Source organism: Agromyces sp. ISL-38 (assembly GCF_018613935.1).
In the GTDB taxonomy this organism is placed as follows: domain Bacteria; phylum Actinomycetota; class Actinomycetes; order Actinomycetales; family Microbacteriaceae; genus Agromyces.
Genome location: NZ_JAGGPF010000003.1, coordinates 1 through 57,671 on the forward strand (window position 1 = coordinate 1; position 57,671 = coordinate 57,671).

Sequence of the window (57,671 nt, forward strand, 5' to 3'; positions counted from 1 at the left end):
CGCCGGGACGTGCGCCGGCGCCGGCGCCTGCACCGGCACCGCCCGGACGCTGGAACCCGGCGCCGCCGCCGGGGCGGCCGCCTGCACCTGCCGGACGCGGAGCGCCGGGTCTCGGCGAACCGGGACGCGGAGCCTGCGGACGCGGGATGTTGCCGGGGCTCGGGCGCTGGCCCATGCCCTGCGAGCTTGAGAACGGGTTGTTGCCCGGTCGGGGCTGCGCCGGGCGCGAGCCCATGCCCTGCGAGCTCGAGAACGGGTTGTTGCCGGGCCGGGCGGATGCGGGACGCGGCGCGGGACGCGGGATCACGCCCGCGGGCTTCGGGGAGGCCGGCTTCACGGCATCGGAGGCTTCAGGGGCCTCGGGTGCTGCGGGCGCTTCGGGCACCTCGGAGGCCTTCTCTGCTGCCGCCTGCGCGGCCTTCTGCTCGGCCTGCGCCTGGCGCTCCGCCACCGTCATGGGGACGTCGACGACCGGGGCCTCGATGACCTCTTCGGGCGCGGGCTTGGGTGCCGGCTTCGGACCGGGCTTGACCGCAGGGGCGGGCGCCGGTGCCGGTGCCGCCTTCGCGGGGGTGCCGGCGGTGCCGGCTGCTTCGAGCGCGGCCTTCAGGCGGCGCGCGACGGGGGGTTCGATGGAGGACGACGGTCCCTTGACGTATTCGCCCATCTCCTTGAGCTTCTCAAGGGCGATCTTGCTATCGACACCGAGTTCGCTTGCGATCTCGTGTACGCGTGGTTTGGCAGCCACTTCTCTCCTGTTCCGGGTCCCACCCCGGACAGGGGCAGACCATCAATGACGGACGGGTCTCATTTCGAGCCGCTCATGAGTTGTCCATTAGCCGTTCAGCCTGTTCTCTAGCATTGCTGGTGTCCACTTCGCCGGTCATGCGGAGCGCACGCCCGAAGGCGCGTCGCCGCACGGCGAGGTGGTAGCACTCGAGTGTCGGATGCAGCCACGCACCCCTGCCCGGAAGCACAGCCGAAGTATCTGCTACGACGTGGGAATCCTGGACGACGATCCTCAACAGGGAGGACCGCGGGGAACGCGAACGGCATCCGATGCACGTTCTGACGGGTTCCATCCTACACCTCTGTGCTGTGCGCCCGCCGACGGCGGCGGGCCACCTCAGTTCGACTCGAGGGTCGAGTCCGGCTGGATGTCGATCTTCGCGCCCGTGAGCTTGGCGGCGAGACGGGCGTTCTGGCCCTCCTTGCCGATCGCGAGCGAGAGCTGGTAGTCGGGAACGAGCGCACGGACGGCTCTCATCGACTCATCGATGACGAACGCGCGCGTGACCTTGGCCGGCGACAGCGCACTCGCGACGAACGTCGCCAGGTCGTCGGAGTAGTCGACGATGTCGATCTTCTCGTTGCCGAGCTCGGCGGTGACCGCTCGCACGCGCTGGCCGAGCTCGCCGATGGCAGCGCCCTTGGCGTTGACTCCGGGCTGGTTCGCACGCACGGCGATCTTCGTGCGGTGGCCCGCCTCGCGCGCGAGCGAGACGATCTCGACGACGCCGGAGGCGATCTCGGGAACCTCGAGTGCGAACAGCTTGCGCACGAGGGCGGGATGGGTGCGCGAGACGGTGATCGACGGGCCCTTATGGCCCTTCGACACACTCGTCACATAGACGCGGATGCGCTGCCCGTGCGGGTACTCCTCGCCGGGCACCTGCTCCTCGGGCGGGAGGATCGCCTCGACGGTGCCGAGGTCGATGTGCACCATGCGGGGATTCGGACCCTGTTGGATGATGCCGGCGACGATGTCGCCCTCGCGGCCCCGGAACTCGCCGAGCACTGCGTCGTCGGCGAGATCGCGCAGGCGCTGGTTGATGACCTGCTTCGCGGCGAACGCGGCGATGCGACCGAAGTCGCTGGGGCTGTCCTCAGCCTCGCCGATGACGTTGCCCTCTTCGTCGTGCTCGGGAACGTACACCGAGACGTGACCCGTCTTGCGGTCGATGTGTGCACGGGCGCCGTTGGGATTCGCGTGGCCGTGCTGGCCGGGATTCGTGTGCTTCAGGTAGGCCATCAGGATCGCCTGTTCGATGATCTCAACCAGTTCGTCGAACGGGATTTCCTTCTCGCGCTCCATCATGCGAAGCACGCTGAGGTCGATATCCATTGCCGGCCTCCTCTATTCAGCTCTTTCGCCGCTTCCCCTCGGAGCGGACACGTCTCTACGGTACCGGATGTCGCAGTGCCCGTCATCCACGCCGGACGGCAGCGACCGGCTGCAGCCCTGAATCGACGGATGCCGCGGCGCCCGAGTTCGGGTCGCCGCGGCATCCTCACCGCTTGACTTCGGCTCAGCCGCGCCAGACCTGCACGACCGAGGGGCGCGGAGCGGCCACCAGGCCGGACTCGGGGCGATGCGACGGCACGTAGTCGGGGAAGTACGAGTTCGGCGCGGCGACCGTGCCGTCCTCGCCCGGGTGCTGTACGGCGACGAAGACCAGGCCCTCCTTGTCGTGGATGACCGGCCCGCACGTCTCGGCGTCGCGCGGCACCGAGAGGAACTGCTGCACGCGACCGCGGTCGGGCCCCTCGAGCGGCACCTTGAAGAGGCCGTCGTTGAAGCCGATCTTGCTCGGAGCGCCGTCGGTCGAGATCCAGAGGTTGCCCTCGGAGTCGAACGCGACGTTGTCGGGGCAGGAGATCGGCGACACGAGCTCCTTCGGGAAGCCCGCGAAGTACGTGTTCTGGTCGACGGCGGGGTTGCCGCACAGCAGGAGGATGCTCCAGCCGAATGTCGTGCCCGACTGGCCCGCCGTCTCGGTGAGCTCGATGACGTGCCCGTTGCGGTTGCCGGTAACGGGGTTGGCCTCGTCGACCGTCGCAAGGGTGCGCGCCGAGTTGTTCGTGAGGGCGACGTAGACCTTGCGGGTCTTGGGGCTCGGCTGCACGTCTTCGGGGCGGTCCATCTTCGTCGCACCGACGGTGTCGGCCGCGAGGCGGGTGTAGACCAGCACCTCCTCGGTCGTCATGCCGGGGATGACGCTCTCGCCGTTCTGCGTGAGCGGGATCCACTCGCCGGTGCCGTCGAACAACCCGTCGGTCGGGAGCGCGCCGGTTCCGGTGATCTCCGCGGCGGGCGAATTCCCCGTGAACTTCGCGACGTAGAGGTCGCCCTCGCTGAGCAGTCCGAGGTTGTTGCGGCGCGCGACCGGCGTCGTGCCTGAGTCGAACGTGCCCTTCGAGACGAACTTGTAGAGGTAGTCGTTCGTCTGGTCATCGCCCATGTACGCGACCGCGCGGCCGTCTTCGGCGATGATGACGTTGGCGCCCTCGTGCTTGAGCCGGCCCATAGCGGTGTGTTTGCGAGGGGTCGAGGTCGGATCTTCCGGGTCGATCTCGACGATCCAGCCGAACCGGTTGGGCTCGTTCACGTGCGCGGGGTCCAGGGCATTGAAGCGCGGGTCGATGCGCTCGAACGTGTACGTCGACTTCGTCGACGCCGTCGCACGGTAGCGCTTCTGGCCCGCTGTATCGGCCGCCCACGCGAAGTAGCCGTCGAAGTTCTCCTCACCCGAGAGCACGGTGCCCCACGGGGTGGTGCCGCCGGCGCAGTTGCCGAGCGTGCCCTTGACCCAGCGGCCCTCGGGGTCGCCGGCCGTCTTCAGGAGGTCGCTGCCGGCAGCAGGGCCCGTGACCTCGAACACCGTGTCTGCAGTGATGCGGCGGTTGCGGCGACCGTCGACGAGGTAGCGCCACGGCTGGCCGACCTTGCTGCGGCGGAGCTCGACGACCGAGAAGCCGTGGGCGGCCTTGTAGATGGCAGCGCGGCGATCGAGCTCGGCGTCGTCGCTGCTCGGCGGGAACATGAGGCCCGGGTTCACGTACTCGTGGTTGTTCACGAGCACGCCGGTGCGACCGCTCTTGTCGGCGATGATGTCGAGGTAGTCGCAGTTGTAGCCGAACTGGCCGGCCTGCGCCTCGGCCGTCTGGTTCTCGAAGTCGAGGGCGGGCACGCTCGAGAAGAGCGGGTCGCCCCAGCGGATGATCGGCGCCCACTTGTAGCCCGTGGGCACGTTCAAGTCGTCGACGAGCTTCGGCACCGGGGCGATCGCGTCGAACGCCAGGGCACCCTGGCCTCCGGTTGCTCCCCCGGGCGCCGCACTCGCCGAGCCGCCCGGCGTCGCGGCGGCGAGCGCGATGCCGAAGGCGCCGGCCGCACCGAGGCCGAGCACGGCCCGCCGCGTCAGCGCGGCCGAGGCGATGTCGCGGAAGTGCGGATTCGCGGAGGTGTTGCACTCGGGGCCGAGGCAGGCGTTCCCGCACTTGAAGTGACAGGTGACGGGCGAGCGCTTGCCTCGCACGTGGTCGGCCATCGGAAACAACTGGATGTCGGTGATCGTCACGGATCGGTCCTCACGCTCGTGGTCGGGGTTCCACTTGCACAGTGCTCGGGGAATCCGTCGCGACTCATGATGAGGCGTGAACGAGGGGTGAACGCACCGCGAACGGTGCATACGCCCGGCCGCCACCGGCCGCTCTCCCGCCTCGAAACCGCACTGGTGACCTCCTCGTCAACTCCAACGAGTCATCCGCGCGGATTCGACGCGCGGGCGCCTCACACAGGGCGGGCCGCATCGAGTTCGCGGATGCGTGCGGCCAACACGGCGCGCACCCGTGCGATGAAGTCGTCGGTGTCCTCGAACACGTCGTCTGAGACGACCCGGACGACGCGCCAGCCGGCCGCTTCGAGTGCCTCGCGACGCCGGATGTCATCTCGGAATCGTCTCGCGTTCGTGCGATGCTCATCGCCCTCGTACTCGAACGCGAGACGCAGCGCCGGATAGGCGAGGTCGGGATGCAGCATGCGACCACCGGGAACGCGCACACCGATGCCGATCTCGGGTTCGGGCAACCTCGACGCCACGAGGAGCAGCCGCAGGCGGGACTCGGGCCGCGAGTCGACTCCCGTGCGCAGCCGTTGCAGGGCCCAGGCGATGCCGCGCGCACCGCGTCGACTGCCATGCTCGCGTGCCGCAGCGCGGAGTTCATCGAGGGTGCACAGCGGCGGCATTCGCCCGCTCCCGCGACGAAGCCGGACACCCGAGATCAGGTAGTCCCCCGCTGCGACCAGGTCCTCGCGGCTGAGCGTTGCCGCGAGTTCGCACCACGTGCGGGCCGGCGAGCTCACCGGCAATTCCTCGATGAACACGATCGCGGGCCGCGCCGCCGACGTCGAATGACCGATGACCCCTGCCGTGCGCGGGCCGTCGCCGCCGGCGAACGACGTCACATGCAACGCTCGTGCGGCGTCCGCGGCACCTGCGTCGCCGCCTCCCTCGCCTTCGGCCGCGGCATCCGCGTCACCTTCGGCCCCGGCGTGTGCTGTTGTATCCGCGGGAGCGTCCGGCTTCGGCAGCGGGATCCCATGGAGCATCCCAGCGGTTTCATGGCTGAAGTACGCCGATGGACCGAGCCTGGGCAGGTAGGCGCGACAACGTTCACGGATGTCGCGGGGCCGAGCGCCGTCGAGACGCACGCCGTAGAACGGGCGGGCGAGGTCGGCTCGCCGCAACCGGCTCGCCGGCACATCGAAGTTGCGCGCATCCGCTGGCGTGAAGGCGGTGTTGCGGAGGTGCTGCGGGAGTGCGTGGACCATGCGCGCATTCTGCCCGTATCCCGCGGGACGGAGGGAGCATCCTCCACAAGCCATCGAAACCGCACAGATGACGCGCAGGGCGCTCGGACCTGGTCATCTCTGCGGTTTCGACGCACTCGAGCGCGCGAAGTGGACGCGCGGACCGCGTGAGCACGCGCAAGCGAGCCGCTCGCCGTCGTCAGGCGAGGGCGGCGACGACCTCGCCGATCGGCACGTTCTCACGGTCGCCGGTGGCGCGATCCCACACCTCGACGAGACCATCGGCGACGCCGCGGCCGACGATCACGATCTTCGGCACGCCGATGAGCTCGGCATCGGCGAACTTCACGCCCGGCGAGAGTTTCGGGCGGTCGTCGAAGAGCACGTCGAAGCGGGCCGCCTCGAGCGAGGCGACGACGCCTTCGGCCGCCTCGAACACGGCGGGGTCCTTGCCCGTCGCGAGCACGTGCACGTCGAACGGCGCCACCGACGCGGGCCACACGAGGCCCTTCTCGTCGTTGTTGCCCTCGGCGATGATCGCGAGGATGCGAGTGACGCCGATGCCGTACGAGCCCATCGTGACGGTGACGAGCTTGCCGTTCTCGTCGAGCACCTTGAGCCCGAGTGCCTCGGCGTACTTGCGGCCGAGCTGGAACACGTGGCCGATCTCCATGCCGCGCGCGAGCTCGACGGCGCCGGAGCCGTCGGGTGCGGGGTCTCCCTCGCGCACGTCCGCAGCCTCGATCGTGCCGTCGGGCGTGAAGTCGCGCCCGGCGACGAGGCCGAACACGTGCTTCTCATCGAGGTTGGCGCCGGTGATCCACTCGGTGCCGTCGACCACCCGAGGGTCGACGAGGTAGCGGATGCCGGTAGCCGACTCCTCGCCGAGCACGGCACCTTCGGACGACCACGGGCCGATGTAGCCCTTCACCAGCCCCGGGTGCTTCGCGAAGTCGGCGTCGGTGGCGGGTTCTGCCACGCCGGGCGCGAACGCCACCTCGACGCGCTTCATCTCGACGTCGCGGTCGCCGGGCAGCCCGATCACGACGAGATCGCGGGTGCCGTCGAGCTGCGTCACCGCGAGCACGACGTTCTTCAGCGTGTCGGCGGCGGTCCAGTCGCGGCCGTCGGGGCGCGGGTACTCGGCGTTGGCCAGATCGACGAGCGTCGCGATCGTGGGCGTGTTCGGGGAGTCGAGCACGAGTGGGGCGGGCAGGCCGTCGAACGGGATCGCCTCGGGCACCACGGTCTCGAACGCCTCGACGTTGGCCGCGTATCCCCCGGCCGAACGCACGAAGGTGTCTTCGCCGACGGGAGTCGGATGCAGGAACTCCTCGCTCTTCGAGCCGCCCATCGCCCCGGCATCCGCTTTCACGATCACGTACTCGAGGCCGAGACGCGTGAAGATGCGCTCGTAGGCGTCGCGCTGCGACTGATAGCTCGCGTCGAGCCCCTCGTCGGAGACGTCGAAGGAGTACGCGTCCTTCATGGTGAACTCGCGGCCGCGCAGGAGGCCGGCGCGGGGGCGCGCCTCGTCGCGGTACTTGTCTTGAATCTGGTAGATCGACAGCGGCAGGTCTTTGTAGGAGTTGTAGAGGTCTTTCACGAGCAGGGTGAAGACCTCTTCGTGCGTGGGCGCGAGCAGATAGTCGGCGCCCCTGCGGTCCTGCAGGCGGAAGAGGTTCGGGCCGTACTCCGTCCAGCGGTTCGAGACTTCGTAGGGCTCGCGCGGGAGCAGCGCCGGGAAATGCACCTCGTGGGCACCCGCGTTCGTCATCTCCTCACGGATGATCGCCTCGATCTTCGCCTTCACCCGCAGGCCCAGCGGCAGCCACGCGAAGACGCCTGGCGCCTGGCGCCGGATGTAGCCGGCGCGCACGAGCAGCCGGTGACTCGTGACCTCGGCGTCGGCCGGGTCTTCGCGGAGCGTGCGGAGGAAGTAGTTCGTGAGGCGTGTGGGCACCCGACGATTCTAATGACGACGGATGCCGGTACTCACGTCCGCCCGCGCCGGCGCCCAGCGTGACAGCTGGAGGGGCGGGATTCAGTCGGCGAGGATGAGGTAGAGGGCTCGCCGGGCCTCGTCGAGCTTCTCGGCCGCAGCGGCGCGTTGCGCGTCGGTGGCGGAGTGGCGGAACTGCCCGACCACGCCCATCAGCCTGCCGACACTCTGGAACAGCGCAGTGGCCGACTCGCTCGGACGCGGCACGGCTGTCCAGGCGCGCTGCAGCTCCTCGTCGTTCTCCGCCACGTAGGCTCGGCCGGCGTCAGTGAGCTCGAACTCGGTGCCGCGACCCTCGCCGCGCGACACGATGAGCTCTTCGTCGACGAGCTGCTGCAGTGTCGGGTACACGGATCCGGGACTCGCCCGCCAGGCGCCGTCGGTCTTGGCATTGATCGCCTTCATGATCCCGTAGCCGTTGAGCGGGCCGCTCTCGGCGAGCAGCGACAGGATCGCTGACCTGACGTCGCCCTTGGCTCGCCGGCGACCGCCGGGTCCGCCCCAGGGGCCGCCCCATTCGCCGAACCCGGGGCCGAAGCCGCCTGGTCCGCGGAAGCCGCGGGGGTCGTGGTGGAAACGCGCCGCGTGGCTCTCTAGCCCCGGGATGGCGTGGTGTGGATGTGGAAGGTGTTCGCGTCTCATCGCGCCCGTCCTCTGTGTCGGCCTTGCGAGCCGTCGCAGACTATCTACGATACGTTAACGATATATCGCTGAACAGTCTTTGTCTACACGGCCGCGGCCTCGCGTCAGGCGAGCAAGCGAACCGGCGGCCGCGCGTACTCGTCGCGCTTCGAGGTGCTGACGCCCATGCGCACCATGCCGGTGACGAGACCGACGGATGCCGCGACACCGTCGATCACCGGCACGCCCACGCGTTCCGACAGCGCCGCGCAGAGGTCGGTCATGCCGGCGCAGCCGAGCACGATCGAGTCCGCGGCATCCGCTCGCACCGCGCGCTCGCACACCGCTGCGATCGTCTCGAAGGCGTCGGCGGTGGACTCCTCGAGGTCGAGCACCGGGATGCCGGTCGCGTAGCTCGAGACGCAGGCGTCCGAGAACCCGTAGCGACGCACGAGGTCGTGCGCTCGCCCGAGGGTGCGAGAAAGCGTCGTGACGATGCTGAAGGTGCGGCCCGCCATCGTCGCGACGTGCATCGCCGCTTCAGCGATGCCGACCACCGGCCCGGTCGCGAGTTCGCGTGCTGCGTCGAGGCCCGGATCGCCGAAGCACGCGATGACGAATCCGTCGACGCCAGCCGCCTCACCCCTCTCGACCTCCCGCAGCACCGCCGCCGCGGCGGCGACCTCGTCGGTGTGGCTCTCGATCGCGGCGGGCCCGAACTCGGGGCAGACCGCCGCGAGCTCCACGCCCGGCCCCGCGACCTCCCGGGCGGACCGGCCGATCTTGTCGGTCATCGCCCGGGAGGTGTTGGGGTTGATAAGGGTGATGCGCATCGCTACTTCACCGCGGTGACGGATGCCACGTCGATGGTGCCGCCTGCCACGTCGACCGTGCCGTCCGAGACGCCTTCGCCGAGGTCGGCGAGATTCGGCACCTGTGGGTTACGCCGCTCGAGGATCACGAAGATCACGTAGCCGAGGCCGCAGCCGATGAACCACGTGAAGTTGCCGATCCACGAGATGTCGAACCCGCCCAGGTCGGCGATGAGCTTCGGCAGCACGCCGAGCGCGATGGTCGGGACGCCCGCGAGGAGCAGCGCGGAGACCGCGTTCGTGTTGTACCCCTTCGTGTACCAGTACTTGCCCTTCTCCGACATCGTGAACATGTCGTCGACGAGCACACGCTGGCGCGCCGCGACGTAGTAGCCGGCGATCAGGATGCCGAACAGCGGGCCGATCATCGCACCGAGCACGCCGAGGGTGTAGTGGATGGCGTCGGCGTTGTTGTACCAGTTCCAGGGCAGGAGGATCACCGAGCCGACCGCCGCGATCATGCCGCCCATGCGCCAGCTGATCTTGTGCGGCGCCACGTTCGAGAAGTCGAACGCGGGCGAGATGAAGTTCGCGACGATGTTGATGCCGACGGTCGCGATGACGAACGTCAGTCCGCCGAGGAGGATCGCGAACGGCGAGTCGATGCGCTCCACCGTGTGGATCGGATCGGTGATGAGCTCACCGAAGACGGGCACGGTCGCCGACGCGGTGATGACGGTGAGCAGCGAGAAGAACAGGAAGTTGATCGGCAGGCCGAGGAAGTTGCCGCGCTTGACCGCCGCGAACGACTTGCCGTAGCGCGCGAAGTCGCCGAAGTTCAGCATCGGGCCCGAGAAGTACGACACGACGATCGCGATGGCGGTGAGCATCACGGGAATGGAAGCCCAGAACTCGAGCGGCTCGCCCGCCGAGAGGTCGAGGCTGATGTTCTCCCAGCCCGCCTCCGAGACGAGGTAGATCGCGAGGATGATCATCACGACGTAGACCGCCGGCCCGGCCCAGTCGATGAAGCGACGGATCGTCTCCATGCCGTTCCAGAAGAGCGCGGCCTGCGCGATCCACAGGATCGCGTAGGAGATCCAGCCGAGGGTCGACAGCCCGAGGAAGCTCGACTCGAGCAGCGCCGCGCTGCCCGGGATGAACTTCAGGAAGACGATGTTCAGCGACTCGGCTGCGAGGTAGGTCTGCACGCCGTACCACGCGATCGCGATGAGGCCGCGGATGATGGCGGGGATGTTCGCACCCTTGACGCCGAAGATCGCACGGTTGATGACCGGGTAAGGCACGCCCGTCTTCTGGCTCGGCTTCGCGACGAGGTTGGCGAACGCCTGCACGATGAGGATGCCGATGAGCAGCGCGAGCAGCACCTGCCAGCTTGCGATGCCGAGCGCGAAGAGGCTGCCCGCCGTGATGTACCCGCCGACCGAGTGCACGTCGGACATCCAGAACGCGAAGATGTTGTAGGAGGTCCACTTCTGTTTCCGGAGCGGAGCGAGGTCCTCGTTGGCGAGACGGTGGTCGTACTCGGGCTTCATGAGGCCCGACCCGACGGGCATGCCCGCGGCCTCGACGACGTCGTACGGCCCGGTCGGCGGAGCCGGCGCGGTTGACACGGGTGCGCCCGGCGCGCCCTCGAGTTGTTCGGTCATGAGCGGATGCCTTTCGAGTGCCGGATGGGGGATGTGAATGAAGTTATAGATTCACCTCTGGTGCGAGGTTTCCGCGATGTAACAGCCTTGTGAAGAAGAAATTCAGTGTTCACTTCACATTCATTTCGGCGGCCGAGACGGATGGCGCTTTAGGATCGATTCATGACGTCACTGGCCGCGCAGAGCGACCCGATGGACTCCGATGAGGTGCCACGCCTCGGCGGGCGCCTCCGCGCGCTGCGCACGGCACGCGGAATCTCGGCTCGCACCCTCGCGAAGTCACTCGGCATCTCGGCGAGCGCCGTCTCCCAGATCGAGCGCGGGGTGATGCAGCCGTCGGTCTCCCGCCTCATCGCCATCACCGACGCACTCGGCGTGCCGCTCGCCGACGTGTTCGACGACGCGGGCGCCACCGACGACGAGCGCCGCGCGTCATCCGAAGACGGGGGCGACGGTTTCACGCTCGTCCGCGCCCACCAGTCGACGCCCGTCTCGCTGGAGAGCGGCGTCACCTTCCGCCGGCTCTCGCCGCGCAGCACGAGCGAGCTCGACCTCTTCGAATCGGTCTACTCTCCCGGCAGTACGGCGACCGGCGACAATGCGCTCTTCCGGCATGAGGGCTACGAGATCGGCAGCGTCGTGTCGGGCGAGCTCACGATCGAGTTCGACGACGAGACGGTCGTGCTCGCACCCGGCGACTCGATCAGCTACCCGTGCTCGAAGCCCCACCGAATTCGCAACGCCTCCAGCCGGCCGGCCGTGGCGACCTGGCTCATCGTCCATCCCTGACGTTCGGCCAGAGGGTGCCCCCGGGAGTCAGACGCCCTCGTCGTCTTCCTCGTCCTCCGCGGCGAAGTTCTCGACCTCCTCCTCGGCGGCCGTCGCGGCATCCTCAGTGCCCTCGTGCAGCGTGCCCATACCGTCGGGGTACCCCGCTTGGTCGGGATACTCGAACTCCGTGCCGTCTCCGCTCATCACGATCCCTTCCGGCGGATGCCGCCGCGTCGCGACATCCGACGCTTCCACGCTACTCGCGGCATGTCGACGGCACCATGGCGGGAGTCGTCTCGACGACTGCGACGCCGGGCGACTAGGGCGTCAGCACCTGCGGCGAGCCCACCGGGGCATCCGTGCCCATCTCATCGGCGATGCGGTTCGCCTCTTCGATGAGCGTCGCGACGATCTCGGACTCGGGCACGGTCTTGATGACCTCGCCCTTGACGAAGATCTGGCCCTTGCCGTTGCCGGATGCCACGCCGAGGTCGGCCTCGCGAGCCTCGCCGGGCCCGTTGACCACGCAGCCCATGACGGCGACGCGGAGCGGCACGGTCATGCCCTCGAGCCCGTCGGTGACGTCGTTGGCGAGCTTGTACACGTCGACCTGCGCACGCCCGCACGACGGGCACGAGACGATCTCGAGCTTCCGCTCGCGGAGGTTCAGCGACTGCAGGATCTGCAGCCCCACCTTCACCTCTTCGACCGGCGGCGCCGAGAGCGAGACGCGGATGGTGTCGCCGATGCCCTCGCCGAGGAGGATGCCGAACGCGGTCGCCGACTTGATCGTGCCCTGGAACGCGGGGCCGGCCTCGGTCACGCCGAGGTGCAGCGGCCAGTCGCCACGCTCGGCGAGCATGCGGTATGCCTTCACCATGATGATCGGATCGTTGTGCTTGACCGAGATCTTGAAGTCGTGGAAGTCGTGCTCCTCGAAGAGGCTCGCCTCCCAGACCGCCGACTCGACGAGCGCCTCGGGTGTGGCCTTGCCATACTTCTGCAGCAGGCGCGGGTCGAGCGAGCCGGCGTTCACGCCAATGCGGATCGAGACGTCGGCTTCTTTCGCGCGTCGCGCGATCTCGGCGACCTGGTCGTCGAACTTGCGGATGTTGCCCGGGTTCACGCGCACCGCGGCGCATCCGGCGTCGATCGCCGCATAGACGTAGTTCGGCTGGAAGTGGATGTCGGCGATGACCGGGATCTGGCTCTTCTTCGCGATGATCGGCAACGCCTCGGCGTCGTCACGACTCGGCACGGCAACGCGCACGATGTCGCAACCGGAGGCCGTGAGCTCGGCGATCTGCTGGAGCGTCGCGTTGATGTTCGTGGTCGGCGTGGTCGTCATCGACTGCACGCTCACTTGTGCGTCACCGCCGACGAGGACCTTGCCCACCTTGATCTGGCGCGACTTGCGTCGGGGGGCCAGTACCTCAGGGACTTTGGGCATTCCGAGATTCACAGCAGGCACGTGTCGAGTCTACTTCCGGGTTCCCGAACGCTGCCTCCATGAACGGATGCTCCCCCGCTGGCTGTCAGCGCTGAGGCCGATCCGCGACCTCCGTGTCGTCGGCACCCGCCTCGTCGGAATCGGCACCGTCGTCGGCGTGCTCGAGACGGATCCTGCGTCCGAGTTCGACGTCCTGCTGTTCCTTCTTGGCCGCCTTGTCGCTCTTGCGCGTGTCACGAGGCGGAAGCTGGATGGACTCCTCCGCCTCGATCCCAGCCTGGAGCTGGCGCCCACGCTCGAGCTCGGCGTCGAACTCCGCGCCGAATAGGAGGGCGACATTGGCGAGCCAGAGCCAGAGGAGGAAGATGATGACGCCGGCGAGCGAGCCGTAGGTGCGGTCGTAGCTGGAGAAGTTGGCCACGTACAGCGCGAACGCGGCGGAGGCGAGTACGACCAGGAAGATCGCGATCGCCGCACCGATGCTGATCCAGCGGAACTTCGGCTGCTTCGCGTTCGGCGTCGCGTAGTAGAGGACCGCGATGCCGAAGATCACGGCGAACGCGAGAACCGGCCACTTCACGATCTCCCAGACGACCTGTACCGACTCGCCGATACCCAGGGCGCTTCCTATGGCGTCGGCGATCGGCCCCGAGACGACGAGGATCGTCGCGATGACGACGATGAGGACAATGGCGAGGATCGTAACGAGGAGTTGGAGCGGAATCAGCTTCCAGAGCGGGCGTCCCTCGTCGATCTCGTAGATGCGGTTCATCGCCTTGCTGAACGCTCGCACGTAGCCCGACGCCGACCAGATCCCGAGCACGAGTCCAGTGACGAAAGCCCATCCTGCGGCTGGCGACGCACTGAAGTCCTCGAGCGGCTCGCGGATGACGTCGAGCGCCTCACCGGGCGCGAACCGCTCGACGATGCCGAAGAGCTCATCCATCGCCTTCTCGCCCTGACCCAAGAGAGCCAGGAGCGACGCGATCGCGAGGAGGCCCGGGAAGAGCGCAAGCACACCGAAGTACGTCAGCGACGCCGCGCGATCGGGGCACTCGTCGTCCGCGAACTCGCGGAAACTCTTGCGCAGCACGTACACCCATGAGCGTTTCGTGATCTCGCGGGGCGACTCGGGCTTGCGCTCGTCGTCTGGTGCCGGAGCGTCGGCCAGTCGCCGGCTGGCTCCGTCTGCGTCTGCCTCGGCCATGTCCTCACCCCCCCGTCCGACGTTTCCACGAGGGGATGCCGAACCGAACGAGCCGGCCATCGACCTCCGCTGGGCCGACATCCGACCCGGAAGACCAGTCTCCGGCCTGTTTCGAATTGACGGCAGCCCCTCGCATCTCGGCGAGCCTCGCGTTATAGTCCGCCGCGCGTGAGCCCGAAGCCCGCGGTGTCGAACACCGGCGAGTCCCTGCGTCAGCTCACCGACGACGCGGTCCGAATCAGTCGATGATCAGCGGCGGTTCCGTCGCCGCGACGACCTCCTCGACCGTGACGCCGGGCGCGAGTTCGATGAGGCGCAGTCCGTCGGGCGTGACGTCGATCACCGCGAGGTCGGTGATGATGCGGTCGACGACGCCCTTGCCGGTGAGCGGCAGCGAGCACTCGTTCACGATCTTCGGTGATCCGTCTTTCGCGACGTGCTCCATGAGCACGATGCGACGCCGCGCGCCGTGCACGAGATCCATTGCGCCGCCCGGGCCCTTCACCATCTTGCCGGGGATCATCCAGTTGGCCAGGTCGCCCGCTGCCGAGACCTGCATCGCCCCGAGGATGGCCGCGTCGATCTTGCCCCCGCGGATCATGCCGAAGCTCGTGGCCGAGTCGAAGAACGCGGCGCCGGGGAGCACCGTCACGGTCTCCTTGCCGGCGTTGATGAGGTCGGGATCGACCTCGGCCTCGGCCGGGTACGGCCCGACGCCGAGGATGCCGTTCTCGGACTGCAGCAGGATCGTGATGCCCTCGGGCACGTAGTTCGGCACGAGCGTCGGCAGCCCGATGCCGAGGTTGACGTAGGAGCCGTCGGGCAGCTCGCGGGCCGCTCGCGCGGCCATCTCGAATCGCGTGAGTGCCATCTCAGTCCTCCCTGACCGTGCGGCGCTCGATGCGCTTCTCGATGTCGGTGCCGACCACGATGATGCGGTCGACGTAGATGCCGGGCAGGTGCACGGCGTCGGGGTCGAGCTCGCCCACCTCGACGATCTCCTCGACCTGCGCGATGCAGACCCGCCCCGCCATCGCCGCGAGCGGCGAGAAGTTGCGGGCCGACTTGTCGAAGACGAGGTTGCCGTAGCGATCGCCCTTCAGCGCGTGCACGAGCGCGAAGTCGGTGGTGATGGCCTCCTCGAGCACGAATTCGCGAGCGGCACCCGCGAACTCGAACGACTGCACGGGCTTGGCAGCGCTCGCCACGGCGATGGAACCGTCGCCGTTGTACCGCTGCGGCAAGCCGCCCTCAGCGACCTGCGTGCCGACGCCGGTCTGCGTGAAGAACGCCGCGATGCCACTGCCGCCGGCGCGGAGCTTCTCGGCGAGCGTGCCTTGCGGTGTGAGCTCCAGTTCGAGCTCGCCCGAGAGGTACTGCCGCTCGAACTCCTTGTTCTCACCCACGTACGACGAGGTCATCTTCGCGATGCGCCGCTCGGCGAGCAGCACGCCGAGGCCCCAGTCATCGACGCCGCAGTTGTTCGAGACGATCGAGAGGCCGTCGACGCCCGCATCGAGCAGGGCCTGGATGAGCACCATCGGGATGCCGCAGAGGCCGAAGCCGCCGACGGCGAGGCTCGCGCCCGAGGGGATGTCGGAGACCGCTTCTCGAGCGGACCCGACGACTTTGTCGAGTGTCACGATGCACCTTTCTGTGATTCCAGGGCCGCGAGGCGGGAGCGGAACACGGGGATCACGCTACTCGCGTCAAAGCTCATCTCGCGCTCCATCCGCCGTCCATCGTGTAGCTGGCACCGGTCACCATGCGCGCGTCGTCGCCGGCGAGCCAGAGGGCGAGGCTCGCGACCTCGTGCGGCTCAACGAGCCGTGGGATCGCCGATTCGGTCAGCATGATCCTCGGCAGCACCTCCTCCTCGGGGATGCCGTGTGCGCGCGCCTGATCGGCGATCTGGCGCTCGACGAGCGGTGTGCGCACATACCCCGGGTTGATGCAGTTCGACGTGATGCCGCGCTCGCCGCCCTCGAGCGCCGCGACCTTCGAAAGTCCCTCGAGACCGTGCTTGGCGGCGACGTACGCCGACTTGTACGGCGACGCGCGCAGGCCGTGCACGCTCGACACGTTGATGATCCGGCCGAACCCACGTTCGCTCATTCCGGGCAGGACCGCCCGGATGAGCAGGAACGGCGACTCGAGCATGATGCGCAGCATGAGCGCGAACTGCGCCGGCTCGAACTCGACGATGGGCCGTACATGCTGCACGCCGGCGTTGTTGACGAGGATGTCGGTGTCGAGCGCCAGGTCGGCGAGTGCAGCCGTGTCGCCGAGGTCGACTCGCCACGCGGTGCCGCCGATGCGCTGCGCTGCAGCCTCGGCGGCGGCGCCGTCGATGTCGGCGATCGTCACCTCGGCGCCGGCCGCCGCCAGCGCCTCCGCGCACGCGAGTCCGATGCCGCTCGCACCGCCAGTGACGACGGCCCGTCGTCCGGTGAGCTTGGTCATGTTCCTCCTCGTCGAGTCATGCCCCGCCCCCTCGCGCGCAAACCAACCGGAGGGTGCCGGCAGTCCGAGTATGACTGCGCGAATTCGCATCGCAAATGGGGAGAAATGCAGCACGCATCTGCGATTTCGCACAACCCGCTCACCGCCCTCGAACCCCCAACCGGAACATAGACTGGAGGAATCCACTCATCCTCGACGAAGGAGTCACCCGGAATGAGCACCCCCGACGTCGTCATCATCGGCGGAGCGCGCACCCCGTTCGCCCGCATCAGCGGCAACCTCGCGGCGCGCACGGCGGTCGAACTCGGCACCGTTGCGATCCGCGGCGCGCTCGAGAAGGCCGGGGTGTCCCCCGACGACGTCGACGCCGTGCTCATGGGCCAGGTGCTGCAGGCAGGTGCCGGTCAGAACCCCGCAAAGCAGTCCGCCGTCGCCGCCGGCATCCCGTGGCGTGTGCCCGCGACGACGATCAACAAGGTGTGCCTGTCGGGCCTCGTCGCGATCACGGATGCCGCACGCCTCATCCGGCTCGGCGAGGCATCCGTGGTCGTGGCCGGCGGCCAGGAGTCGATGACGAATGCACCGCTGGTGCTCCCAGGCTCCCGCAAGGGCTGGAGCTATGGCAGCGTCGAGCTGCTCGACACCGCCGCCAACGACGGTCTCACCGACGCATTCGACCAGGAGTCGATGGGCGCGTCCACCGAGCGCTTCAACGAACGGTATGGAATGACCCGCTCCGAACAGGACGAGGTCGCGGCCGCCTCCCACGTGCGCGCCGGGCAGGCGCAGGCGTCGGGGATCTTCGCCGACGAGATCGTGCCCGTCGAGATCCCGCAGCGCAAGGGCGACCCGGTCGTCGTCGCCGAAGACCAAGGCGTGCGCCCCGACTCCACCGCCGAGGTGCTCGCGAAGCTCCGGCCCGCGTTCAGCGCCGACGGCACGATCACCGCAGGCAACTCCTCGCCGCTCTCCGATGGCGCCGCAGCAGTCGTCGTCGCGAGCCGGGAGTGGGCCGAGTCGCGGGGACTCGAGTGGCTCGCGATCGTGGGCGCCTCCGGCCAGGTCGCCGGTCCCGACAACTCGCTGCACTCGCAACCGTCGAACGCCATCGCGGCCGCACTCGAGCGAGCCGGCGAATCGGCGGCCGACCTCGACCTCGTCGAGATCAACGAGGCGTTCGCGGCGGTGTCCCTGCAGTCGATGCGCGACCTTGACCTCTCGCACGACATCGTCAACGTGCACGGGGGCGCGATCGCCCTCGGACATCCGATCGGGGCATCCGGTGCTCGGCTCGCCCTGCATGCCGCCCTCGAGCTCAGCCGTCGTGGCGGCGGTCGCGCCGCGGTCGCCCTGTGCGGCGGCGGCGGCCAGGGCGAGGCGCTCCTGCTCTCGCGCTGACGACAGCGACCCTGCGATACGGGGTGTGCGGCACTGTGGCACCATGATTCCACGGCGCCCCACGCGCATCGACCGAAGGGAGGCACGATGAGCGAGAGCCGCATGCCCGACCCGGTCGTCGCGACATCCGAGAGGCGAAGGCTCGACCACCGCCTGCGGCGCATGGCCGGCCGTGACCCGAGCGAGTCGCATCGCTCGGCGACGCCGCTCGAGCTGTTCTTCGATCTCACGTTCGTGGTCGCATTCAGCCAGGCCGGTTCGGAGGCGGCGCACCTGCTCGAGCTCGGGCACTTCGGCCCCGCGCTCCTCGCATTCTGCTACGCGGTCCTCGTGATCTGCTGGGCCTGGATCAACTACTCCTGGCTCGCCTCGGCGTACGACAATGACGACATCTACTTCCGCCTCGCGACGATGGTGCAGATGCTCGGGGTACTCGTGCTCGCGCTCGGCCTGCCGCCACTCTTCCAGTCGATCGATGAGGGGGCGTACATCGACAACTCCCTCGTGGTCGCCGGCTACGTGATCATGCGCATCTCGACGGTCGCCCTGTGGCTCCGCGCCGCACGGCACAACCCGGTGCACCGTCGTTCCGCGCTCACGTACGCGACGCTCGTCTCGATCGCGCAGGTCGGCTGGGTCACAACCATCTTCGTCGATCTGGATATTTCGGCCTGGCTCGCGATCACCTTGGTCCTCTTTCTCTTCGAGTCCACGATCCCGGTGATTGCGGAGCGCAAGGACGGCGGCACTCCATGGCACGGCCACCACATCGCCGAGCGCTACGGCCTGCTCACGATCATCACGCTGGGTGAGGTGGTGCTCGGCACGATCCTCGCGATCTCCGCGGTCGTCGAAGAGCAGGGCTGGACGCTCGAGGCCGCCCTCGTCGCGTTCGGCGGCACCACGCTCGCCTTCGCGCTGTGGTGGGTGTACTTCATCCTGCCCTCCGGCGAAGTGCTCGCGAAGTTCCGGTCGCGGAGCTTCGTGTGGGGCTACGGTCACATTCTCGTGTTCGGGTCCCTCGCCGCGACCGGCGCCGGCCTGCACGTGGCGGCGTTCGAGATCCGGGGCGTCGCCCACATCGGCGAGGTACCTGCGCTCCTCACGGTCGTGATCCCCGTCGGAGTCTTCTCGCTCGCACTGTTCACGCTGTACACCCTGCTGCTGCGGGCGTTGGACGCATTCCTCGTCTGGCTCTTGATCGGCAGCATGGTCGTGCTCGTGCTCGCCGTGATCGCGGTCGCGGCAGGGGCGAGCATGGGCGTCGGAATCCTGGTCACGGCGTGCTCTCCCATCGTCGCGGTCGTCTGCTTCGAGACGATCGGCCATCGACGCCAGGCGGCCCAGCTGGAGCGGATCCTCGCGCACTGATCGCTGCGGACGCGAGCGGGGCCGGGACGTGGGATGATGCGGCGCATGACGTCTTCGACGCATCCGCCGCTCGACCATCGCCTGCGCCGCATGGCGGGGCGCGACCCGAACGAGCCGCACCGCGCGGCGACGCCGCTCGAGCTGCTCTTCGACCTGACGTTCGTGGTCGCGTTCAGCCAGGCCGGCGCGCAGACCGCCCACCTGCTCGAGCTCGGTCATTGGGGTCCGGCGATCGGCGGATTCTGCTTCGCGATCTTTGCGATCTGGTGGGCGTGGATCAACTACTCCTGGCTCGCCTCGGCCTACGACAACGACGACATCTTCTTCCGGGTCGCGACGATGGTGGAGATGCTCGGTGTCCTCGTGCTCGCGCTCGGCCTGCCCACCCTGTTCCATTCGCTCGACGAGGGCGAGCACATCGACATCGGCGTCGTGGTCGCGGGCTACGTCGTGATGCGCGTCGCGTCGATCGCACTGTGGCTCCGAGCCGCGAAGCACGATCCCGCGCGCCGGCGGACGGCGCTCACCTACGCGGCTGTCGTCGCGATCGCGCAGGTGGGCTGGGTTGCGCTCATCTTCGTCGACCTGCCGCTCGTCGCCACGATCGCGCCGATGGTGTTCCTCGTCTTGATCGAGCTCGCGGGTCCGTACATCGCCGAGCACGGGAAGGACGGCGGCACCCCGTGGCACGCTCACCACATCGCCGAGCGCTACGGCCTCCTCGTCATCATCACGCTCGGCGAGATCGTGCTCGGCACGATCCTCGCGCTCTCGGCGGTCATCGAGGAGCAGGGCTGGTCGGTCGAGACCGGGCTCGTCGCCCTCGGCGGCACGGCGCTCGCGTTCGGGCTGTGGTGGGTGTACTTCACGATGCCGTCGGGCAAGGTGCTCGCGCGCTTCCGCGAACGCGGCTTCACGTGGGGCTACGGGCACTACTTCATCTTCGTCGCCCTCGCGGCGACGGGCGCCGGCCTGCACGTCGCTGCGTTCGTGATCGAAGGGGTCGCCCACATCGGCATCGTCCAAGCCCTGCTCACGGTCGTGATTCCGGTGGGGCTGTTCATGGTCGCGCTGTTCACGATCTACTCGCTCCTGCTGCGGCAGTTCGACCCGTTCCACCTCTGGCTCTTCGCGGGCAGCATCCTGGCCCTCGTCCTCGCGGTTGCCGCCGTGGCGGCCGGAGCGAGCTTCGGGGTCGGCATCCTGCTCACGGCGCTCTCACCCCTGGTGGTCATCGTCGGCTACGAGACCATCGGCCACCGGCACCAGGCCGCCGCGCTCGAGCGCGCACTGGCGTCCTGAGTCGCTGCCGCAGCATCCGCCGACGACGAAATGGGCGGATGCCGCTGCATCCGCCCACGTCACGTGCCGCCTAGGCGTTCGGCCGATTCGAGCGCAGCACCTCGAGACGTGCGCGGTACTCGGTCTCGTCGATGTCGCCCTTCGCGAAGCGCTCGGAGAGCGTCGACTCGGCGCTCGCCCCGCGCATCCACGGCGGGCCGTAGCCCTCGGGGCCGCCCTGCATCATCCAGGCGCGGCGCCGACGGGTGAATGCGAAGATGAGCAGCCCGATGACGAGGATCCAGAAGATCGGAATGAGGAAGAAGACCCATCCGAGGCCGGCCGCCCAGGGGCCGGCGTGGGTGACCACCGCGGTGGTGGCGAGGGTGGCGAGCATGTGAGTTTCCCTTGATCGTGCGGCCCCGGATCGAGCCGTCGATGAGAGTCTCGCCGGGTCGCGGCATCCGCGAATCCCACCGGCGGAGTCACTTGCCGTGCTCCCCGGGGAGCAGTCGGCGGCTCTCGACCTGCGCCTCGAGCGGTGCGACGTCGCGGAGCGTTACTGCCAGCCTGGCGCGACGAGCCCCGACTCGTAGGCGACGACGACGAGGTGCACGCGATCGCGCGCATGCAGCTTGGCCATGATGCGCGAGACGTGCGTCTTCGAGGTGAGCGGGCTCAGCACGAGCCGCGTCGCGATCTCGTCGTTCGTGAGGCCGAGGCCCACGAGCCGGAGCACCTCGCGCTCCCGGTCGGTGAGCGCGGCGAGGCGCTGCTCGTCGGGTGCGTCGCGCAGGCCGATCGCCATCCGCTCGAGCAGGCGCTTCGTCACGCCGGGCGAGAGCAGCGCATCGCCGCCCGCGACGACGCGAACGGCGCGGATCAGGTCGACCGGCTCGGTGTCCTTCACGAGGAAGCCCGCCGCGCCCGCACGCACGGCGCGGGCGACGTACTCGTCGAGTTCGAAGGTCGTGACGATCACGACGTGTACGCCGGCGAGCGCGGGGTCGGCCGCGATCTGCTCCGTCGCCCAGAGGCCGTCGCCGCCCGGCATCCGGATGTCCATGAGCACGACGTCGACGGGCTCGCGGCGAACGAGGGCGAGCAGCTCCTCACCACCGGATGCCTCGCCGACGACGACGACGTCGTCCTCCGCCTCGAGGAGGGCACGGAAGCCCGCCCGCACGAGGTGCTGGTCGTCGGCGAGCGCGACGCGGATCATGCGATTCCTCCCCAGGGCAGGTGCGCGGTGACCCTCGTGCCACCCATGGGCGACGCGCCGATCTCGACGGAGCCGCCGAGGAGCGCGGCCCGCTCGCGCATGCCGAGGATGCCGCTGCCCTCGCGGTCGTCGAAGCCCGCGCCGTCGTCGTCGATCGTGAGCACGAGCTCGTCGCCCGTCCGATCGAGCGTCACGATCGCCCGAGCGGCGCCGGCGTGCCGCACGACGTTCGTGAGCGCCTCCTGCGCGATCCGATAGGCGGCGAACTGCACCGCTCGCCGCGGGGGCGCCTCGAGCCGGTCGACGAGCTCCGCCTCGAGCGCCGGCGAGCGCACACCCGCGATGAGACGAGGCAGCTCGGCGAGCTCGGCTTGCGGGGCGAGTGGGGCCTCCCCGTCGCGGATGACGCCGAGCACGCTGCGCACCTCGTCGAGCGCGGTCTTCGAGGTCTCCTTGATGCTGCCGAGCGCCGTGCGCGCCTGCTCGGGATCGCGGTCCATGAGATGCAGGCCCACGCTCGCCTGCACGTTGATCTGCGACAGCGCGTGCCCGATCACGTCGTGCAGCTCGCGGGCGATGCGCACACGCTCGCGTTGCTCCGCGGCCTGTCGGCGGCGCTGCGCTTCAGCGCGGAACTCGGCGAATCGCGCCCTGCGCGTGCGCACGAACCAGCCGATGCCGAAGCTCGCGGCGAGTGCGAGCGTCGCCAGGGCGATGCGGAACGGATGCCACGTCGCGCCGACCACGGCGCCGAGCGAGAGCGCGGCGGCCCACGCGATCACGACCGATGCGGCGGCCCAGACCACGGCACCGCGCGCGACGGCGAGCACGATCGCGAACACGAGCGCCACGTACGGCGGACCGACGTCGGGAGTGAGCAGCAGGTCGGCGAGCGCCGCGGCCGCGACCACGGCGACGGTCGGCCCCGGGAAGCGGCGCGACGCGAGGAGCGCGATCGGGCCGAGTGCCGCGAGCCCGATGTGCAGAGCCGCAGCGCGCCAGCCCACATGGGTCCAGATCGCGATGCCGATGGCCGCCGGCACCTGCACGAGGAGGCTGACGATGACGGGCGCGAACAGCACGAAGCCGGGCGGCGGCCGGAATCGCTCGGGGCGTCCGTCCCACTGGGGCACGGGCATTCCTCGATCGTAGCCCTGCGCCCGCGTGCGCGGATCGGCCCGCCGGATGCTCACCGGCTACTCCCTCGGGAGTAGCGCATCAGTCGAGCATCACGAGCGCATCAGAACAGCGCGACCGGCTTCACGATGTCGGCGTAGATGAGGAGCGCGCTCATGCCGCCGAGGATCACGACGACCGCGAGCGTGAGCGGCATGAGCTTGGCCATGTCGACGGGCCCGGGGTCGGGTCGGCGGAACAGCTTGGCGAACGTGCGGCGGATGCCCTCCCACAGGGCGCCGGCGACGTGCCCGCCGTCGAGCGGCAGCAGCGGGATGAGATTGAAGACGAACAGCGCGATGTTCAGCGAGCCGAGGATCCCCACGAGGCCTGCGGCTTTCGACGCGAGCGGGATCTCGTCGAGGCTCGCGATCTCGCCGGCGACCCGGCCGACCCCGACGACGCTCATCGGCCCGTTCGGGTCGCGCTCCTCGGGCCCGAAGGCTGCGTTCGCGACGTCGACGATGCGCTGAGGCAGGTTCAGGATGATGCCGGTGACACCGGCGATGTTCTCGCCGACGGCCGGCAGCACCGCGGTCACCGGCTGGTGCACGGTCTCTGTGGCCGCCCCGATGCCGACGAAGCCCGCTTCGACTGTGACCGGGTCGCCCGCGGCATCCGTCATGACACGGCCCTGCTCGTCGGTCGCGTAGCGCTCGCTCAGCATCGGCGTGACGGTGAGGGTGACCTCGGAGCCGTCGCGTTCGACGACGAACTCGAGGGGCTCGTCGGGGTGCTCGCGGATGATCGCCGTCGACTGCACCCAGTTGTCGATGGGCGTGCCGTCGACCGACACGATGCGGTCGCCCGGTTCGATGCCGGCCGCCGCGCCGGGAGCCGCCGGATCGCCGGGCTCGCAGGTCTGCCGCTCGCTCGTGGCGGGGAGTGCGCACGCCGACACCGATCCCACGGTCGTCGAGGCCTGCGCGACGCCGAAGCCCATGAGGATCACCCCGAAGAGCAGCACGGCGAGCACGAGGTTCATGAACGGGCCGCCGAGCATGACGATGATGCGCTTCCACACGGGCAGCAGGTAGAAGGCCCGGTGCTCGTCGCCGGCCGTGATCGACTCGGTGCTCGAGTCACGCGCATCTTGCACGAGTCCGCGGAGGAACCCGGTGCTGTCGGCGCCCGCGCGCTCGCCCTTGGCGGGCGGGAACATGCCGATCATCGAGATGTACCCGCCGAGCGGGATGGCCTTCACGCCGTACTCGGTCTCGCCCTTGTGCTTCGACCAGAGCGTCGGCCCGAAGCCGATCATGTACTGCGTCACCTTCACGCCGAAGAGCTTCGCGGGCACGAGGTGCCCGATTTCGTGCAAGCCGATCGAGACGGCGAGGCCGATCACGATGATGACGACGCCGATCACGAACGCGAGCACGGAATCCACCCAGCCAGCGTAGTGCCGGAGCCTCCGCGTGCGCTGTCGGTCGGCTGTGAACGACGGATGCCGCGCTCAGCGCGCCGTACGGGCGATCCGCTCATTCGCGACCCGGCGGGCGCGCAGCTCGGCGTCGGCGAGCGAGGCGACCGAGAGCTCCGACCCGGATGCCTCGTGCGACTCGACGACCGCACGCACCGTGTCGACGATATCGAGGAACCCGATGCGACCCGCGTGGAACGCCGTGACCGCCTCCTCGTTCGCCGCGTTGAACACCCCGGGGTACTCGCCGCCGGCGCGCCCGACCTGCTTTGCGAGTGCCACGGCCGGGAATGCCTCGGCGTCGAGCGGCTCGAAGGTCCAGCTCGTCGCGGTGGTCCAATCGAGCGGCCTGCCTGCGGCGGCGACCCGGTGCGGCCAGTCGAGCCCCAGCGAGATGGGCAGGCGCATGTCGGGCGGCGACGCCTGCGCGATCGTCGACCCGTCGATGAACTCGACCATCGAGTGCACGATCGACTGCGGGTGCACCACGACGTCGATACGGTCGTACTCGACGTCGAAGAGCAGGTGCGCCTCGATCACCTCGAGACCCTTGTTCACGAGCGTCGCGGAGTTCGTCGTGACGACGAGGCCCATGTCCCACGTCGGATGGGCGAGCGCCTCCGCCGGGGTGACGTCGGCGAGCTCCGCCCGGGCGCGGCCGCGGAACGGGCCGCCCGAGGCGGTGAGCACGATCCGGCGCACCTCGTCGTCGGTTCCCGATCGCAGGGCTTGCGCGATCGCGGAGTGCTCCGAGTCGACGGGCACGATCTGCCGCGGCTGCGCGAGGCGGGTCACGAGGTCGCCGCCGACGATGAGCGATTCCTTGTTGGCGAGGGCGAGCGTCGCGCCCCGCTCGAGCGCGGCGATCGTGGGAGCGAGTCCGACCGACCCCGTGATGCCGTTCAGCACCACGTCGGCGTGGACGTCACGCACGAGCTGGACGGCTTCTTCGACGCCGACCGCGGTGTGCTCGACGTTGAACTCCGCGGCTTGCGCCTCGAGCAATGCCCGGTTCGATCCGACGGCGAGGCCGACGACGTCGAATCGCCGTGGGTTCGCCCTGATGACCTCGAGAGCCTGGGTGCCGATCGAGCCGGACGAGCCGAGGATGATGACGCTGCGCACGCCTCCACTGTAGGCCGGTGGCCCCGGTGGTTGAGTAGCCAGCGAAGCAGGCGTATCGAAACCACCACGCCCTCGCCCCCGCCGGGGGCCGGCCCCTCGCGTCAGCCCAGCGTCGCGACGGATGCCGCGCGGTTGCCGGGCACGGGCACGTCGTGGAACCGCACCTCGCGCCATCCCCCGCCGAACTCGGGCACGCTCCGCACGATGCGCCCGACGCCGCCGTCGTCGCCGGGGATCGAGAGCTCGAGCCGTGCCGGCTCGATGAAGTCGGTGTGGCCGACCGCGCGGAGCAGTGCGGTCTTGCGGGCCCACAGCGTTGCCCGTACGAGCGCGCGGCGCGCGGGATCGAGCTCGTCGAGCGCTTCGCGCTCATTCGCATGGAATGCCGCCTCATCGATGACGGCACCGGCGTCGAGCGCCGCCGTCTCGATGCCGACGCCGAGCGGATGCCGCGTGGCTGCCGCCGCGACGACCGCGTCGCCGGCGATCGCGACATCGGCGAACCACTGCGCGCCCGACGGCGTCGCCGGATACGCCACGTGCGGGCGGCCGTGCCGCGCCCCGCACTCCGCGCAGGCGTGCACGAGCTCGACGTCGTCGGCCGGGACGCCCGCCGATCTCGCGAGGAGACCGCGAAGCACTCCGTCGGCGCCAGGCGTGCGCCGGCCACCGGCGAGCACGAGTACGTGCGCACCGGAGCCCTCGAGCTCGAGGAGCTCGCCGTCGGCCGTGACATCCATGGTCCTATCCTCGCGTACCTGCGCCATCGCGCGATGGAATTGCTCATGTGCGCACCACGGAGGCCCGCCCCGTCACGAGTGCGCGTCGGACGGCATATTCCCCTCGGCGCATGCCTCCGCCCGTAGGGTCGGAAGGGTGACTGAGATCGAAGCCGAGACCGCCGCCGCCGCGCCCGCGGTCCGGCAGGGCCCGCTCTATCGCATCGTGCGCGGCGTGCTCCGGCCGCTCGTCCGCACCGTCTACCGGCCCACGATCACGGGCGCCGAGCACGTGCCGATGCGCGGCCCCGTGATCCTCGCGAGCAACCATCTCTCGTTCGTCGACAGCATCGTGATCCCGCTTGCATCGCCTCGGCCGGTGCAGTTCCTCGCGAAGTCGCACTACTTCACCGGCTCCGGAGTGAAGGGCGCGATCTCGCGCACGTTCTTCGGGGCGATCGGTGCCGTCAGCGTCGAGCGCGGTGCCGGCGCCCAAGCGCAGGCGGCGCTCGACCAGGGGCGGCGCATCCTCGACGCCGGCAACGCCTTCGCCCTCTACCCCGAAGGCACGCGCTCACTCGACGGGCGTCTTTACCGCGGCCGCACCGGCGTGGCCTGGCTCGCGCTCACGACCGGCGCGATCGTCGTGCCCGTCGGCCTCATCGGCACCGAGGAGATCCAGCCCGTCGGAGCCAAGCTGCCGCGAGTGCGTCCCGTCACCGTTCGCTTCGGCGAACCGCTCGACCTGAGACGGCACGGCAACGCGACCTCGGGTCGCGCCCGCCGCGCCGCCACGGACGAGGTCATGGCCGCGATCCACGCCCTCAGCGGGCAGGAACTCGCCGCATGCTACAACGAGACGCCGCCGCAAGGAACCTTCGCGAGGATCGCCGACCGCGTGGCGCCGCGCGAGCGCATCTGACGTGATTCCCAGCCGCGACTCGATGCGGGCGGGTATCGTCGCTTCGATGAGCATCGCGAAGGCTGCAGCCCGCATCGCCGCCGCGTCGCTCGTGGTCGTCGCGCTGGCCGCGTGCACCTCGCCGGGCAACGCACCACGGATCGCGACCTCGTCGCCGAGTGCGAGCGCGATCGACCTGCCCGTCCCGCCCGCGTCGCAATTCGACCCGGGCTACATCGTGAGCGACGACGCGTTCTACGACAGCAGCGCGCTCAGCGAACGCGAGATCCAGTCGTTCCTCGAACAGGTCAACTGCCGGCCGGAACCCGGTGTGAAGTGCCTCGCCGACTTCCAGCAGAGCACGGTCACGCAGTCCGCCGCCGGACCCGGGCACTGCGCCGAGTACCGCGGCGGCATCCGCGAGCGCGCGAGCCGCATCATCGCCAAGGTCGCCGAGGCGTGCGGCGTGAGCCCGCGCACGCTGCTCGTGCTCCTCCAGAAGGAGCAGTCCCTGCTCACCCGGCCGACCGCCTCGGGGTACTTGAGGGCCACCGGCTACGGCTGCCCCGACACCGCCGATTGCGACGCGAAGTACTTCGGCTTCTTCAACCAGGTGTACAACGCGGCGTGGCAGTTCCGGCAGTACACGGAGAAGCCCGTCCGCAAGTTCCAGGTCGGCACGGTCGACGTGCAGTTCAATCCCGATGCCGCGTGCGGTGCATCATCGGTGACCATCCGCAACCAGGCCACCGCGAACCTCTACAACTACACGCCGTATCAGCCCAACGACGCGACGCTCGACGATCCTCGAGGGGGCGACGCGTGCTCGGCGTTCGGCAACCTCAACTTCTGGCGCATCTGGCATCGGTGGTTCGGCGATCCCGAGGCCGAGCGCTTCCCGGCGTTCTTCCCGCCCTGCACGAGGCTCGTGGGCGGCCACACGTGTCCGGCGCCGGTGCCCACGCTGCCGGCACTGCCCGCACTCGACAGCCGGCCTGCAGTGGAGCGCCGCTGACCTGCTCAGGCACGCACCGGTGTCACGACCACGACGGGCTCGTGGTGCACCGGGAACGCCACGGAGGCCGCGATGAAGCACTTCTCGGTTGCCTCGGCGTGAATCCGCTGGGCCACCTCGACCATCGTCTCGTCGGCCACGACGACGTGCGGGTGCAGGGTCACCTCGGTGAAGACCCCGCCGCCGCGTCCGTCTTCGACCATCGTGCCGCTCGGGGCATCCGTGTATCCGTGCACGATCACGCCGTGCTGGGTCGCGACGTGCAGGTACGAGAGCATGTGGCACTGGCTGAGCGCCGCGATCATCAGCTCCTCGGGGTTCCAGCGCTCGGGGTCGCCATGGAACACCCGGTCGCTGGACCCGTCGATGTCGTGCGACTTGCCGGCCGCCCGCACGACGTGCTGGCGGCTGTACGCGCGGTACCCCGAGGTTCCCTCGCCGCGATCGCCCTGCCATTCGACCTCGACCGAGTAGTGGTGTTCGCCGAGCATGTGGCCTCCGATCGATTGCGAGTGGGCTGCATCCGATTCTGCCCCTTGGGCGGCCGCGGCGCAGCACGAGCGGCGGCGATAGGGTGGGAGAACCATGACTGACACCCAGATATCCGCGCAGACCGCGCCCGCGCCGGTGTACTCCGTGCCGCAGGAGCGCAAGGTGGTGACCGCGATTCCCGGTCCCAAGTCCGAGCAGCTGCACGCCAGGCGCGCGAAGGTCGTCTCGGCCGGCGTGTCCTCGGCCCTGCCCGTCTACATCGAGCGCGCGAACGGCGCGATCCTCGTCGATGTCGATGGCAACCGGTTCGTCGACTTCGGCGCCGGCATCGGCGTGACGACCGTCGGGCACACCGAGGAACGCGTGGTCGCTGCGGCGGCGAGCCAGCTGCAAGACGTGATCCACACCCTCTTCACGATCACCCCCTACGAGGAGTACGTGCGCGTCGCCGAGCTCCTCGCCGAGCACACGCCCGGCACTTGGGAGAAGAAGTCGGTGCTCGTCAACTCCGGCGCCGAGGCGGTCGAGAACGGCGTGAAGATCGCCCGCAAGTTCACCGGCCGGCGAGCCGTCGCGGTGCTCGACCACGCATACCACGGACGTACGAACCTCACGATGGCGATGAACTACAAGGCGCACCCGTACGCGACCGGCTACGGCCCGCTCGCCGGCGACGTCTATCACGCTCCGAGCTCCTATCCCTATCGCGACGGATTGAGCGGTGCGGATGCCGCGGCGCACACGATCGCCTACCTCGAGAAGGTCATCGGCGCGACCGACCTCGCCTGCCTCGTGGTCGAACCCATCCAGGGCGAGGGCGGCTTCATGGTGCCGGCCGACGGCTATCTGCAGATCCTGCAGCGGTGGTGCACCGAGCACGGCGTCGTGATGATCGCCGACGAGATCCAGAGCGGCATGGCCCGCACCGGCCACTACTACGCGAGCGAGCACTTCGGCTGGGAGCCCGACCTCGTGCTCTCGGCGAAGGGCATCGCCGGCGGCCTCCCGCTCGCCGCGGTCACGGGTCGCGCCGAGATCATGGACGCCTCACAGCCGGGCGGACTCGGCGGCACCTTCGGCGGCAATCCCGTCGCGTGCGCCGCGGCGATCGCGGTGTTCGAGGCGATCGAGGAGAACCACCTCCTCGACGCCGCCATGCGCATCGAAGCCACCCTGAAGGCCGGACTCGCGCGGCTGCAGCAGCGGTACGACATCATCGGCGACATCCGCGGCAAGGGCGCGATGGTCGCCATCGAGCTCGTTCAGCCCGGCACCGCCGCGACCACGAAGACCCCGAACCCCGAAGCCGTCACCGCGATCGTCGCCTACGCGGCGCAGCACGGCGTGCTGTTCCTGAACGCGGGCACGTGGGGCAATGTACTGCGCTTCCTGCCCAGCCTCGCCGTGAGCGATGCCCTGATCGAAGACGGCCTCAGCGTGCTCGACGACGCCCTCGCCTCGCTCGGGTAGCGCGGTGCCAGGCACGTTCAGCATCACTGACTCCGTCGAACTCGCTGTGGTCGAACGAGGTGGTTTCATCGAGTCCCGTCACGCCGGCTCTGCCGTTGTGCTCTCCCCCGACGGCGAGGTCGTGCGCGCGCTCGGCGACGTGCGATCGCCGATCTTCCCGCGTTCCTGCCTGAAGCCGTTCCAAGCGGTCGCCGTGATGACCTCCGGGGTCAACCTCCGGGGTGAAGACGCGGCCATCTCGACGGCGAGCCACTCGGGCACGGCGGCGCACGTCTCCCTCGTGCGCGGGCTCCTCGACCGCGCGTCGCTGCCGGTCTCGGCGCTCGGCTGCCCGCCCGCGGCGCCGTCCGACCAGGCCGCTCGCGATCAGCTCGTGCGTTCGGGCGGCCCGCGCGAGCGCGTCTACATGAACTGCTCGGGCAAGCACGCCGCCATGCTCCTCGCATGCGTCGCGAACGAGTGGCCGCTCGAGGGCTACCTCGACCCCGAGCATCCGCTCCAGAAGCGCATCCTCGACGTCATCGAACGGTTCACGGGCGAACGCCCCGCCGCCACCGCGGTCGACGGCTGTGGCTCGCCGGTGCACGCCATCACCCTCAACGCGCTGGCACGCGGCATCCAGAAGATCACCACCGCCGCGACGGCATCGCCATTCGCGCTCTACCGCGAGGCGGCCGCGCTCACCGAGGCGGCTCGAGCGAATCCGTGGGCGGTCGGCGGCCCCGGCCAGCCCGACACGATCGCGATGGAGCGCCTCGGCGTGTTCGCGAAGATCGGCGCAGAGGGCATCATGGTGATGACCGCGCCGAACGGCACGACGACGGCGCTCAAGGTGCTCGACGGCTCGTCGCGGGCTTCGACGATCATCGCGCTCCGTCTGCTCGCCGAAGCCGGCGCGGTCGAGCACGACGCGGTCGACGCGGTGCAGACCGAGCTCGACCTGTGGGTCATGGGTGGCGAGCGTCGGGTCGGGCAGATCCGCGCCAAGTTCTGACGGCAGCTCGGCGGATGCCGCCGCGCACCTGGTGGTGCGGCGGCATCCGTCGTCAGCCGAGCTTCGCGAGCCGCTTCGCGCGCGCCGTGCGCGAGACCTGCGCCGCGATCACGAGCACGAGGGCGAACATGAACACCGCCGACGCTATGACGTTGGCTTCGGCTGGGATGCCGCGCGACGCCGAGATGTACACGTACTTCGGGAACGTCGACACCGATCCCGAGTTGAAGTTCGTGATGATGAAGTCGTCGAAGCTCAGCGCGAACGAGAGCAGCGCCGCAGCGAGGATGCCGGGAGTGAGCAGGGGGAACGTGACGCGCCAGAACACCTGCGCCGGCGAACCGTAGAGGTCGCGGCCCGCTTCCTCGAGCGCCGGATCGAGACTCGAGATTCGCGCCTTGACCGTGACCACGACGAAGCTGATGCAGAACATCGTGTGCGCCAGGATGATCGTCGTCATGTCCTTCGGCACGCCGACGGCGAGGAACTGCGCGGCGAGCCCCGCGCCCAGCACGACCTCCGGCGTCGCCATCGGGAGGAACAGCAGCAGGCTTATCGCCGACCGCGCGCGGAAGCGATAGCGCACGAGTGCGAGGGCGATCATCGTGCCGAGCGTGGTGGCGATGACCGTCGCGGCGACACCGATCACGATGCTGTTGCCGAACGCCTGGCAGACGGCACCGCCTTCGACGTTGCAGACGTTCAGCCACTTGTCGAAGGTGAACCCGCGCCAGGAGATGTTCGACTTGAGCGAGTCGTTGAACGAGAACACGAACGTGTACACGATGGGAATCAGCAGGAACACGAACGCGATGATCGTGTAGGCCGGGAGCAGCCAGTCGCCGAGTCCGACCCGCCGTCGCCGCGGCGTGCGGCGCCCCGGGTCGCGGGCCTCGCTCTCGGCCAGCTCGCCGAGGACCGCCGCCGCCTGGACTTCGCCGCTCACAGGAGCTCCTCTGTTCCGGATCGCTTCACGTACACCCCGACGAGCACGAGGATCACGGCCATGAGGATGATCGAGAGCGCCGCGGCTGCCGGATAGTTCAGGAGCACGAGGAAGTTCGCCTCGATCACGTTGCCCATCATCTGGGTCTCGGTGCCGCCGAGGAAGTCCCGGCTCGCATTGATGTAGTCGCCGGCGGCCGGGATGAAGGTGAGCAGGGTGCCGGCGACGATGCCGGGCATCGACAGCGGGATCGTCACCTTGCGGAAGACCGTGAACGGACTCGCATAGAGGTCGCTGCCGGCCTCGAGGAAACGCGTGTCGAGCCGCTCGAGCGTCGTGTAGAGCGGGAGCGTCATGAACGGGATGAAGTTGTAGGTCAGACCGAAGATGACGGCGAAGGGGGTGCCCGTGAAGTGCGCGTCGGGCGCCATGAGCGACAGTGCCTTCAGCGAGGTGATGACGAACGACTCGTCGGACAGGAGCTGCTTCCACGCGAGGGTGCGCAGCAGGAAGCTGATGAAGAACGGGGCGATCACGAGCACGAGCATGAGCCCCTGCAGCATCGGCCGGCGCCTCGCCTTCACCCCGATGAAGTATGCGAGCGGATAGCTGATGATGAGCGCCAGCACCGTGGAGGCGAGGGCATATCCGAAGGAGCGCAGGATGTGCGGCAGGTAGCCCTGGATGACCGCCGTGTAGTTCTGCCAGTTGAACGCGTAGTCGAACTGGCCGATGTCGCCGAACTCGCGCGGCGCCTGCAGCGAGGTCAGCAGCAGCGAGATGAGCGGCGCGAGGAAGAAGAGCACGAGATAGGCGATGCCGGGCAGGAGCAGGAAGAGCGCGATGCGGCTCTTCCGCTTCGGTGCCTGCGTCTGCGCCTCCGCGGTCGCGAATGCTGCGAAGGCCATGGTCAGCGCTCCTCGAGCTCCGCGACGAGCGCCTCGCGACGGTGCACGGCGATCGTCTCGGTGTCGTCGTCGGCAGCGAAGCGCGGCGCCGATTCGGCGTCGTCGTCGAGACCGAATCCGTGCGCGACATCCCAGCTCACCCACACCTCGGCCCCTTCGGCCGCGACGGGACCCGAGCCGATGTTCTGGGCGAACACCGTGAGGGTGCCCACGCCCGGTACGGTCACGAGGTACTGCGTGCTCACGCCCGAGAACGAGACGTCGATCACGTGACCGGGTCCGAGCAGGTTGCGCTGCGCGGACTCGCGGGGCGCCTCGCGATGCAGGGCCACCTTCTCGGGGCGAACGCCGATCGTGACCCTGCCCTGGTGACGCCTCGCACGCTCGGTCGGCACCACGATGCGCGCTCCGGCCGCGTCGACCGTGATCGCCGTGTTCGTGGAGCCGACGACATCGCCGGAGAAGAGGTTGGACTGGCCGAGGAAGTTCGCCACGAACACCGTCCGCGGTGACTCGTAGAGCTCGGCCGGCGGCCCCATCTGCTCGATCGCACCCTTGTTCATCACCGCGACGCTGTCGGCCATGGTCATGGCCTCCTCCTGGTCGTGGGTCACGTGCAGGAAGGTGAGTCCCACCTCTTCCTGGATGGTCTTCAGCTCGAGCTGCATCTGGCGGCGCAGCTTCAGGTCGAGCGCGCCGAGCGGCTCATCGAGCAGAAGGAGCGCAGGGCGGTTCACGATCGCGCGAGCGAGCGCGACACGCTGCTGCTGGCCGCCCGAGAGTTGCTGGGGCCTGCGTTGCGCGAGGTGGTCGAGTTCGACGAGCCGGAGCGCCTCGTGGGCCCGCCCCGCGGCATCCGCTATGCGTCGTCGTTTGAGCCCGAACGAGACGTTCTCGATGATCGACATGTGCGGGAAGAGCGCATAGCTCTGGAACACAGTGTTGACGGGTCGCTCGTGGGCCTTCGTGTCGGTGACGTCGGCACCGCCGATGAGGATGCGGCCCTGCGTCGGCTCCTCGAGGCCGGCGACGAGCCGGAGTGTCGTCGTCTTACCGCAGCCCGAGGGCCCCAGCAGTGCGAAGAACGATCCGGCCGGGATGGTGAGGTCGAGCCGTTCGATGGCCGTGAATCCCGGGAACCGCTTCTGGATGCCCACGAGCTCGAGGTCGGCGCCCTGTTCGGCGAACGCTCCTGCCGACATGCTCACGAGCCCAGCAGGATGCTCTGGAACTCCGCCTGGTACTTCTGCTCCTCGGCTCCGTCGAGTGCGCGGAACACGTAGGCGTTCGAGAGCGTCTCCTCGTCGGGGAAGATGAGCTGGTTCTCGGCCAGTTCGGGATCGATCGCGGCAGCGGCCTCCTTGGCGCCGACGACCGGCGTGATGAAGTTCACCCACGCGGCGACTTCGGCGGCGACCTCGGGCTCGTAGTAGTAGTTCATGAGCGCCTCGGCATTGGCCTTGCGGGGGGAGCCGATCGGCACGAGGAAGTTGTCGTTCCAGAGCGTGCCGCCTGCGGTCGGGATGGCGAACTCCCACTTGTCGCCCGCCTCGGCGTTGATGACGGTGATGTCCCCCGACCAGCAGATCGCCGCGAGGGTGTCTTCGCTCTTCAGGTCTTCGAGGTAGGAGTTGCCCTTGATGTTGCGAATCTGGCCGTCTGCGACCTGCTGGCGCAGGAGCTCGATCGCCTCGGAGTACTCGTCGTCGCCCCACTTCCCCGAGATGTCGACGCCGTTCTCGAGCATGATGAGCCCCACGGTGTCGCGCATCTCGGAGAGCACACCGACGCGACCTTTGAGGTCGGCCTGCCAGAGGTCGGACACCGACGCGAGCCCGCCGGGCACGGCCTCCTTGTTCCAGCAGATGCCGGCGAAGCCGCCCTGCCACGGGAGCGAGAACTTGCGCCCTTCATCGAAGTCGACGTCGCGGAGCGAAGGCGTGAGGTTCGCGATGTTCGGGATGTTGCCGTGGTCGAACTCCTGGGCGTAGCCGAACCGGATCCACCGGGCGATCATCCAGTCGGTCAGACAGACCAGGTCGGCTCCGATGTCCTGACCGAGCGCGAGCTGGTCTTTCACCTTGCCGTAGTAGGTGTTGTTGTCGTCGACGGCGACCTCGTAGTCGACCGCGATGCCGCTCTCCTTCTGGAAGGCTTCGAGCGTCGGGTAGTTGCCGTCGTCATCTTCGTCGATGTACGCGGCCCAGTTCGCCCAGTTGAGGGACTTGTCGGTGGCCGATTCGTCGGCGGCAGGCGTGGGCTTGCCCTGTGCGCCGGCTGGGGAGCACGCCGCGAGTGCGAGCGCCGACGCACCGGCACCGGCGCCGGTGAGGAGCGTGCGACGGTTCAACTGCGCCTGGCGCGCCTGGGTGATGATGGCGCGGACCATCGGGTCCTGGGGAAGGGGCCGTGTGGTCACGGGTACTCCTATCGGTTCGCAAGCTCATGCATGGTGGGAAGATACTGCCACACTGCACGACCAGTTACACGCGATCATGTCCAAATCGTGACGATTATCGAACATTCGGCACGGAATCAGTGCCCGATGGGCGTTATGAGCATCGTTTTCAGTTGCTCAGCACAGCCGGCCATGTCGCCCTGACCGCAGCGCCCGGCGCGCCTGCCGCGCCGACGACCCAGCACTGCGGCGCCCCATCGTCGAGCAGCGGGGGCAGGGTGCGGTCGCGCACGAGCGCCCGGTACTCGGCGGAACCGCCCTGCGCGACGATGACGGCCTCCTCGCGGATCGCCGACGCGAGACTCCAGTTCACCGCCCACGCGTCGGCGTCGCCGATGAACACGGGTCGCCCGACCTGCGACGTGGTGGCGAGTGCGGCGTGGATCGCCGCTTCGGCGCCCGGGGCCAGCACGATCACCGTGCTCGCGTGCGCGGCGAGCACCTCGGCAATGGCACGCGGCGCCGGCGTCACGACTGCATGCACGCGGGCGGGGTCGATCGCCAGCGGCGGAACGGGCTCCGTCTGGACCGCAGGCAGGCCTGGGTCATCGACGAGTTGCACGCGGCGGCCTCGCCATTGGCCGGCGCCGGGCGGGTCGCCCGCCTTCCAGAGCTCTCCGGCTCCCCCGGCCTGCACCAAGTCGGGACGGCTCGGGTACCGCAGCCGCACCACCTCGCCGAAGCTCTCGCGCACACCGGGTCCGAGCGAATGCTGCTGCGCGGCGCTCGCGACGACCGCGATGCCCCGGGCACGGCCCTCGCGGAGCACCGCGGCGACGGCTTCCGAAGCCGCATGGCGGTATTCGTCGGGCCAGCCGCGGAATCGCACGTCGAGATCATCGATGACGAGGAGCCGGGGAAGTTCGCCGCCGCGTCGCAGGGCGGCCAGCACCGCCTGAATCGCGTCCCACACGGCGCTGCGCGGACCGTCAAGTCTCGCCACCGACGCCGGGCCGTGCCGCTCGGTGAACGCCCGTGCCACGAGCGCCAGCGCTGTGCTGCGCCCGCTTCCCGGCGCGCCGAGGACGAGCAGGTGGCCGTCGGCTTCGGGCGTCCAGCTCGCGATGGTGCGTCGCTGGTGCTCGGGGTCGTCGACGAGGCCGAGCGCGACGGGGCCCGGCGAGTCGCCGTGCCGCTCGCCGACGATGAGTCCCTGCGACGACGCCGGGGCGGGCTGCGCGGGCGTCACGAGCCGATCGAGTTCACCCGGTGCGATACGGTGCGGCAGCGGGTCGAGCCACGGTCGCCGGGCCCGCGGCATCGACGCGGTCACGGCACGAGTGGCCGCGAGCAGCGCCGGGTCGGCGACGGCCGAATGGAACGGGACCGGGCATCCGTCGCCAGGATCGATCACGCCGCGCCCCGGAGCATCGGGCGGGATCGAAGCGGCCGCGTCGGTGCCGACGACCGCGACGCTGTCGGAACGCTGCATGACCCGGAGCGACACCCGGATCGCGCAGTTCGCCGTCACCTGCTCGCGCACCACCCCGTTCGGCCGTTGGGAGGCGAGCACGAGGTGCACGCCGAGCGATCGGCCGCGAGCGGCGATGTCGCCGATCACCACGCCGAGGCCTGGGAAGCGCTCGATCATCGCCTGGAACTCGTCGACGACGATCACGAGGCGCGCGAGGGCCACCTCGGGAGCGAGGTCGGCGATATCGCGCGCGCCGGCCGCGGCGAGCACCGACTCACGGTGCCTGAGTTCGGCTCGCAGGCTCAGCACGGCGCGCTCGGCTTCGGCTTCATCGAGATCGGTGACGATTCCCGCGACGTGCGGGAGGCCGCGAATCGGTTCGAACGCGGCGCCGCCTTTGAAGTCGACGAGGAGGAACGACACACGGTCGGGCGGGTGGCTTCGCGCCAACGCCGTGAGCCACGCGAGGAGGAACTCGCTCTTGCCGCTGCCCGTCGTGCCGGCGACGAGCGCATGAGGTCCGCCGCGCACGAGGTCGAGCTCGAGCGTTCCCCACGAGGTGACGCCGATCGCGACGGCGAGCGTCGCACGGCTGCCGGGCAGAGCGACCGGCGGCTCCAGGCTGCCGAGCGGCACACGGCTCGGCAGCCCGTGCGCGCCGCCGAAGCCCGCCCGCTTCGCCGCTGCCGCGAGGTCGTCGGCCCACGCGAGCGCTTCTGAGCTGCCGATGAGGCCGGGCACGATCGAGCGATCGGCGGCCGCGCCGGTGCGCCGGCGCACCACCGCGAGGCCCGGCCCCGCGATCTCGACGACGGTCTCGATTCCGGGAGGCAGGTTCGCAGCATCGGCGCCCACGGCGATGATCGACAGGGGAACGGATCCGGCCACGGCGACGCTGTTCGCCGTGACCTGTCTCGCGTTCGGCGACGCCGCATCGACGACCCGGACCCGCCACTGGCTCCCACCGCCGACGTGCGGGAGTCGCCGTGCCCACGCCCAGTGTTCGCCTGCGGGCACCTCGATTGCGAGCCCGCCGGGCACGCCGTGATGGGCGACTTGTACGAGCGCCGCCCTGGCGGCCGCGTTGGCCAGTGGGATTGCGCCGACGAACCCGATGCCCGCCTCGGGATCAGCGGCCACAGGCGCATCGGCGAGAACAGCCGCGTGCTCGAGAACGGCGCGATCGGCGTCGTCGGCCGGTGACCCGTCGACTCGCAGCGTGCTCGAGGCGCTCCCCCGCCCAAGCACCACCGGCCCGGGCCTGCCGTCGCTCCAGTTCGGCGCCGCGTCGCCGTCGACGAGGTGCCGCGAGGGCGGCGACCTCCGCCATGCCGCGCGGCGCTCGTGCTCGTGCCGCTCATCGATCGCGGCGTGGAGCTCGCCGAGTCGTCGGGTGCGCTCCGCCTCGGCCCGGCGCCGCTGCCGATGCGCCTGCCGACGGGAGTCGAAGACTGAGGCGATCGCGACGACCGGGCCGAGGGCCGCGAACACGAGTGCGAACGCCGACCCGGTAACGGCCCACAGCCCGAGCGCGCCGACGACGGGCGCGAGCGTCGCGAGCAATGGGAACCCGGCTCGAGCCGCCTCGGGCGGCACGGGCGGCAGGGCGAGCGGAAGGTCGAGCGGATGCGGCGAGGCGAGGTCGAGACGGTCCACTCGGCCATCCGAGCAGCATCGGACCCTCACGGGCTGAACGCGGCGAGAAGACGCTGGTCATCCACTCGCCGGCCCGCTTGTCGAGGACGAGTCGATGCACGTGCCCCGGGCGGGGCGCCAGCCCAAGACGAGCCGGCGCCGAGAGCCGAGCAGATCAGTCGATGACGAAGAAGTGCTCGGCGAGCTCCACACGGCTCCCGCGCGGCACGAGATAGCGCCGCCCGGGCTCGCAGCGCACCGCCCCGTCGTCGGGGCGTCGCACGATCGTGCCGTTGCCCGAGAAGCGATCGGCGATCCAGAGCACGCCGTCGTGCTCGCCGAACTCGAGGTGCGTCTTGGAGACCGAGAGACCGGGGTCGGTGATCTGCACCAGATGATCGAACACCTCGCCCGGTTGCGGCAGCGGGCGGCGGCCGATGAGACCGGTGCCGAATACGGTGCGTGTCTCACCGGTACTGAACCGCAAGACGAACTGCGTGGCTGTCGGCGGCGCCACCGGGGCCGAGACGGACGCCTCCACGGAAGACGGGATCGCGGTTGCCGCACGGAAGCCCTCGAGGGGGATGCTGATCACTCCGCTGTTGCGACGTGCCGGCCGCTCGATCACCGTCGTGTCGTCCGGGCGCGGATCGGGCTTTCGCCTCGACTCGGGTGTCGCGCTCGTCGAGCTGCCGCACTCACCGCAGAACATCGCCCCCGGGGGAAGTTCGGCCCCGCAGATCCGACAGTTCACGACCGCGCTCCTCTCCGGGTGACAGCGTACCCGCCGAGGGAGGTGAGCGAGACCGCGGCCCGCCAGCGCTCCCTGCGAGTGCGCGGCGCCCCGAGCCGCTCCTGGAGCTCGTCGACCGACTCCCACACCCGCAGGTCGTCGTCGTCGGATGGTCCTTCGGGTGCGAACACGGCACGGTCGACCACGGATGCGAGCACGAGCGGCGCGAGTCCGCCCACCGTCGCGGCTTGCTCCGCACGGGTCGCGGTCGGCCGGATCGGGTAGCCGAAGTCGGCTGCCGAGTCGGCGAACTCCTGCCATCCTCCCTCGATCCGCTCGACCGCCGTCGAGGCGCTGCGGCGCAGTCGGCGTCGTCTGAGCTTCGCCGCGATGATCGCCAGGAAGGGGCTCGCGATGAGGGCGAGCACGAGCACCACGATGCCGGTCACCCCGAGCACGCCGAGCAGCACCTGCAACCAGGCGGCGCCGTCGTCGTCGCGATCGTCGGGCGAGAGGTCGGGCTCCGAGTCGAGGTCGTCGACCGGCGTCCGCTCCGCGGGCGGCGGCAGGGCGGACTGGGGCCTCGAGACGACCGTCGGCTCATCGGTCTCGGGCTCGGGGATCTCACGCGGATCCGGATTCGGATCGATCGAGAGCCAGTCCCCTTGGGCTGTCTGCACCTCGATCCACGCCTGCAGGTCGGCGCTCTCGAACACCGTGGCACCGTCGGACGGCACCGCATCAGAGGCATCCGTCTCCGGCGATTCCGCATTCGGCAGGTAGCCGACGACGACCCGCGCCGGGAAGCCGATGCGCCGCGCCATCAAGGCTGCTGCGACGGCGTACTGCTCGCCGTCGCCGACCATCGGGCTCTCGGTGGCGAGTTCGACGAGCCGGTCGAGCGAATGGCCAGAACGGCTCGCCCGCTCCGGCTCGCCGCCTTCCCCGCCGCCTTCGTGGCCGAGGCCGTGACTGACATAGCCCTCGCGACGAAAGCCCTCGATGAGCTGGGCCAGTCGTTCGCCGGGTTCACCGGAGGCCGGCGCCCATTGGTCGAGCAGCCGAGCGAGCTCGTCGGGCAGGTCGGGCGACGGCGGAAGCACACTGGTTCCGGGGCGCAACCCCACGAGGGACTCGGGATCGGCCGGGGTGACCGAGAACGCGGTGTAGGCATCGCCGGAAGCGAGTCCCTCCTGCACCGCACCCGTGCCGGTCACGTCGTTGTAGACGAACCCCTCGGCGAGCTGCTCCGCGTGCGGCCCCTCGAACGCGATGCGCTCGAGTCGACCGACGCCCGGCACCCACACGTCGGCGTACCCGAGCACCGACACCTCGATGCGCACCTCGATCGCGCCCGATTGGTCGAGCCGGTACGGCAGGCGCGTGAATCGGCCGGAGAGCGCCGTGCCGTCGGCGCCTCCCACGGAGTAGACGATGCCGTCGTACGTATCGAGCGTCGCGATGCGGATGCCGGCGCCCTCGGGCAGACCGCGTACCCGGAGCATGGCCCGCTCGCTCGACTCGGGCTCGAACGCCGCCCGGAACCCCGCGAGCGGGCTCTCGTGCTCGCGTGGCTCGAACGGGGGCTGCAGCTCGGCTCGCAGCACGTTGCGCTGCGGCACGGGCAGGGCCACGGATGCAGCGGTGGCGCCGACGAGCGCGATCGCCACGAGCGCCGACGCGCCGAACACCCGGCGGGCATCCGCGAGCGCGGCCTCGACCGGCCGCCCGCTCGTGATCGCCCGTCGCTGCGCGATCCCGACCCGCACGAGCCAGGCCACCGCTGCGACGAGGAAGGCGAGCCCGGCCTCGACGGCGAAGGCGGTGTGCACGACGCCGAACGTGATGCCCACGATGAGCAGGAGGGCCGGCGGCAGCACTGCCGCTGCCGGCCGACGGCTGCGCAGCGCGATGGTCACCGCAGCGGTCGCAGCGACGAGCGTGGAGAGGAATGGGGGCACGAGCAGCGCCTGGTAGGAGCCGACGGGCACTGCGATCGTGACGAGCTGCTTCCAGGACAACGCCGCCGCAGCGAGCAGGTCGGCGACACCGACGGGGGTCGGCAGGATCCCGGCGAACGTGCGCCCGGGCACCGCCGCCGGAACGCCGAGCACGAGGTACGCCGCGAACACGGCGACGACGACGATCCATGCCGGCCACCGTCGGCGCGCGCCGACGACGCCGATGCCGACACCGGCGACGATCGCGACGGCTCCCGCGACGATGAACGCGAAGCTCTCATAGATCGGCCACCAGGGAATGAGCGCCGCTGCGAGCATCGCGACGATGAGCAGCGTGCTCACCGCGGTCGGCCAGAACCGGTCGGCACGTCCCAGCGGGCGGGTCTGCATCATGCGACCGAGGCCGATCTCGCGAGCATCGCGCGCAGGTCGTCGAGGTACCCGATGCGGAACACCGTGAGTCCCGCGATGGAGCGTACCGACGGCTCTCCCTCGGGCGCGCACTGCACGGCGACGGCTTCGACGCCCACCGGGAACCGCGTCGCGGCCGACCGCAGCGGGGCGATCCCGCGCGCCGTGCCGGTGACGAGGAAGGCGAGGGAGACCCCGGTGAGCGCGTCGGCCGCGGCGTGCGCGACATCCGGGAGCATCGCCGCGCGCTCCTCGGTGTCGACGACGCAGAGGGCGTCGAGCAGACGATCACGGGAGACGGTCGGCAGCTCGCGCATCGAACCGCGAGCGACGCCGTTGCCGCCGGCCGGCCCCGACACGACGAAGGACACCGTGCGGGCATCGCGGATGGCTCGAGCACCCACGGACGCCGCGGCGCTCACTGCGAGCTCGAACTCCGCGTCATCCGCATAGGCACTCGCGTCGAGATCGAGCACGATCATGAGCCGGCTGCGCCTGGTCTCCTCGAACTGGCGCACCATGAAGGTGCCGGTCTTCGCGGAGCTGCGCCAGTGGATGTGGCGGCGGTCATCGCCCGGCACGTACTCGCGCAGGGCATGGAAGGCGATGTCGCTCGCCGTGAGATCGCGAGTCGGCGCACCTTCGAGGTCGCGGATGAATCCCGTGCTGAGCGCCGCGATCGACACGGTGCGCGGATGCACGTGCAACTCGACGACCTGCGACCACACGATCTCGCGTCGCATGAGCCCGATCGGATCGGCGCGAACCGTGCGCGCGGGCCCGACCGGAACGATCCCGCGCCGCTCGGTCGGAATGGGGAACTGCTCGTCGAAGGCACCGCCGCGTGGAAGCCCGGGCAGCACGCGCTCGACGACGCGCCCGCCGACGGGCACCTCGAGCTGCGCGCCGCCCAGTCGCCGACGCCCCGGATTCGCCGCGATGATCCGCGCCTGTGCCGACTCGCCCACGACGACGCGCGGCGTCGGCAGCACGAGTTCGATCGTCGAGGCGCCGCGACCGATGAGCCAGACGGATGCCGCGGCGACCAGCAGCCCGAATCCCCACCCCAGCGCGATGACCTCGAGCCATCCCCACGCGTAGCCCGCGACGAGCGACACGATCGCCGCGGCGATCATCGCCCACCCGAGCGCCGTGACGACGCCGCGAATGGCCTGCGCCCACTCGGCGACGACGGCGCCGGCGGCGGCCCCGATTCCCACGGCACGCCCGATGACGACCGCGAGCAGGCCGGCCTTCTTGGCCTCCTCGGGGATCGTCGAGCGAGTCTGGACGAGGGTCACACGGCCTGCCTGGAGGACGGCGGCGGGGTCTCGATGAGCACCTGGGCGATCATGTTCGACGCGGTGGCGCCGTCGAACTCCGCCTCGGGATCGAGGATCAGGCGGTGCGCGAGCACAGGCTCGGCGAGCGCCTTCACATCGTCGGGCACGACGTAGTGCCGGCCACGCCCGGCGGCATGGGTCTTCGCGGCGCGGATGAGCGCGAGGGCTCCGCGCACGCTCACGCCGAGCCGCACCTCACGCGCGGTGCGCGTGGCGTCGACGAGCCGTGAGACGTAGTCGTGGATCGTCGGATCGACGTACACGGTGCGCGCGAGCGCGGCGAGTTCGACGACCTCGTCGGCGCGGAGTTGCGGCTCGATGCGATAGCCGTGGGCCCGCTGGTCGGCGCCCTCGAGGATGCGAATGGTCGAGGCGTGATCGGGGTAGCCGATCGAGGTGCGCATGAGGAACCGGTCGAGCTGCGCCTCGGGCAGGCGGTAGGTGCCGGCCTGCTCGACGGGGTTCTGCGTGGCGATGACCATGAACGGATGTCCCACGGCGTGGGTCACCCCGTCGACGGTGATCTGTCCTTCCTCCATGACCTCGAGGAGCGCCGATTGCGTCTTGGGGCTCGCCCGGTTGATCTCGTCGGCGAGCACGATGTTCGCGAAGACCGGCCCGGGATGGAACTCGAACAGCCCTGAGCGCTGGTCGTAGACGGTGACGCCCGTGATGTCGCCCGGAAGCAGGTCGGGGGTGAACTGCACGCGGTTGCTCGTGCCGGCCACCGATTGAGCCATGGCACGCGCGAGGGAGGTCTTCCCGGTGCCGGGCACGTCGTCGAGCAGGAGGTGGCCTTCGCTCAGGAGCGCCGTGAACGCCAGGCGCACGATCCGGTTCTTGCCGAGCAGCACCTCCTCGACCGCGCCGACGAGTCGGTCGAGGTTCGCGGAGAACCGCGTGGCCTCCTCGGGGGTCATGGTCATCGTTGCTCCTTCGGCTCAGCGGTTCTCATAGCGTGCCGTCACGCCGGCGACCTCAACATCCAACCAGACCCGATCGCCGGGTTGCGCCTCGGGAACCTCGCACGTCGTCGCCGACTGCGACAAGCGCCCGTTGGTGTCGCCATCCACTCCGCACCAGAACGCCGCCGGCAGGCCGGAGTTCTCCGGGGCCGCGGTCCACGACCAGGTCTTCGTCGTCTCGTTCCACACGCGGCTCGGCAGGGCGAAGGTGAGCGAGGGCACCGCATCGGCCGGCTGGGTCTGCGACCACGGCCCGCAACTTCCCCAGAGGGTGCAGGCCCGCACCTGGAAGCGTGCCGCCTCGCCGAACGGGCGGTTCAGGAGCGGACGGAGCCAGCCCGATCCGCTGAAGTCCCGCACCGATCCGGGGATGTGAGCGCCGTTGGAGTCCACCGCGACGATCTCGTATCGCCAGGCGTTCCCGTCGACCTTCTCGATGTACCGGTCCCAGGTCTCGATGTTCATCCAGGCCATCGCGCTCTTCACTGGGCCCGCGCCGCCTGGCGCCGGGCGCACGACCGTGCTCGCGACCTCGGTGTTGACGCATGCAGCACGGTTGAAGCCCCACACGAGGAACGAGTACTTGGCCGCCTCGGTGGCCGTGCCGGCGAATTGCACGCTCGATGCTTCGGGGCCGACGTGCACGACCTCTGCGACACTGCCGCCGGTGGCCGGCGGGACGACCGTTCCCGGAGCCGGGCTCGTCACCCCGCACGCCTGGGGCCCCGACGGCACGCTCGACTCGCCCTCGACGAGCCGCTGCACGAAGTACCCTCCGATCGCGTCGCCGTTGCCGGAGAAGGGCGACCACGACACCGTCACCGAGCCGGCGAGCGCGTCGCCGGTCACCGCGATGGCTCCCGCGACGGGCGCCCCGAACGGAGTGCCCGAACCGCCGGCCTCGTTCCAGGCGGTGAGCGCGGGGTAGGCCTCGTTGCGTGCACTCACGGTGAACGGCACCTGGCTGCCGTTCTCGAGGGACTGCGACTCCATGCCGCAGAGCGTCGCCGTGCACGCGCTCGCCGCCGACACCTCGGTGGAGACGCCGGCGACGGTCACGACGTAGGAGCCGACGGTGCTGCCCGCCCCGGTCGACACGGGCGCCCATTCGATGCGGAGTCGACCGTCGAGCGGCATCGCGCGCAGGTCGGTGGGCGGCGGCGGCACGACATCGGACCAGATCGGGCCGGGTGCCTCGACCGGGTCGGAGAGTCCGATGCCGTTGCGTGCCTGGATCCGCACGATGACGGCGTTCGCCTCGCCATTGCCCGGCGTCGCGACCGTGCAGGTCGTCGCAGCGCACGTGGAGGTCTGCACGACCTCGCGGCCGCCGGGGGCGAGCAGCGCGATCTCGTATCCGGAGATCGGCGAGTTGTTGAACCCGCCGGCGCCGAAGGTCACGTCGAGTGTGCCGTCCGCGAATCCGGTCACCTGTGGGCCGGTGACGGGATCGGGTCGGTCCTGCACCGAGATCGTGACCGTTCCCCACGCGTACCGGCTGGGATCGTCGGTGGCGTCGGCGACCTGGTATTGCAGGGTCGTGTTCACCGGCGCGGCCGACGGGTCGACCGATACCGCGAGGGTGGAGCGGTCGGAGCTGGGTTCGATCGTGACACCCGCGGGGAGGCTCTCGTCGAGGCCGCGCACGCCGACCACCCGCAGCGGCGTCTCGGGGAACGGGTTCGTGGCGCGATCGTTCGCGAGCACATCGATCGACGTCGTCTGGCCGCGAGGTGCGATCGCGTGGTCGTCGGCGGGTTCTGCGAGCGGCCGGGTCGACGGCACGACGCGCAGGTCGATCCGGCCGGGCCGTCCGGCGCCTGCCGGATCGGTGACGCCGACCGCCACTGACGCGCGCGTTCCCTGCACTGTCGATTCCGAGGCCGCGATGGTGAGCTCGTCGCCCGCCAGCGACACCTCGAATCCGTCGGCGAACGGCGGAAGCACCTCGAACTCGAGCCGGTCGACCTCGTCGGGGTAGGGGTAGTTCGTGAGCTTCATGAGTTCGATCGTCTTCGACTGGCCCGGCTCGAAGTCGATGACGCCGCCGGTGAAGACCGGCGGCTGGTTCTCGGTCGGCAGGACCGTGATCGGGATCACGATGGTGCCGGTGCGGCCGGTCGGGTCTGCTGCGGACTCGCCGTCGGTCACGGTGAACGAGAGCGAGGCCGGGCCGAAGTAGCCGTTCTCGCTCTGATAGCGCAGCGAGTCCTGGTCGACGACGAGCTCGGTGCCGTCGTCATGCGAGGCGCGCACGGTCGCGGCATCCGTCAGCCGAACCGGGCGACCGGATGCCGCGATGACGAACTCCGCGAGCTCGATCCGCACCTCTTCGCCGCTCACGACCTCCACTCGGGGGGCATCGCGGCGCAACTGCGGCAGGGCGTCGTCTCGGCCGGGCACCCAGATGAAGGCGTATGCCGTGACGTCGGGGTCTTCGGGGTGGCTGACCGAGAAGGGGATGATGCGCCGGCGATCCTGGATCTCGACGCGGATGCTGCCGTCTCGGCGCACCTCGACGCCGCTCGTATAGCCGTCGACGAGACCCACGGTGAGGTCGGCGGCGGGGGCATCGGCGAGGAAGACGTTGCGGAGCACCGGGACGTCGATCCGCTCCTTGTCGAGGATGTCGCTGAGGCTCAGGACGGTGTCGGACGCCTCAGGTCGTGCGAGCGGGGCGTCGGGCCGGGCCTCGACGGTGAGGAAGCTCGACGCCTCGCCGAGATGCTCGTTCTCGACGGTGTAGATGAATCCGTACAACCCCTCGCCGTCGGGCACGGTGACCTCGATGCGGTCGCCGTCGACGACCGCGGTGGCTCCCCCGGTATTGGGCTCGACCGAGCGGAGGCTGAGCGCTCCCCCGTCGGGATCCGAGTCGTTCTCGAGCACTCGCACGGAGATGGTCCGCCCCGGGCGCACGGTGACCTTGTCTTCGACGGCGATCGGGGCACGGGCCCCATCGAGCCTCTGCGCGATGCCGACTCGCACGGTGCCGGTGGCGCGAGCGCCGAGTGCATCGACGACGGCGTACTGGAACGTGTCTGTTCCCGCGGAGTACTCGCCCGCCTGGTACTCGAGCCAGTCGCCGCCCCGGTCGACCACCGTGCCGAGATCGGGATTCGATTCCTGGCCGAGCAGCTGCACCGAGTCGCCGTCGGGGTCGGCGCCGCCGAGCGGGATGGGGATGCGCACCGTGTCGCCGGTGAGCACCCGCGCGGTGACCGTCGCCGGCACGGGCGGGGTGTTCGTCTCGGGGTCGGCGGCCCGCACCGAGATCGCCACGCTCGCGGTGGCGTATTGCCCGTCTGGCGCGAGCACCCGGTAGACGGCCTCGAACTCGCCCGGCTCCTCGGGCGCGAAGTACCGGAGGTGGTCGCCGTCGACGAAGAGCAGGCCGGCGGCGGGCAGCGTGTCGAGGTCGGGCGCCAGGGTGAGCGGGAGCGCATCGGGATGCTCGTCGTTGTCGAGCACGGCGATGTCGATGACGTCGCCCGTGCGCGACGAGATCGTGTCTGGGGCTGCGACGGGCGGTTGGGTCCGGTCGGGTTCGAGGACCGCGACGAGCGTCACCTCGCCCTCGGCATCGGCGAGCCCGTTGCTCACGCGATAGCCGAACGTCGTCGAGCCGGTGTCGAGGGGTCGCGAGAGCGTGACGCGCAGGATGCGGTGATCGATGACCTCGACTCGCACTCCCTCGTCCTCCGCGGTGTCGGTGAGGCCCGTCACGATGAGCACACCGCCCGTCGGATCGATGTCGGTCGCGAGCACGTCGACGTCGACGGGCTGGTTCGCATGGAGGAACGCGGTGTGCGGCACGGTGATCGGCGTCGTGTCGCGCTCGGGTGGCGCCGAGACCTCGACGCGCACGAGACCGGTCGCCGTGTCCGCGCCGTCGGTCGCCGTGTACTCGAGATAGTGGGTGCCCACCACGTCGCTCGTGAAGCGGAAGGTGCCCCCGTCGAAGTCGGGCGTGAGCTGTACATCGGGCTTCGCGGGCACCGCACTCAGTCGCACCTGGCCCGAGCCGCCGCGAACGTAGCGCAGCGGTTCGATGCGGATCTCCTGCCCGGCGGTCGCGAGCGCCACGAAGGGGTCGGCGACGAGCTCCACGTCACCCGGCGCCCGCACCGAGATCTCGAGGATGCCGCCGGCCTCGGCGCGGCCGTCGGACACGACGAGCGAGACCGTGCGCGCCGCACCGGGAGCGCCCTTCTCGTCGAACACGACGATGCCATCGGCCGTCGACGAGATCGCGTCGGGCGCCGCTGCTTCGGCCCGATGAAGGAAGAACGGATCGCCGTCGGGGTCGACCCAGTCGCCGAGCACCGGCGTGGTCACCCGCCCCTGCGACGCGACCGAGGCGCGCGACAGGCGCATCTGTTCGGGCGGCGAGTTCTCATCGGGCTCGCGCACGCCGACCTGTACCGTCGCGTGCGCGGTGCCGCCCCGGCCGTCAGTCACGGTGTAGCCGAAGGCGAGGGTGCCGGATGCCGCGTCGTCGAGCGTGAGCTGCAGCTGCTGGTTGCTCGCGATGAGATCGATTCGGGCGCCGGGCGGCAGCTCGCCGTCGATCGAGTCCACGACGAGCACGTCGCCGTTCGCGTCGTAGTCGTTCAGGAGCACCGGCAGCACGGTCGACCGGCCCGGGCGCGCTCCGAACTCGTCGGCCTCCGCGACGGGCGGCGCCTGGCTCTTCTCGATCGTGGGCTTGGTGTCGGGATCGTTCTGCTCGACGGTCTCCTCATCCTGCTCCGTGGCGAGCAACTCGTCCCAGTTGTCGATGAGGCCGTAGTCGTCCGACGCGGCCCACGTCCGGCCGGAGCGCCGATCGTTCAGCACGAGGGCGCCCCCGTTGGCGAGGTACGACAGCTCGGCACCGGCCCCGCCGTCGAGTTCGATGAGCCGCTCGTTGCTCGGGGCGCATGATCGCCATGCTGAGCCGTTCGCCCATGCCGCGTGCAGGCATCCGTCGTGGACGAAGGGCGCGGCCGGCGTGCCCGCGCGGCCACCGACGAGCTCACCCGGCTCTGCGCCGTCGAGACCCACTCCGATGAGGCCGTGTCGAGAGGCGATCGCCACTTCGTCGCCCGTGAGCGAGGGCGCCTGCAGCTTGGGGACGTCGCCCGGGTCGAGCATCCCGGAGAGGTCGATCGGGGAATGGCCTTCGAGGTGCAGCGTACGCCCGCTGACGTCGAGCACCGCCCATCGTCCTCCGACGGACGTGATCTGCACCTCGGGGTCTCCCGAGACCGGCTCCAGTTGCCAGCGCGTGGCCACCGTCTCGGCCTCGGCTGCGTCGACGCGCGCGACGACACCCGTCGACGGCGTGTACGCGAAGAGCGTTCCCGCCTCGTCGACCGAGGTGACCGATCCGGCGCCGAAGGTGAGCACCGGCTCGGCGTCGCTGTCGAATTCGGCGAGGTCGGCCACGGGCACCGACCAGACGTCGCCCGCGGCGGCGATCACGACGCGTGAACCGGCGAGGGCGAGCGACGTCTCGTCGGGCGGCACCGCGACGGTGTCGATCATCGTCGACGTCGTGGGATCGACGATGCCGATGCTCGCCCGATCGGGGTCGAGCACCAGAACGGTCGAGCCCGACTGCACGACCTCGAGATCGGAACTGCCCACTTCGACGATCGAGTTGAGCTCGAGCACCGCGGTGTTCGCCCGGCCGACAGACTGCAGGCGATCGCTCGCGACCCAGACCGACGCGTCGCCCAGGTCGACGCGCTGCGCAGCGTATCCTCCGGATGCCACCGCCACGCCGGCGACGAGCGCGACGATCGCCGTCACCGCACCGGCGGTCGCGAGCGCGGACCGGTGAGCGCTGAGATGAGGCAGGTGCATCAACCAGTGCCCCCGTCGATATCGATGCAGCGTTCGGCGCTCGGCTGTCCGGACTTGCCGTCGCGAGTGACCGTGACATTGGCACAGACCCGATTCCGGCCGTCGATCTCGACGGGGAAGCGGGGCTCTCGTTGCATCGGCGAGGCCTCGCCGTCGACCGTGACGATGTACGCGTCACCGCGCTCGATCCCCGGGTCGTTCCAGGAGAAGACGACCGCGGCATCCTCGACGACCGCCTGCACGTCGCTGACGACGGGGATCGTTCGCGTGCCCTGTACGACGGCGAGCACGCCGGCGCCGACGAGCGCGACGAGCAGGGCCGCGACGATCGAGACGCCCCACGCGACGCGCTTCGTGCTGGGAGGTGTCGTGCGGCTTCGACCGGAAGTGGATTCAGGCGAGCGGGACTCGAGGCCGTGCACCGAGCCCGAGACCCGGGCGGCGCGGCGGCGTTTGCGGCTGGAATCCAGTGCACCGGCGCGATTCCCGGCCGTGATCCGGGTGCGGTCGTCGAGATCGACGGCGGTGGCAAGCGCCCAGTCGTCCATCGCGACCTCGAGTGGCGTCTGGGGAAGGCCGAGCTCCTCCTCCACCGATTGGAGGTCGCGGATGAACTCGAGTGCGTTCGCCTGCCGCATCGCGGGACGTCGCGACATCGAGCGGGCGAGCACCGCCTCGAGACTCCTCGGCACATCGACTCGGCCGGTCGGCGATGGCTTCGCCTTGTCGATCCGCGCCATCACGGCGCTGGACCCGTTGTCGCCGCCGGGCACCTCGAAGGGGCTCCGCCCTGCGAGCAACGAGTACACCGTGGCACCGAGCGACCAGACCTCGCTCGCGACGGAGCCCGAGACCTCGTCATGCAGCACTTCGGGTGCCGACCACGGGATGGAGAGGCCGACCGCCTCGATCGATTCGGCCTCGCCGAGAGTCGCCGCGATGCCGAAGTCGGACAGCACCGGGTGCCCGTAGGCCGTCGTCAGGATGTTCGAGGGCTTGATGTCGCGATGCAGGACCCCTTGGCGATGCGCCGTCTCGACCGCACTCGCGATGCGCACGCCGGTCGCGAGCACTTCGGCGATCGGCAATTGCACCGCTCGGTAGCGCTGGCCGAGCGTCGCCGAGCAGTACTCCATCACGAGGTACGGCCGCCCGTCGGCGGCAACGCTGGCCTGGTACACGGTGAGGATCGAGGGGTGCGAGCTCAGCTGGGCCATCAGATTGGCCTCGGCCTGGAACATCTGGCGGAGCCCGTCGTTCACGACCTCGGCGAGGAGCACCTTCACTGCCACGAGGCGCCTCGGCATGTTCTGCTCGTACAGGAACACGTCGGCGAAACCGCCGGAGCCGAGGACGCGGATGAAGGCGAAGCCGGGCAGGCTCGGCGGAGTGGACGGCAGTCGCCTCGACAACGGTCCTCCCAGTGATCTTCGGGCCGATCCACGCCGACCGGAGCCGGCGGCGCCGGGTGTCCCCAATTGTAGATGCGCGACACTCGGCGTCGCGAAAATCGTGAGGCGGTCGCCTCAGCTCGCCGCGGCCTCGGGGCGCACGACCCTCAGCACGTCGACGACGATGACGGTCACGTTGTCGCGTCCGCCGTTGCCGAGCGCCGCGTCGAGCAACTGGCGGCCCGCTTTCTCCGCTTTCGCGTTCGCGACGAGGAAGTGCCGGATGCCGTAGGAGGTGAGCTCCTTCGTGAGGCCGTCGGAGCAGATCAGGAGTCGCATCCCCTCTTCGACCGCGATCGCGCGGTAGTCGGGAATGGGCGCCTCGTGGAAGCCGACGGCGCGCGTGATGACATTCGAGTGCGGGTGCGTGTCGGCCTCTTCGCGCGTGATCTGGCCGGCGTCGACGAGCTCCTGCACGATCGAGTGGTCGACCGTCAATTGCTCGAGCGTTCCGCTCACGAGCCGGTACACGCGTGAGTCTCCGATGTTGAAGACGATCCAGGCGGGCTCGTCGGCGATCGCCCCGAGGGCCGCCCCCGTGACCGTCGTGCCGCTTCCCTCGTCGGTGACGCCTGCGCCCCGGCCCATGTCCTGCACGGCGAGACGCAGGGCCGAGTCGACCTCGGGCGTTCCGATCAGGATCTTGCCACCATGCTCGGCGAGTCTCGTGACAACGGCGGCACTGGCGAAGTCGCCGGCGGCGTGGCCGCCCATTCCATCGGCGACGGCGAAGATCGGCGCCTGGGCGATGTAGCTGTCTTCGTTGACCTCACGGCGAAGGCCGGTGTCGGTCATCGCCGCCCACGCGAGGGTGATCTCGGTGCCGTCTGGCAGGGTGATCCGATGGCGGGCGTTGCCATTGCCTATCTGCGTCACCGGTGCGGCCTGCTGTCTGATCGGATCACTGGGGGAACGGAGCTCCGTGGGCGGGGAGGATCTCGACGATCGTATCGTCTCCGAGGTCGAGGGTGGTGCCGGCAGTCACGACAATTGACTCGCCGGCCCGCATCCGGCGCGATCCCCTCGCGGTGCGGACGATCGTGCCGTTCGTCGAGCGGAGGTCGGTGGCGACGAGGCGCTTCCCGTCGAGCCGCAGTTCGAGGTGGGTGCCGGAGACGGCGGCGGTGGGCGAGTCGACCGCGACGAGCTCCGGAGCGGCACCGGGTCGCCCGACCGGCGGCGGCAGGGGACGCCGTCCGATGAGCACCGGTCCCGTGAGCGTGCGCGGCGACTCGCCGGCGATGCGGTATCGCGGCCCGGTCGGCGATGCCGTCAGGTCGGGTTCTGGATCGGGCTTGCGGGGTGAGGCGGCGGGAGCGGGCGTACGCGCGAGCGAGGCATCCGATCCCGATGCCGTCGGCGGAGCGGATGCCGCGACGTCGGCCGGCCCTCGCGCCGGAACCGGATGCATCGTGCGTGCCCCCGGCACCGCGGGTTCGAGCCCCTCGAGCTGCGCATCGAGCGGCACCGGCCGAGCCGGTCGCGGCCCCGGATTCGCGACCGGCCGCGGCGTCAGCACGGTGTCGGCATCGATCGTGGACGGGCGCGGGCGGAGCACCGTGTCGGGGGCGAACTCCTCGACGGCCACCGGGTTCCCGACCGGCACGACGACGCTCTCGTCATGGGTCGCAGGTCGGCGTCTCGGCACCGACGACCACTCGACGGCGGAGGCGCGGAGGCTCGCTCGCGCGTGCTCGAGGTGGTGCGCCGCCTCGCCGAGCGGCCCGAGCGGGGTGTCCGAGCCGGCGAGACGCAGCGCCACCACGTCAGTGAAGTCGGCGAGATGCCATGGCCGGATGCCTCGCGCGTCGAAGCGCCGGCTGCCGCCCGGGGAGTCGAGGTCGACGACCGCCTCACCGCGCACGACTGCGGTGACGGCCGTCACGTCGTCTTCGCCCCACCAGACGAGCGCGAACGACTCGACGGGATGCTCGCGACCGATCGGGATGAGCCCGACGAGCGCCTCGAGGCTCGGCGACGGGTCGCTCGCCGACTCCGCGAGCGCGGAGAGGGTCGCGGCGGGCGCGGGCGCGGCGAGCGCTGCGATGAAGCGGTCGCCCACAATCACGTCCCACGCCGGCGCGCCGGTCGTCGCGGAGCTGGAGAACGTGCCGGCGACCATGTCGTCCAGTCTGGCACCGTGCGATCCTCTGACCGTGCCGGTCGCCGGAATCGCCTCCCATGCAGCTGACGTGCGTGATGCGGTCGCCCGGTGAGGGAGCCGATGCCGGATGCCAGGTTCGCCACGAGATTCGCTCCGGGACACGAGCCAAACCATGGAATCAGTTGCAAGAACAGACAAATTCGACGGAATCGCTTGCCTGCGGCATCCGTCACTGTCACAATCGACCCATGACGAACCAGGGACGCCCAACAGGGCATCGCCCGGCGCAGCTCGACGAGGTGTCGAAGGCGATCATCGAGCAGCTCCAGGCCGACGGTCGGCGCTCGTATGCCGACATCGGCAAGGCGGTCGGCCTCTCGGAGGCCGCTGTTCGCCAGCGCGTGCAACGGCTCACCGAGTCGGGCGTGATGCAGATCGTCGCCGTGACCGACCCGATGCAACTCGGGTTCACCCGGCAGGCGATGATCGGCATCCGCGTCGCGGGCGACACCCGGGTGATCGCCGAGCAGCTCGCCGAGATCCCCGAGATCGACTACGTCGTGCTCACCGCCGGCAGCTTCGACCTGCTCGCCGAGGTCGTGTGCGAGAACGACGAAGAGCTCATCACCCTCTTGAATTCGCGCATCCGCACACTCGAGGGCGTGCAGACGACCGAGACGTTCGTCTACTTGAAGCTCCAGAAGCAGTTCTACAACTGGGGCACTCGCTGAGAAGGGAACACCATGACCGACACGGTCACTGACCAGGCCGCGCCGGCCTACACGGCCTCCGACAACGCCGCGCTGCAACAGAAGGCGAAAGACCACCTCTGGATGCACTTCGCGCGGCAGTCGACCATGGAGACCTCGGGCGTGCCGATCATCACGCGCGGCGAGGGTCACCATATCTTCGACATCGAGGGGCGCAAGTACTTCGACGGCTTGTCGGGCCTGTTCGTCGTCAACGCGGGACACGGCCGCGCCCGCCTCGCCGAGGTCGCGGCGAAGCAAGCGGAGCAGCTCGCGTTCTTCCCGATCTGGTCGTACGCGCATCCAGCGGCGATCGAGCTCGCCGACCGCCTCGCCGGCTATGCGCCCGGCGACCTCAACCGGGTGTTCTTCTCCACCGGCGGAGGCGAGGCGGTGGAGACGGCCTTCAAGCTCGCGAAGTACTACTGGAAGCTGAAGGGTCGCCCCACCAAGCACAAGGTCATCTCGCGCTCGGTCGCCTACCACGGCACGCCGCAGGGTGCGCTCGCGATCACTGGCATCCCGGCGATGAAGGAGATGTTCGAGCCGATCACGCCGGGCGGGTTCCGGGTGCCGAACACCAACTTCTATCGCGCGGCCGAGGTCGGTGCGCCCGCCGACGACCTCGAGGCGTTCGGCCTGTGGGCCGCGAACCGCATCGAGGAGATGATCCTCTTCGAAGGACCCGAGACGGTGGCCGCGGTCTTCCTCGAGCCGGTGCAGAACTCGGGCGGATGCTTCCCACCGCCCCCCGGGTACTTCCGCCGGGTCCGCGAGATCTGCGACCAGTACGACGTGCTGCTCGTCTCCGACGAGGTCATCTGCGCGTTCGGCCGCATCGGTCACATGTTCGCGTGCGACGCCTACGGCTACGTTCCCGACATGATCACGTGCGCGAAGGCGATGACGTCGGGCTACTCCCCCATCGGCGCGACGATCGTCTCCGAGAAGCTCTACGAGCCGTTCTCGAAGGGCACGACGTCGTTCTACCACGGGTACACGTTCGGCGGGCATCCCGTCTCGGCCGCGGTCGCGCTCGAGAACCTCGACATCTTCGAGGAGGAGGGCCTCAACGAACGGGTGCGTGAGAACTCGCCGCTCTTCCGCGCCGAGCTCGAGAAGCTGCTCGACCTCCCCATCGTCGGCGACGTTCGCGGCGACGGGTACTTCTTCGGCATCGAGCTCGTGAAAGACACGGCCACGCGCGAGACATTCAACGACGACGAGTCCGAGCGGCTGCTGCGCGGGTTCCTGTCGAAGGCGCTCTTCGACGCGGGCCTGTACTGCCGCGCCGACGACCGAGGCGATCCCGTGATCCAGCTCGCGCCGCCGCTCACGATCGGCGTGCCCGAGTTCCAGGAGATCGAGCAGATCCTCCGTAACGTCCTCACCGAAGCCTCGAACCGACTCTGATGCGCCGGCCGGGCACTTCGGTGCCGGATGCCTCACCCGACGCCTACCGCCGGGTGAGCTTCTGGCTCGACGACCTCGCCGCCTCGGGCACCGACGACCTGCGACCGCGCGCCCCGCTCACGACGAGCGCGCGATTCGATGTCTGCCTCATCGGAGGTGGTCTCACAGCGCTCTGGACCGCGTATTCGCTCGCGAAGGCGGATCCCGACCTGCGGATCGCCGTGCTCGAGCGCGATATCGCCGGATTCGGGGCATCCGGCCGCAACGGAGGCTGGTGCTCGGCTCTGTTCCCTCGTTCGGCCTCCTCGCTCGAACGCGAGCACGGCTACGATGCCGCGATTGCGATGCGCCGGGCGATGATCGAGACGGTCGGCGAGGTCGGCCGCGTGGCCGAACTCGAGGGCATCGAGTGCGACTTCGTGCAGGGCGGCACACTCGTGTTCGCACGCAGCGACGCCCAGCGCGAACTCGCTCGGGCGGAGATCGAGGAGGGGAGGCGCTTCGGCGTCGATCGGCTCGAATACTGGGACGAGCGCACGATCGCGTCGCGTTTCGGCGTGCCGGGATCCGGCGATCGCGGCCCGTTGGCGATGTTCGACCCGTCGTGTGCGCGAGTGCATCCGGGCAAGCTCGTGCGCGGGCTCGCCCGGGTCGCGGAATCGCTCGGGGTGGCGGTCTTCGAGCGCACCGAGGTCATCGACTGGTCCGCCGGGCGGGTGCGCTTTCGCGCCCTCGACGACGGAGGTGAGGGCACGGTCGCCGCGCGCCACATCATCGTGGCCACCGAGGGGTACGGAGCCCGGTTGCCACGCGTGCGGCGGCGCATCCTCCCCCTCTACTCGCTCATGATCGCGACCGAGCCGCTCCCCGAGGCGACGTGGGATGAGATCGGCCTCGAGCACGGCCAGACCTTCAGCGACTACCGGCACCTCCTCGTCTACGGGCAGCGCACCGCCGACAACCGGTTCGCGTTCGGAGGTCGCGGCGCCCGCTATCACTGGGGCAGCGCGGTCGATCCGGCCTTCGAGCGGGTCGACGAGGTATTCGGCCACTTGCACGAGACGCTCCGAGAGTTCTTCCCGGCGATGGGTGACGCTCGCGTCACCCATCGCTGGGGAGGGCCCCTCGGCGTCGCGCGCGACTGGCATCCGACCGCGAGCTACAACCCCAAGACCGGCGTCGGACTCGCGGGCGGCTATGTCGGCGACGGGCTCTCCACGACGAACCTGGCCGGCCGCACGCTCGCCGACCTGGTGCTCGGGCGCGACACGGAGCTCACCCGCCTCCCCTGGGTGAACCACCGCTCTCCGCTCTGGGAGCCGGAGCCCCTGCGATACGTCGGTGCCAACCTCGGGATCCTCGGCATGCGATTCGCCGACACCGAGGAGCGCTACACCGGCCGGCCGTCGCTCACGGCCCGGATGCTCGCACCGCTCACCGGTCACTGAGCCCGGCCATTCGGTACGCGCCCTCCTCTCAACGGCGATCCGCCGTGCCGTCCGGGCGTTCAGGAGCTCCGAACGCCCACTCGGGCAGTGCACCGCTGCCGATGAAGGAATGCAGCAGGCTCGCCATCGGATGCGCGGGCTCCGCCTCGAGCGCGAGGTCGATGAACGCGCCCGCCGCCGATCCGCGCCCGAGTGACCACGCGAGCCACGCAGCGATGCACAGCGGCCCCGTCCGCAGCTCCTGCGGCGCATTCGCGATCAGGGGACGGAGCAGGGCGAGCGCCCGTTCGACCCTGCGACGATCGGGGCGGAGCGTCGACTGCCCGAGCATCAGCCGCATGAGCAACTCGGAGACCTCGTCGGTCTCGGCCTCGGCGATCTCACGTCGAACAAGCTCGTCCATCGTCTCGCCGCTCCGATCGGCACGCTCCGCGCTCGCCATCGCGTCGTCGTATGCCGCCTCGCCGACCACGACGCCGAACGCGATCTGCAGCATCATCACGTCGCGGAGCGGCGGACGCGATGCCAAGTGGAGGAACCACGCGAGTCGGACCGCCGGGTGTTTCACCCCGGAACGCGCGACGAGCGATTCGACGAGCTCGACCGGGTCGACGTTTCGCCCGAGCCGCACGATCGCCGCCTCGGCGCGGTCCTGCGCCTCGAACGCGGATATCGCCCCAGCGATCGCCGCAGCCATCTTCGGGTC

The 57,671-nt window shown here is 69.8% G+C and carries 48 protein-coding genes (1 of these 48 running past the window's edge); 12 read left to right on the forward strand and 36 right to left on the reverse strand.

Annotation, left to right across the window (positions count from 1 at the left end):
• From J7E25_RS18135 to J7E25_RS03995, 9 genes are all read right to left on the reverse strand, one after another.
• Window positions 1-748 (reverse strand): translation initiation factor IF-2 N-terminal domain-containing protein (locus J7E25_RS18135; RefSeq protein ID WP_214868186.1); only part of this gene is annotated, 748 nt, incomplete at its 3' end.
• Between the two features lie 73 nt (window positions 749-821).
• Complete coding sequence (locus tag J7E25_RS03960) at window positions 822-1,082, reverse strand: YlxR family protein (RefSeq protein ID WP_214868189.1); 261 nt, start codon at window positions 1,080-1,082, stop codon at window positions 822-824.
• A 44-nt stretch (window positions 1,083-1,126) separates the two neighbouring features.
• Window positions 1,127-2,125, reverse strand: coding sequence for a transcription termination factor NusA (gene nusA, locus J7E25_RS03965; protein ID WP_214868191.1), 999 nt, complete (start codon window positions 2,123-2,125; stop codon window positions 1,127-1,129).
• Between the two features lie 184 nt (window positions 2,126-2,309).
• A complete protein-coding gene (locus J7E25_RS03970; RefSeq protein ID WP_214868328.1) occupies window positions 2,310-4,331 on the reverse strand; it encodes a PhoX family phosphatase in 2,022 nt (673 codons plus the stop codon).
• Window positions 4,332-4,573: 242 nt separating this feature from the next.
• The gene (locus J7E25_RS03975; RefSeq protein WP_214868192.1) at window positions 4,574-5,614 is read right to left on the reverse strand and encodes a DUF559 domain-containing protein; all 1,041 of its coding nucleotides are present in this window, start codon (window positions 5,612-5,614) and stop codon (window positions 4,574-4,576) included.
• 178 nt (window positions 5,615-5,792) lie between these two features.
• Complete coding sequence (locus J7E25_RS03980; protein WP_214868193.1) at window positions 5,793-7,556, reverse strand: proline--tRNA ligase; 1,764 nt, start codon at window positions 7,554-7,556, stop codon at window positions 5,793-5,795.
• Between the two features lie 81 nt (window positions 7,557-7,637).
• A complete protein-coding gene (locus tag J7E25_RS03985; RefSeq protein WP_214868194.1) occupies window positions 7,638-8,237 on the reverse strand; it encodes a PadR family transcriptional regulator in 600 nt (199 codons plus the stop codon).
• A 104-nt stretch (window positions 8,238-8,341) separates the two neighbouring features.
• Complete coding sequence (locus J7E25_RS03990) at window positions 8,342-9,049, reverse strand: aspartate/glutamate racemase family protein (protein WP_214868195.1); 708 nt, start codon at window positions 9,047-9,049, stop codon at window positions 8,342-8,344.
• A gap of 2 nt (window positions 9,050-9,051) precedes the next feature.
• Window positions 9,052-10,698, reverse strand: coding sequence for an NCS1 family nucleobase:cation symporter-1 (locus J7E25_RS03995; protein WP_214868196.1), 1,647 nt, complete (start codon window positions 10,696-10,698; stop codon window positions 9,052-9,054).
• Window positions 10,699-10,860: 162 nt separating this feature from the next.
• Between J7E25_RS03995 and J7E25_RS04000 the strand changes: the two genes are divergently transcribed.
• On the forward strand, window positions 10,861-11,487 hold the full coding sequence (locus J7E25_RS04000; protein WP_214868203.1) for a helix-turn-helix domain-containing protein: 627 nt from the start codon (window positions 10,861-10,863) through the stop codon (window positions 11,485-11,487).
• A gap of 27 nt (window positions 11,488-11,514) precedes the next feature.
• Here the strand turns inward: J7E25_RS04000 and J7E25_RS04005 are convergent, their stop codons facing one another.
• The 6 genes from J7E25_RS04005 to J7E25_RS04030 form a co-directional block, all read right to left on the reverse strand.
• Window positions 11,515-11,673: a hypothetical protein gene (locus J7E25_RS04005; protein WP_214868205.1), complete on the reverse strand. Its 159-nt coding sequence runs from the start codon at window positions 11,671-11,673 to the stop codon at window positions 11,515-11,517.
• Between the two features lie 115 nt (window positions 11,674-11,788).
• The gene (gene ispG, locus J7E25_RS04010; protein WP_214868329.1) at window positions 11,789-12,919 is read right to left on the reverse strand and encodes a flavodoxin-dependent (E)-4-hydroxy-3-methylbut-2-enyl-diphosphate synthase; all 1,131 of its coding nucleotides are present in this window, start codon (window positions 12,917-12,919) and stop codon (window positions 11,789-11,791) included.
• Window positions 12,920-13,004: 85 nt separating this feature from the next.
• Window positions 13,005-14,126: a YihY/virulence factor BrkB family protein gene (locus J7E25_RS04015; protein WP_214868207.1), complete on the reverse strand. Its 1,122-nt coding sequence runs from the start codon at window positions 14,124-14,126 to the stop codon at window positions 13,005-13,007.
• Window positions 14,127-14,364: 238 nt separating this feature from the next.
• On the reverse strand, window positions 14,365-14,997 hold the full coding sequence (locus J7E25_RS04020) for a CoA transferase subunit B (RefSeq protein ID WP_214868209.1): 633 nt from the start codon (window positions 14,995-14,997) through the stop codon (window positions 14,365-14,367).
• Between the two features lies 1 nt (window position 14,998).
• The gene (locus J7E25_RS04025) at window positions 14,999-15,769 is read right to left on the reverse strand and encodes a CoA transferase subunit A (protein WP_214868211.1); all 771 of its coding nucleotides are present in this window, start codon (window positions 15,767-15,769) and stop codon (window positions 14,999-15,001) included.
• Window positions 15,770-15,842: 73 nt separating this feature from the next.
• Window positions 15,843-16,589 (reverse strand): 3-hydroxybutyrate dehydrogenase, encoded by a 747-nt coding sequence (locus tag J7E25_RS04030; RefSeq protein WP_214868213.1) that lies wholly within the window; start codon window positions 16,587-16,589, stop codon window positions 15,843-15,845.
• A 213-nt stretch (window positions 16,590-16,802) separates the two neighbouring features.
• On the opposite strand from J7E25_RS04030, the gene J7E25_RS04035 reads away from it, so the two are divergent.
• The 3 genes from J7E25_RS04035 (at window position 16,803) to J7E25_RS04045 (ending at window position 20,660) form a co-directional block, all read left to right on the forward strand.
• Window positions 16,803-17,987 carry an acetyl-CoA C-acetyltransferase gene (locus tag J7E25_RS04035; protein ID WP_214868215.1) on the forward strand — a complete coding sequence of 395 codons (1,185 nt, stop codon included), beginning with the start codon at window positions 16,803-16,805 and terminating at the stop codon, window positions 17,985-17,987.
• Window positions 17,988-18,074: 87 nt separating this feature from the next.
• A complete protein-coding gene (locus J7E25_RS04040) occupies window positions 18,075-19,358 on the forward strand; it encodes a low temperature requirement protein A (RefSeq protein ID WP_251038792.1) in 1,284 nt (427 codons plus the stop codon).
• 45 nt (window positions 19,359-19,403) lie between these two features.
• Complete coding sequence (locus tag J7E25_RS04045) at window positions 19,404-20,660, forward strand: low temperature requirement protein A (protein WP_214868217.1); 1,257 nt, start codon at window positions 19,404-19,406, stop codon at window positions 20,658-20,660.
• 70 nt (window positions 20,661-20,730) lie between these two features.
• Here the strand turns inward: J7E25_RS04045 and J7E25_RS04050 are convergent, their stop codons facing one another.
• The 6 genes from J7E25_RS04050 to J7E25_RS04075 all read right to left on the reverse strand — a co-directional run bounded on the left by J7E25_RS04050 (window position 20,731) and on the right by J7E25_RS04075 (window position 26,325).
• Window positions 20,731-21,036 carry an SHOCT domain-containing protein gene (locus tag J7E25_RS04050; RefSeq protein WP_214868219.1) on the reverse strand — a complete coding sequence of 102 codons (306 nt, stop codon included), beginning with the start codon at window positions 21,034-21,036 and terminating at the stop codon, window positions 20,731-20,733.
• Between the two features lie 162 nt (window positions 21,037-21,198).
• Window positions 21,199-21,861 carry a response regulator transcription factor gene (locus tag J7E25_RS04055; protein ID WP_214868221.1) on the reverse strand — a complete coding sequence of 221 codons (663 nt, stop codon included), beginning with the start codon at window positions 21,859-21,861 and terminating at the stop codon, window positions 21,199-21,201.
• Window positions 21,858-23,000: a sensor histidine kinase gene (locus J7E25_RS04060; protein WP_214868223.1), complete on the reverse strand. Its 1,143-nt coding sequence runs from the start codon at window positions 22,998-23,000 to the stop codon at window positions 21,858-21,860. Before J7E25_RS04060 ends, J7E25_RS04055 begins: the two co-directional genes overlap by 4 nt.
• 101 nt (window positions 23,001-23,101) lie before the next feature.
• On the reverse strand, window positions 23,102-24,427 hold the full coding sequence (locus J7E25_RS04065) for a site-2 protease family protein (RefSeq protein WP_214868225.1): 1,326 nt from the start codon (window positions 24,425-24,427) through the stop codon (window positions 23,102-23,104).
• Window positions 24,428-24,493: 66 nt separating this feature from the next.
• The gene (dxr, locus tag J7E25_RS04070; RefSeq protein WP_214868227.1) at window positions 24,494-25,585 is read right to left on the reverse strand and encodes a 1-deoxy-D-xylulose-5-phosphate reductoisomerase; all 1,092 of its coding nucleotides are present in this window, start codon (window positions 25,583-25,585) and stop codon (window positions 24,494-24,496) included.
• Between the two features lie 101 nt (window positions 25,586-25,686).
• A complete protein-coding gene (locus J7E25_RS04075) occupies window positions 25,687-26,325 on the reverse strand; it encodes a hypothetical protein (RefSeq protein WP_214868228.1) in 639 nt (212 codons plus the stop codon).
• 136 nt (window positions 26,326-26,461) lie between these two features.
• On the opposite strand from J7E25_RS04075, the gene J7E25_RS04080 reads away from it, so the two are divergent.
• Window positions 26,462-27,226, forward strand: a complete 765-nt coding sequence (locus J7E25_RS04080; RefSeq protein WP_308164353.1) for a lysophospholipid acyltransferase family protein — start codon at window positions 26,462-26,464, stop codon at window positions 27,224-27,226.
• Window positions 27,227-27,272: 46 nt separating this feature from the next.
• Window positions 27,273-28,220 carry a hypothetical protein gene (locus tag J7E25_RS04085; protein WP_214868230.1) on the forward strand — a complete coding sequence of 316 codons (948 nt, stop codon included), beginning with the start codon at window positions 27,273-27,275 and terminating at the stop codon, window positions 28,218-28,220.
• Window positions 28,221-28,225: 5 nt separating this feature from the next.
• Here J7E25_RS04085 and J7E25_RS04090 read toward each other — a convergent pair whose 3' ends face one another.
• Window positions 28,226-28,711 carry an OsmC family protein gene (locus J7E25_RS04090; RefSeq protein ID WP_214868231.1) on the reverse strand — a complete coding sequence of 162 codons (486 nt, stop codon included), beginning with the start codon at window positions 28,709-28,711 and terminating at the stop codon, window positions 28,226-28,228.
• Between the two features lie 94 nt (window positions 28,712-28,805).
• Between J7E25_RS04090 and gabT the strand changes: the two genes are divergently transcribed.
• Complete coding sequence (gabT, locus tag J7E25_RS04095) at window positions 28,806-30,182, forward strand: 4-aminobutyrate--2-oxoglutarate transaminase (protein ID WP_214868232.1); 1,377 nt, start codon at window positions 28,806-28,808, stop codon at window positions 30,180-30,182.
• Between the two features lie 4 nt (window positions 30,183-30,186).
• Window positions 30,187-31,176 carry an asparaginase gene (locus tag J7E25_RS04100; RefSeq protein WP_214868234.1) on the forward strand — a complete coding sequence of 330 codons (990 nt, stop codon included), beginning with the start codon at window positions 30,187-30,189 and terminating at the stop codon, window positions 31,174-31,176.
• 52 nt (window positions 31,177-31,228) lie between these two features.
• Here the strand turns inward: J7E25_RS04100 and J7E25_RS04105 are convergent, their stop codons facing one another.
• From J7E25_RS04105 to J7E25_RS04130, 6 genes are all read right to left on the reverse strand, one after another.
• The gene (locus J7E25_RS04105) at window positions 31,229-32,011 is read right to left on the reverse strand and encodes an ABC transporter permease (protein WP_251038798.1); all 783 of its coding nucleotides are present in this window, start codon (window positions 32,009-32,011) and stop codon (window positions 31,229-31,231) included.
• 107 nt (window positions 32,012-32,118) lie between these two features.
• Window positions 32,119-33,030, reverse strand: coding sequence for an ABC transporter permease (locus J7E25_RS04110; protein ID WP_214868236.1), 912 nt, complete (start codon window positions 33,028-33,030; stop codon window positions 32,119-32,121).
• Between the two features lie 2 nt (window positions 33,031-33,032).
• On the reverse strand, window positions 33,033-34,232 hold the full coding sequence (locus tag J7E25_RS04115; RefSeq protein ID WP_214868238.1) for an ABC transporter ATP-binding protein: 1,200 nt from the start codon (window positions 34,230-34,232) through the stop codon (window positions 33,033-33,035).
• 2 nt (window positions 34,233-34,234) lie between these two features.
• Entirely contained in the window at window positions 34,235-35,419 is a 1,185-nt protein-coding gene (locus J7E25_RS04120; protein ID WP_214868332.1) for a spermidine/putrescine ABC transporter substrate-binding protein, read from the reverse strand.
• Window positions 35,420-35,597: 178 nt separating this feature from the next.
• A complete protein-coding gene (locus J7E25_RS04125) occupies window positions 35,598-38,558 on the reverse strand; it encodes an FtsK/SpoIIIE domain-containing protein (RefSeq protein WP_214868240.1) in 2,961 nt (986 codons plus the stop codon).
• 154 nt (window positions 38,559-38,712) lie between these two features.
• A complete protein-coding gene (locus J7E25_RS04130) occupies window positions 38,713-39,024 on the reverse strand; it encodes an FHA domain-containing protein (RefSeq protein ID WP_214868242.1) in 312 nt (103 codons plus the stop codon).
• A 10-nt stretch (window positions 39,025-39,034) separates the two neighbouring features.
• On the opposite strand from J7E25_RS04130, the gene J7E25_RS04135 reads away from it, so the two are divergent.
• Window positions 39,035-39,313, forward strand: coding sequence for a hypothetical protein (locus tag J7E25_RS04135; RefSeq protein WP_214868244.1), 279 nt, complete (start codon window positions 39,035-39,037; stop codon window positions 39,311-39,313).
• On the opposite strand, the gene J7E25_RS04140 is transcribed toward J7E25_RS04135, so the two are convergent.
• The 7 genes from J7E25_RS04140 to J7E25_RS17760 all read right to left on the reverse strand — a co-directional run bounded on the left by J7E25_RS04140 (window position 39,288) and on the right by J7E25_RS17760 (window position 53,373).
• Window positions 39,288-41,624, reverse strand: a complete 2,337-nt coding sequence (locus J7E25_RS04140) for a transglutaminase domain-containing protein (RefSeq protein ID WP_214868245.1) — start codon at window positions 41,622-41,624, stop codon at window positions 39,288-39,290. The two genes, J7E25_RS04135 and J7E25_RS04140, sit on opposite strands and share 26 nt — an antisense overlap.
• Window positions 41,621-42,943: a DUF58 domain-containing protein gene (locus tag J7E25_RS04145; protein ID WP_308164355.1), complete on the reverse strand. Its 1,323-nt coding sequence runs from the start codon at window positions 42,941-42,943 to the stop codon at window positions 41,621-41,623. Before J7E25_RS04145 ends, J7E25_RS04140 begins: the two co-directional genes overlap by 4 nt.
• Complete coding sequence (locus tag J7E25_RS04150; protein ID WP_214868248.1) at window positions 42,940-43,911, reverse strand: MoxR family ATPase; 972 nt, start codon at window positions 43,909-43,911, stop codon at window positions 42,940-42,942. Before J7E25_RS04150 ends, J7E25_RS04145 begins: the two co-directional genes overlap by 4 nt.
• 15 nt (window positions 43,912-43,926) lie before the next feature.
• Window positions 43,927-49,800: an Ig-like domain-containing protein gene (locus tag J7E25_RS04155; RefSeq protein WP_214868250.1), complete on the reverse strand. Its 5,874-nt coding sequence runs from the start codon at window positions 49,798-49,800 to the stop codon at window positions 43,927-43,929.
• Complete coding sequence (locus J7E25_RS04160) at window positions 49,800-51,212, reverse strand: serine/threonine-protein kinase (protein ID WP_214868252.1); 1,413 nt, start codon at window positions 51,210-51,212, stop codon at window positions 49,800-49,802. Before J7E25_RS04160 ends, J7E25_RS04155 begins: the two co-directional genes overlap by 1 nt.
• 114 nt (window positions 51,213-51,326) lie before the next feature.
• Entirely contained in the window at window positions 51,327-52,127 is an 801-nt protein-coding gene (locus J7E25_RS04165; RefSeq protein ID WP_308164356.1) for a protein phosphatase 2C domain-containing protein, read from the reverse strand.
• A gap of 25 nt (window positions 52,128-52,152) precedes the next feature.
• Complete coding sequence (locus J7E25_RS17760; protein ID WP_251038793.1) at window positions 52,153-53,373, reverse strand: FHA domain-containing protein; 1,221 nt, start codon at window positions 53,371-53,373, stop codon at window positions 52,153-52,155.
• A 230-nt stretch (window positions 53,374-53,603) separates the two neighbouring features.
• Between J7E25_RS17760 and J7E25_RS04175 the strand changes: the two genes are divergently transcribed.
• Genes J7E25_RS04175 through J7E25_RS04185 form a run of 3 tightly spaced genes read left to right on the forward strand, consistent with a single transcriptional unit; the run spans window position 53,604 to window position 56,965 of the window.
• Window positions 53,604-54,086, forward strand: a complete 483-nt coding sequence (locus tag J7E25_RS04175; protein ID WP_214868254.1) for an Lrp/AsnC family transcriptional regulator — start codon at window positions 53,604-53,606, stop codon at window positions 54,084-54,086.
• A gap of 12 nt (window positions 54,087-54,098) precedes the next feature.
• Window positions 54,099-55,517 (forward strand): aspartate aminotransferase family protein, encoded by a 1,419-nt coding sequence (locus J7E25_RS04180; RefSeq protein ID WP_214868256.1) that lies wholly within the window; start codon window positions 54,099-54,101, stop codon window positions 55,515-55,517.
• Complete coding sequence (locus J7E25_RS04185; RefSeq protein ID WP_214868259.1) at window positions 55,517-56,965, forward strand: FAD-binding oxidoreductase; 1,449 nt, start codon at window positions 55,517-55,519, stop codon at window positions 56,963-56,965. Before J7E25_RS04180 ends, J7E25_RS04185 begins: the two co-directional genes overlap by 1 nt.
• 28 nt (window positions 56,966-56,993) lie before the next feature.
• Here J7E25_RS04185 and J7E25_RS04190 read toward each other — a convergent pair whose 3' ends face one another.
• On the reverse strand, window positions 56,994-57,671 hold the 3' portion of the coding sequence (locus J7E25_RS04190; protein WP_214868261.1) for a DUF4192 family protein. The gene runs 501 nt beyond the window's last position; only the last 678 of its 1,179 coding nucleotides appear in the window; the start codon falls outside the window, past its right edge; the stop codon is at window positions 56,994-56,996.

What these genes read in the sequence shown, in the direction of transcription:
- J7E25_RS04115 (WP_214868238.1), bottom strand. Translation starts at nt 34,232, where the DNA reads ATGTCGGCAGGAGCGTTCGCCGAACAGGGCGCCGACCTCGAGCTCGTG.
- J7E25_RS04020 (WP_214868209.1), bottom strand. Translation starts at nt 14,997, where the DNA reads ATGGCACTCACGCGATTCGAGATGGCCGCGCGAGCGGCCCGCGAGCTG.
- J7E25_RS04050 (WP_214868219.1), bottom strand. Translation starts at nt 21,036, where the DNA reads ATGCTCGCCACCCTCGCCACCACCGCGGTGGTCACCCACGCCGGCCCC.
- gabT (WP_214868232.1), top strand. Translation starts at nt 28,806, where the DNA reads ATGACTGACACCCAGATATCCGCGCAGACCGCGCCCGCGCCGGTGTAC.
- J7E25_RS04175 (WP_214868254.1), top strand. Translation starts at nt 53,604, where the DNA reads ATGACGAACCAGGGACGCCCAACAGGGCATCGCCCGGCGCAGCTCGAC.
- J7E25_RS03995 (WP_214868196.1), bottom strand. Translation starts at nt 10,698, where the DNA reads ATGACCGAACAACTCGAGGGCGCGCCGGGCGCACCCGTGTCAACCGCG.
- J7E25_RS03985 (WP_214868194.1), bottom strand. Translation starts at nt 8,237, where the DNA reads ATGAGACGCGAACACCTTCCACATCCACACCACGCCATCCCGGGGCTA.
- J7E25_RS04055 (WP_214868221.1), bottom strand. Translation starts at nt 21,861, where the DNA reads ATGATCCGCGTCGCGCTCGCCGACGACCAGCACCTCGTGCGGGCGGGC.
- J7E25_RS04035 (WP_214868215.1), top strand. Translation starts at nt 16,803, where the DNA reads ATGAGCACCCCCGACGTCGTCATCATCGGCGGAGCGCGCACCCCGTTC.
- J7E25_RS04030 (WP_214868213.1), bottom strand. Translation starts at nt 16,589, where the DNA reads ATGACCAAGCTCACCGGACGACGGGCCGTCGTCACTGGCGGTGCGAGC.
- J7E25_RS04090 (WP_214868231.1), bottom strand. Translation starts at nt 28,711, where the DNA reads ATGCTCGGCGAACACCACTACTCGGTCGAGGTCGAATGGCAGGGCGAT.
- J7E25_RS04140 (WP_214868245.1), bottom strand. Translation starts at nt 41,624, where the DNA reads ATGATGCAGACCCGCCCGCTGGGACGTGCCGACCGGTTCTGGCCGACC.
- J7E25_RS17760 (WP_251038793.1), bottom strand. Translation starts at nt 53,373, where the DNA reads ATGGTCGCCGGCACGTTCTCCAGCTCCGCGACGACCGGCGCGCCGGCG.
- J7E25_RS04015 (WP_214868207.1), bottom strand. Translation starts at nt 14,126, where the DNA reads ATGGCCGAGGCAGACGCAGACGGAGCCAGCCGGCGACTGGCCGACGCT.
- J7E25_RS03970 (WP_214868328.1), bottom strand. Translation starts at nt 4,331, where the DNA reads ATGGCCGACCACGTGCGAGGCAAGCGCTCGCCCGTCACCTGTCACTTC.
- J7E25_RS04120 (WP_214868332.1), bottom strand. Translation starts at nt 35,419, where the DNA reads ATGGTCCGCGCCATCATCACCCAGGCGCGCCAGGCGCAGTTGAACCGT.
- J7E25_RS04045 (WP_214868217.1), top strand. Translation starts at nt 19,404, where the DNA reads ATGACGTCTTCGACGCATCCGCCGCTCGACCATCGCCTGCGCCGCATG.
- J7E25_RS04185 (WP_214868259.1), top strand. Translation starts at nt 55,517, where the DNA reads ATGCGCCGGCCGGGCACTTCGGTGCCGGATGCCTCACCCGACGCCTAC.
- J7E25_RS03975 (WP_214868192.1), bottom strand. Translation starts at nt 5,614, where the DNA reads ATGGTCCACGCACTCCCGCAGCACCTCCGCAACACCGCCTTCACGCCA.
- J7E25_RS04075 (WP_214868228.1), bottom strand. Translation starts at nt 26,325, where the DNA reads ATGGATGTCACGGCCGACGGCGAGCTCCTCGAGCTCGAGGGCTCCGGT.
- J7E25_RS04005 (WP_214868205.1), bottom strand. Translation starts at nt 11,673, where the DNA reads ATGAGCGGAGACGGCACGGAGTTCGAGTATCCCGACCAAGCGGGGTAC.
- J7E25_RS04180 (WP_214868256.1), top strand. Translation starts at nt 54,099, where the DNA reads ATGACCGACACGGTCACTGACCAGGCCGCGCCGGCCTACACGGCCTCC.
- J7E25_RS04060 (WP_214868223.1), bottom strand. Translation starts at nt 23,000, where the DNA reads ATGCCCGTGCCCCAGTGGGACGGACGCCCCGAGCGATTCCGGCCGCCG.
- J7E25_RS04110 (WP_214868236.1), bottom strand. Translation starts at nt 33,030, where the DNA reads ATGGCCTTCGCAGCATTCGCGACCGCGGAGGCGCAGACGCAGGCACCG.
- J7E25_RS03990 (WP_214868195.1), bottom strand. Translation starts at nt 9,049, where the DNA reads ATGCGCATCACCCTTATCAACCCCAACACCTCCCGGGCGATGACCGAC.
- ispG (WP_214868329.1), bottom strand. Translation starts at nt 12,919, where the DNA reads ATGCCCAAAGTCCCTGAGGTACTGGCCCCCCGACGCAAGTCGCGCCAG.
- J7E25_RS04150 (WP_214868248.1), bottom strand. Translation starts at nt 43,911, where the DNA reads ATGACCATGACCCCCGAGGAGGCCACGCGGTTCTCCGCGAACCTCGAC.
- J7E25_RS04000 (WP_214868203.1), top strand. Translation starts at nt 10,861, where the DNA reads ATGACGTCACTGGCCGCGCAGAGCGACCCGATGGACTCCGATGAGGTG.
- nusA (WP_214868191.1), bottom strand. Translation starts at nt 2,125, where the DNA reads ATGGATATCGACCTCAGCGTGCTTCGCATGATGGAGCGCGAGAAGGAA.
- J7E25_RS03960 (WP_214868189.1), bottom strand. Translation starts at nt 1,082, where the DNA reads ATGGAACCCGTCAGAACGTGCATCGGATGCCGTTCGCGTTCCCCGCGG.
- J7E25_RS04085 (WP_214868230.1), top strand. Translation starts at nt 27,273, where the DNA reads ATGAGCATCGCGAAGGCTGCAGCCCGCATCGCCGCCGCGTCGCTCGTG.
- J7E25_RS04155 (WP_214868250.1), bottom strand. Translation starts at nt 49,800, where the DNA reads ATGCACCTGCCTCATCTCAGCGCTCACCGGTCCGCGCTCGCGACCGCC.
- J7E25_RS04040 (WP_251038792.1), top strand. Translation starts at nt 18,075, where the DNA reads ATGAGCGAGAGCCGCATGCCCGACCCGGTCGTCGCGACATCCGAGAGG.